Origin of the sequence: Grimontia kaedaensis (assembly GCF_023746615.1) — a bacterium.
Classification (GTDB): Bacteria; Pseudomonadota; Gammaproteobacteria; order Enterobacterales; family Vibrionaceae; genus Enterovibrio; species Enterovibrio kaedaensis.
Window position 1 is genome coordinate 3,455,944 of sequence record NZ_CP082275.1, and the last position, 57,671, is coordinate 3,513,614.

Sequence of the window (57,671 nt, forward strand, 5' to 3'; positions counted from 1 at the left end):
GAAAGATGAAGTCGGCCACATGGCCAAAGCGCTTGAGATATTTAAAAGCAATGCCATTGAAAAAGATAAGCTACAAAAAGAGCTGACTTATATGGCACACCACGACATGTTAACAGGACTTCCAACAAGGCAGCTCATTACAGATCGCCTACAAGACATGACAAAAAATTACAGCAAAGAGCAATTCCCGTTTGCAGTTATGTTTGCTGATCTCGATAACTTTAAAACCGTAAATGATACGCTGGGTCACCATATTGGTGATGAGGTTCTCAAGGCAGCTGCCCGAATTTTTCAGGAAGCATTACGTGATGGTGACTTTGTTGCCCGAATTGGTGGTGATGAATTTGTGCTGTTGTTTACTAACCTTCGCGAAGCTGATGAAGCGATGGAGATCGCCGAAAAGCTGGTCGTATCTATTGAAACCGGCCTGAAATTAGTCAGTGCAACTATCCCCGTAACTCTGAGTCTTGGAATTGCGGTGTGCCCCGACGATGCCGAAGATACCACTTCATTGATCCGGCATGCTGATGAAGCCATGTATCGAGCCAAGCAAAAAAGTAAAAACTGCTGCAGCCGATAGACATATGCCGCCCGAGGGCTAAGGGTTCAGTCAGCTTTGACTAGGGCTGTATTCGCGACATTCCTTTGTAGGTGTAATCGCCGCGATGAATAAGTAACAACAAAGAGGGCGGCATCAGCCCATTAGCTCCCGAGGGTGAACTTCATGTTCACCCTTTCTGATTCGTGATTCCGAGAAAGAATCTCACCAATATTTAACCAACTAGTTTATTGAACAGCTATGATGACAAAAGTAGACATAAAATATCCTTTCAAGAAGATTTAATAATTAATCGATAATTCATACTTTTTTATTATTTTAATCATTTTTTATGAATTATTTTGCAGTCAATTCCTAATTAAATGCTTATGCCCCACACACTTATTTCCTAATAACTTCTTAAAAAAATACGCTTATCATCTTTCATCAACAATTCGTTGGGACATTTCAATACACTCCTCTTATCGCTACTGTTTCATAAGCGAGAACACAAAAATTAATCGACCATCCTGATATAGCTAATCAGGATGCATATATTTACAAACCACCCATGGATTATAAATATGACAAAAATAAAAAAATCACTTCTCGCTTCAGCAATCATTACTGGAACATTGACTTCCGCGCAGGCATTCGCCAACTGTGCCGGTAACGTTTATTCCATGAATGCAGGTCGCGGACATATCGGCATGCTGCTTGATGTAAAAGAAGCCAAGCAGATGTCCAGCCAATACTATGCCGATGCGGTTGATCGTTCGATTTTTCATTCGCGAACACGCTTTAGTGCTTCCGGCATGTCTTACGATCGCGTTACTGATCGTCTGTATTACGCCAGCGCACCTCAGCCAAAGTCTTACTATGTGGATCTTCCCGAAGGAACCTTCACCGATGAAGAGCTTAAAAGCTTAGATCTGCACGCTAACCGCATAGAAAGCTATCAATTGGCGTATATGGACCCGGCAACAGGCCAGCATGTCGCAGGTCCAACCGTCAATAAGCAGATCATGCGCATGGCATTTGATCCAGACTCTGGTGAGCTTTATGCGTCAGACGCCAGAACCATTTTCAAGGTCAACCCAACAACAGGTGAGACCACACACATCGCTGATTTTTCTGACGACTTAAAATTTGGCGGCTTTACCAGCTGGGGCGATTTTGTGTTTCAGGACGGTGAGCTGCTGTTTGTGACCAATAGCCGCACCTTTGTGATTAATATCACCACAGGTGCACAAACCCTGAAAGCATTCCACTTTATTGATTTTGTTGCGGCAGCAACGCTGGATCAAAACGGACAAATGCTGGTTGCCGCCAAGAACCAAAACGTTTCAGGTAACGTGAACAGTAATCACCTGTTCCGCGTCAAACCGTCTACCGGCGAGAAAAAAGCAGTTGGCCTGTTCCCATCTCGCATCAGTGGTATGGCAACCGTGACCTCAGAAGATCACACCTGTTACGAGAAAACCGAATTCGCCAGCGATTTGATCCCTCAGGTCACTGGTGTGTCGCTGACATCAAACAATGTTGCTGAAGGCGAGTCTGCGTTCTTCGTTATCAACCTGGATAAAGCCACGACGGATGCCAACACCAAACTGCGTGTGGCACTGAAAGACGGCAGCGCAGTGTTAACCAGTGATTACCTGAACACCGCTTCACTTCTGTTTTCTGACTTTACGACAGGTTCGGCAACCCTTTCTTCAACAGGTACTGACATTACGCTTCCACAAGGCGTGACTTCTGTGCGTATTGAAGTCCCGACAGTTGAAAATGCGGTGCATGAAGCTGATGAAACCTTCAGCCTGGATGCTTGGGTCAGCACAGATAAGAGCGATCTCACCTCCGCCACTGTGACCGTGACTGATGACGATCCCGCTGAAGTGGGCATCAAACTCTGTAGCAATGGCGGCTGGGTAACACCGACCAACTCGCTGACCTGGTGTTCGGAAACAGACACCCGTACCACGATTGGTGATTACCATAACTCGACGCACAGATCGGTTTACGAAGGGACTGTCGCGGGCTTGGCAACGGGCAAAGCCACAACGCTCAACTACGACATTCTTTCTACCCAATACATTGGTGGTCTGTCGAAGCTGAGAGTGGAAATTGACTATGGCAGTGGCTGGCAAGTGATTGGTAACTACCGTTCACAGGTTTACTCAAAACCAACGACAGTTTCCTACACCTATGACTTTACCCCGTCTGCTGCTACGGCGAAGTTCAGACTGACCTGGGATATTGTGTCTGACTACAATGGTGGCGGTGACGATATCTCCATCACGCTGCACAAGTTCAGCCAGTAAATAAAACTGAAGACAAAAGCCCCGAACTGAGTTTGGGGCTTTTTCTTTTATCAGAAGGGCTGGTTAATCATTACCCGGAAAATGCTTTCCTCTGAGCCCGCAGCCATCTCTGAGCGCACGACAATACCTTCCACCTGAAAACGCACTGCTGCGCCGGCGCTCCATTTCATATCACTGTGTAGCTCACTCAAATCGTACTCATCCGCTACCCGGCCAACATCAGTGAATAGCACCCACTGCCACCATGGCACGTCATACCAATTGAAAACGGGTAACTGGCTCAGAGACTACCATTCCGGCAGAAAAGCCCAAGGTTTCAGTGTAGGAGACAAACGGAACCACTTCAATATCCAACGATTCCGGCTCTGGGTGATTTGATGCCAGAACGCCATTTTGAAAAAGCAATAATGGCAAAGATAAGAAAGCCGTCACGCGGGTTACGGCTTTAGAAAAATTCAGATTCAAAACATTTTACAACTTACACGTTAGAGCCTATTGACCTTTGGTATAAATCAAGTCAACACGGGATGTGAGATTGGTGACAAGCTCATAGCCAATGGTGCCTACATGACGGGCGATTTCTTCTACAGGGAGGTCATCTCCCCACAGGAGCACTTCATCGCCCACGCGGTCGGTCGCTTCTGGACCCAAATCAATGGTGATCATGTCCATGGAGACACGTCCCGCAAGTGGCACACGCCGGCCATTGATTATTACAGGTGTGCCATCAGGCGCAACGCGGGGATAACCATCGCCGTAGCCAATGGCTACCACACCGATTTTGGTATCACGCTCTGTCATCCAGCGTCCGCCATAACCAACCGTTTCACCTTTCTTGGCTTCACGTACAGCGATAAGGCTAGAAGTCATGGTCATCGCAGGCTTAAGTCCGAAGTCCTTACCGCAGCGCTCTGCCATCGGCGAAATACCGTAAAGGCTGATACCAGGGCGAACATAGTCAAAGTGGCTGTTTGGCCAAATCAGACTACCGGAGGAGGCCGCCAGCGATTTAAAGCCAGACTGCCCGGAAGTCAGTTCTTCAAACAGTGTGATTTGCTGCTGAGTGACTGGCTTTTCTGGTTCATCCGCGCAGCCGAAATGGCTCATAAAGTTGAGTGGTTTCGCGACATTCGGGCAGGTATTCAGTCGCTCGATAAATTCGGCCACATACTCAGGACGCACACCCAAGCGATGCATACCGGTGTCGATTTTCAGCCAAACATGGAGCGGGTGCTCCAGGTTGGCCTTTTCCAGCGCTTCCAATTGCTCGATACAGTGAACCGCCGTTTGGAGGTTTTGCGCTTCCAGTGTCGGTAAGTCCGCAGACGAATAGAAACCTTCAAGCAGAAGGATGGGTTTCACAATCCCGCCCGCGCGAAGGCTCACGGCCTCATCAAGGCGCGCGACGCCAAAGCCATCTGCCTGTGAAGAAAGTGCTCTTGCTACAGGAAGAAGACCATGTCCGTAACCATTTGCCTTAATTGCCGCCCAGGTTCGACTGTTTGGTGCCAAAGCACGGATAACATCGATATTGTGGTTCAGGGCTGCCGTTTTAATGATTGCTGTCGCCGCTTTCATAACACCTCGCGGTTAATTCTTAACAAGCCGTTTTATTCTTCGTCAAACGCTGGGCCCGCATAGTTATCAAAGCGGGAGAACTGACCCTGGAAGGTCAGGCGCACGCTACCGATAGGACCGTTACGCTGTTTACCGAGGATGATTTCCGCAATACCTTTGAGCGGACTTTCCGGGTTATAAACCTCATCACGGTAAATAAACATGATAAGGTCCGCATCCTGCTCGATTGCGCCCGATTCACGCAAGTCGGAGTTGACAGGGCGTTTGTCTGCACGTTGTTCCAGCGAGCGGTTAAGCTGCGACAGGGCCACAACAGGCACGTTCAATTCTTTTGCCAGCGCTTTTAGCGAGCGGCTGATCTCGGCAATCTCAAGGGTACGGTTATCCTGAAGACCAGGAACACGCATCAGCTGAAGGTAGTCGACCATGATCATCGACAGACCACCGTGTTCACGCGCCACGCGGCGCGCACGTGAGCGCACTTCCGTCGGTGTCAGGCCTGAGCTGTCATCGATATACATGTTCTTCTTCTGCATCAGAATACCCATGGTCGATGAAATACGCGCCCAGTCTTCATCATCCAACTGACCGGTACGGATTTTAGTCTGATCAACACGGGAAAGTGACGCGAGCATACGCATCATTAGCTGTTCGGCTGGCATCTCGAGCGAGAAAATCAGTACCGGCTTTTCCTGATCCATCGCGGCGTTTTCACACAAGTTCATCGCAAAGGTGGTTTTACCCATGGATGGACGCGCGGCCACGATGATGAGGTCAGAGCCTTGCAGGCCTGCAGTTTTCTTGTTGAGGTCTGCGAAGCCGGTCGACACACCGGTCACACCGTCTTGCGGTGATTTGAACAGAATTTCGATACGCTCAAGAGTTTTCGACAGAACATTGTCGATGTTCTGTGGACCTTCGTTTTCAGTGGTACGTGATTCTGCAATGGCGAAAACCTTGCTTTCCGCCATGTCGAGTAAGTCTTCAGAAGTACGGCCTTCTGGGTCATAACCTGCATCAGCGATTTCGTTAGCGACGCTGATAAGGTTACGCACCATCGCACGTTCGCGGACAATATCTGCATAGGCAACGATGTTCGCCGCACTTGGGGTATTTTTCGCAAGCTCTGCAAGGTAAGCAAAGCCGCCTACATCTTCTAGTTGGCTGTGTTTTTCAAGGTTCTCAGAGAGAGTGATCAGGTCAAGGGGCAGACCAGCATCCAGCAGCTGTTTGGTGCTTTCAAAAATCAGCCGGTGAGGACGGCTGTAAAAGTCTGCAGCAACCACTTTTTCCGCCACGCTGTCCCAACGCTCGTTGTCCAGCATCAGACCGCCCAGCACTGACTGCTCGGCTTCCAAAGAGTGCGGTGGCACCTTCAGGGCATCAACCTGACGGTCTTTGGGTTTGTTGGAATTAAATTGCTTGCTGCGTTGCTCTGCCATATCACTTATTACCTTGTCGATTCGACCGACATTATACCCAGAACGTCTGGCGAATAACTATCGCTAGCCGCTTTGGAGCGACCACGACTTTTTTACCTGCCAATTTAACGTGTTGCTGACGAAATGCAGGAGGATTTATATAGAATGTGGCTCCTGATGTTGTAATGGTAACCTAAATGGCGTCGTCGCTACTGAAACCGTCTCTGTTTTGTCTGGTGGCACTCCCTCTTTGTGCAAGCGCCAGTGTACCTGAACCTTGGCAATCAGAAGTCGAGCTTGGGTTCCAAGCGCTATCCGGCAACTCAGACTCAATGACCATCAATAGCCGCCTCGGGGTTAACTACACCGAAGGTCCTTACCGACACACCTCAGAAGCAAAGTTCCTGCTGGTTGAAAAAGATGGTGAGGAAGACAAGCGCAAAAGCGAGTTCGAAAGTCAGGCTAACTACAAGTTTGACCCCAAGCGCTACGTGTGGGGAAACATCAGCTTTCTTGATGATAAATACGGCCCGTATTTTAAGGATCTGACCGTTGCAACTGGATTGGGTTATCAGGCGATTTGGCAGGAAGATTTATCACTCTTGTTGGAAATTGGCCCCGGTTACCGTTATCAATCCCCAAATCTGGATGAACTGGACGACGATGACCTTATCCTGCCTCATGACGTGGAAGAGGCGATTTTGCGTGGACAGGCTGAGCTGTCCTGGCAAATGGCTAAGACCGCCCTATTTGAAGGTCGAATTACGGCAATCAGTGGACCAAGCAACACCAGTTTTGAAGCGCGGGCATCGGTATCCACCAGCCTCATTGACGATCTGGCGATTAAGCTTTCCACAACCCAAAAATACATCAGTGAAGTCCCTCCGGGTCTTGAGAACTTGGATTCGATCTTCACCGTGAATATGCTTTACAAATTCTAACTTGTCGGCGCTGGGTAACGCGTTATTTGGGATGGTATCGGTATAGAAGCATGATCCTTGCTCTTTCCTAGCATCGCTTTCCCAAACTCCAGGCACAAAAAAACCGACCCTGAGGTCGGTTTTTTCAAAGCGACGATGCGTCTGAATTACTCAGCAACAACGTTCAGCTTAACAGTAGCGAATACTTCAGAGTGCAGTTGCACGCTGATTTCGTACTCACCAGTGTTACGCAGTGCACCTTCTGGCAGGCGAACTTCGCTCTTCGCTACAGCAACGCCAGCTGCAGTTACAGCGTCAGCGATGTCACGAGTACCGATAGAACCGAACAGTTTACCTTCGTCACCAGCTTTAGAAGCGATTTCTACCGCTTCCAGTGCTTCAACTTGCTCAGCGCGCGCTTGTGCAGCTGCCAGAGCTTCAGCAACTTTAGCTTCCAGATCTGCACGACGAGCTTCGAAGTGCTCAACGTTAGATTTAGTTGCCATTACTGCCTTACCTTGTGGGATAAGGAAGTTACGTGCGTAACCAGACTTAACAGTTACCTGATCACCCAGACCACCCAGGTTAGCGATTTTATCAAGCAGAATAACTTGCATTATCTATTCCTCTATTAACTTGGACAGTGCCGATTACTGATGCTTGTCAGTGTATGGCAGCAGAGCCAGGTAACGTGAACGCTTGATAGCGCGTGCCAGCTGACGCTGGTACTTAGCACGGGTACCAGTGATACGGCTAGGTACAATTTTACCAGCTTCGGTGATGTAGTTTTTCAGAGTCGCTACGTCTTTGTAATCGATCTCTTGTACGCCTTCTGCAGTGAAACGGCAGAATTTACGACGACGGAAGAAACGTGCCATGGGGCTATCTCCTGATCTAAATATCTATAATTTCATCGGCATGTAACACTAATCTACCTGCGCCGTTTCGGCTGGTCTGGTAAGCGAGAAACCCACTTACCTTAATGTTACTACCTAGAGCTAAATGCTGTGTTTTGTATTGAGAACCTTGCCCGCTCGCTACCACTTGTAATCGGCAGTAGGCTTGCCTTGGCAATCCAGCTTCCTGTTGTTCCGAACGATGCTCAAGCACAAAGTGACAATGAGGTATTCCGGCAGGACTCTGTTTTCGAATCGGCCCCTGGGTGATAACACCTGCAAGCTCAATTCGATTGGTCATCAAGTCAAATTACTCAGCTGCTGCTTCGCCTTCAGATTGTGCTTCTGCACGCTCTTCGCGACGTGGTGCGCGCTCTTCTTTAGCCTTCATCATGATAGATGGCTCAGTGATAGCGCCTTTGGTACGCATGACCATGTTACGGATCACAGCGTCGTTGAAGCGGAACGCAGTTTCCAGCTCATCAACAACTGATTGCTCAGCTTCAACGTTCATCAGAACGTAGTGTGCTTTGTGCAGTTTGTTGATTGGGTAAGCCAGTTGACGACGGCCCCAGTCTTCCAGACGGTGGATCTGACCACCTGACTCTTTGATAGAACCAGTGTAACGCTCGATCATGCCAGCAACTTGCTCGCTTTGATCAGGGTGCACCATGAATACGATTTCGTAATGACGCATTGGTTGCTCCTTACGGATTATTCAGCTTCCACGCTTGGCCCGGTCGTCCAGCGGAAGCAAGGAACGAAAGTAAAAGACCGGGAATTTGGAGGCAGGATAGTACAGAATTGCGCCGCTAATAGCAACAAAAAGCACAACGCCCGGAGAAATAAATTACCGGGCGTTGCTTTGTGTGAAAACGGTCTGTTTTCTTGGAGTTATCCGCGGCGCTGGCGCACAGCTTCAAACAGGCAGATACCAGTCGCGACCGACACGTTAAGGCTCGACACGCTGCCAGCCATCGGAATGCTGATGAGATCGTCACAAGTCTCGCGGGTCAATCGGCGCATACCATCACCTTCTGCGCCCATCACTATCGCCAGAGGTCCAGTCAGTTTCGCGTCATACACGTCATGAGTTGCTTCACCAGCAGTGCCGACAAACCACACGCCTTTTTCCTGCAACGCACGCATGGTACGGGCTAGGTTGGTCACACGAACCAAAGGCACCACTTCTGCAGCGCCAACAGCCACTTTGCGAGCTGTCGCGTTTAGTTGAGCAGATTTGTCTTTCGGCACAATCACCGCGCACACGCCAGCAGCATCGGCGTTACGCAGACACGCGCCCAGGTTATGTGGATCCGTCACCCCGTCCAACACCAATAGCAGAGGGCTCTCTTTGCCATCCAGGATGATGTCGAGGTCGTTTTCATTGTACTGGCGACCTGGCTTCACGCGGGCAATCAAGCCCTGATGAGAGGCACCTTTCGCTTTGTCATCCAGTGCTTTACGGCCCATTTCCTGCAGAGTGATACCTAGGCGGGTCAACTCATTCAATACAGGTAATACACGATCATCCTGACGGCCTTTCAGTACGAAGACTTCGATGAAGCGGGACGGATCAGATTCCAGTACGGCTTTAACGGCGTGGATGCCGTAAATCATTTCATTGCTCATGGATTACTTCTTATTCTTGCCTGCTCTGGCTGGTTTGCCTTTCTGCGCCTTTTTCTTGCGCACCTTCTCTGCCTTGGTTTTCTTCTTCGCCGGGTTTTCGCTTTTGCCGCCACGCTTTCCGGACGGGGCTTTATCACCCTCACCTTTTGGAATTGCGCCACGCTTCAACTGTTGGCGAACAGACATACGCTCTTGACGGGCTTCAGGATTTTTCCCTGACTCGGCGCGGCCTTTCTTGGCTTTATTGCGGGCAGTTTTACCTGCTCCACGCGCTTTACGGGTTGTTCCGTCCAGCTCGAAATCGATCATCCTTTCATCAAGGTTGACGGATAATACTTTGACCGTGACCTGATCGCCAAGTCGGAAAATACGACCAGAGCTCTCGCCCACCAGTTTTTGCCCCACCATGTCGTAGTTGTAATAGTCGTTGTCAAGGTTCGAGATATGCACCAAGCCATCAATGTGAAGCTCTTTCAGGCGTACAAAGAAACCGAAACCAGTAACATTGGCAATAGTGCCTTCCATGACTTCGCCAACATGATCCTGCATGTATTCACACTTAAGCCAGTCAGAGACATCACGGGTTGCGTCATCTGCACGGCGTTCTGTCATCGAGCACTGTTCGCCCATCACGTCCATATCATCAAAGGAGTAGTGATAGCCGCCGGTTGGAGTCCAACGGTCTTTGTTTCGACCTTCTTCTTTGGCAATCAGGTATTTGATCGCACGGTGCAGCAGCAAATCCGGATAACGACGGATTGGCGAGGTAAAGTGCGCGTACTGCTTGAGCGCCAGACCAAAGTGACCAGAGTTATCGGCCTGATATACCGCCTGCTTCATAGAGCGCAGCAGCATAGTTTGGATAAGTTCCTGATCTGGACGGCCAGCAATCAAATGCGCCAGTTTGGCGTAATCGGTTGGAGACGGCTCTAAGCCACCTTCAAGTGCCAGACCCATTTCGCTCAAGAAGTCTTTAAAACCAGTGAGACGCTCCTCGCCCGGCGCTTCGTGCACGCGGTATAGCGCAGGCTCTTTGGCTTTCTCAACAAAACGCGCAGATGCGATGTTCGCCAGAATCATACATTCTTCGATGATCTTGTGGGCGTCATTACGCTCAACTGGCACAATACGCTCAATCTTACGCATGGCATTGAAGATGAATTTGGTCTCAACGGTTTCAAACTCTATCGCACCGCGATGTTCGCGTGACGCCTTCAACGCTTTGTACATACGATTCAGTTCTTCCAGATGCGGAACCAACGGCGCATAGCGCTCGCGAAGTTCTTCATCACCGTCGAGCATCGCAGCGACTTTGGTGTAAGTCAGACGCGCGTGGGAGTTCATTACCGCTTCGTAGTGTTTGAAGCCGGAAAGCTTACCGGCTTCTGAAATAGTCATTTCACACACCATACACAAGCGGTCTACCTGTGGGTTCAGTGAACACAAGCCATTGGAAAGCACTTCCGGCAACATTGGTATGACCTGCGACGGGAAGTACACCGAGTTACCGCGATTCACTGCTTCTTTGTCCAACGCCGAGTCTGGACGTACGTAGTAGCTCACGTCTGCAATCGCGACCCAAAGGCGCCATCCGCCAGATTTTTTCTTCTCACAGAATACGGCGTCATCGAAGTCACGGGCATCTTCACCGTCAATGGTGACAAGCGGCAAGTCACGCAGATCAACACGACCTTTTTTCGCGTCTTCCGGTACTTGCTCGGTGAAGCTCTTGATTTGTTTTTCGACGTCTTGTGGCCACTCGTGCGGAATGTTGTGGGTACGCACGGCAATTTCGATTTCCATGCCTGGCGCCATGTTTTCGCCCAGCACTTCAACCACACGGCCCACCGGGTTGTGCTGACGGGTTGGACGCTGGAAAATTTCCACCACCACAACGTTACCCATACGTGCGCCTTTACGCTCTTCTTGCGGGATCACGATGTCTTGACTGAGACGCGAGTCATCCGGCACCACAAAGCCCATGCCGTTTTCGACAAAATAGCGGCCAACAATCTGGCCTTTTCGCTCTTCCAGCACACGAACCACGCGGGCTTCTTTGCGGCCGCGTTTATCCGTTCCTGCCGGCTGCGCAAGAATGAAATCACCGTGCATCACCTGCTTCATCTGGTGATGTGGCAGCAGCCAGTCTTCACGGTTGCCTTTGCCTTCCGGGCGCAGGAAACCGAAACCGTCGCGGTGACCAATCACGGTGCCTTTGACGAGGTCCAGGCGCTCAGGCAGTGCATAGCACTGACGGCGGGTAAAAATGAGCTGGCCGTCACGCTCCATTGCGCGGAGTCGGCGGCGCAAGCCCTCGTATTCTTCGTCGCTGCGCAAACCCAGCACTTCGAAAAGCTGGTCGCGGCTTACCGGAGTGGTAAAACCTTTAATCACCTCGAGGAGGTGCTCTCGGCTCGGCACAGGATTGTCGTATTTTTCTGCTTCACGACCCAAAAAAGGATCGTTGCTATGTAGGTGTTTGTCCTGAGACATATAAAATTCCCATTAGCGACATGTGCTACTCAGTATATCGCTTTGAATAAAAGAAATTGGGCACCCGCAAGAAATACCGACAAAAACTGGCAGTTCGTCTCAAACGATGAGAATCAGAGCGGGCGCGCTGGGATAAGAAGGTGCTTCAGGTCATCATTGCCTGACACCATGTCATGAAGTGTGTAATTGTCCATCTCGTTAAGAAAAGCATCCAAAGCTTTCGCAAAGGCACCTTTCAGACGACAAGCTGACGTAATGTGGCAATTTGGCTGCTCACAATTAACAAGTTGCAAAGGTTCGAGAGCACGGATCACTTCGCCGACAACAATGCTCTTTGCAGGTTTACCTAACCGGATCCCGCCGTTCTTTCCCCGAACAGCTTCCACAAGTCCTATCTGACTCATACGGTGAACAATTTTCACCATATGGTTACGGGACACCCCATATTTTTCGGTGACCACAGTAATGCTCGTCAACTCTCCTTCTGGGAGGGTAGCCAGATATATCAGTGCCCGCAGGCCATAGTCGGTAAAACTGGTTAATTGCACGTTATCAACTCTCCTTTCACACAGTGTACTTTGAAAGTAAAAAGCGCGCACTCTCTGATTTTTCTTTACGTCTCAGTAACCAAACTGCTCAGTTTTAAATCATCATACCTTTTAATCTTTTTGTTGATTTAAACATTCATTTTAGATACAACTTTTAACATGCATTTAAGATGAATCTTTAAAAACATAAGAAGGTAAACTTCATGCTCAACGAGAAAACCATTGAAATTGTAAAGTCCACAGCCCCTTTGCTTGCTGAAACCGGCCCTAAACTGACAGCGCATTTCTACGAGCGCATGTTCAGCCAACATCCTGAACTCATGAATATTTTCAACATGAGTAACCAGTTTACGGGAGATCAACGCGAAGCACTTTTCAATGCGGTGTATGGCTATGCAGCCAACATTGATAACTTGCCAGCCCTGCTGCCAGTCGTCGAAAAGATCGCGCAAAAGCATGCGAGTTTTAATATCACGCCCGAAATGTATGACATCGTCGGTGAAAACCTGTTGGCAACGATAGATGAGCTTTTCTCTCCAGGTCAGGAAGTGTTAGACGCATGGGCAGAAGCCTATGGTGTATTGGCACAGGTATTTATTAATCGCGAAGAGGAAATATACCAACAGAACGCCGACTCTAACGGCGGCTGGCGTGGCACACGCACTTTCAAGCTAGTCAGCAAAACGCCTGAAAGTGAAGTGATCACCAGTTTCATTTTTGCCCCTGTCGATGGTCAGTCAGTCGCGGACTATATGCCTGGGCAATACATCGGCATATACCTGTCTCCTGAGCAATTTGCTAATCAGGAAATCCGCCAGTACAGCCTGTCTGCCGCGCCAAATGGCGAGCTTTACCGTATCTCTGTGAAACGAGAAGCGCAGGGAACGGTTTCGAATTATCTGCATGACCACCTCAACGTGGGCGATACCGTTGAGCTCGCGCCACCAACCGGCGACTTTTTCTTCCATTCGGACAACGACACCCCAGTTGCTCTAATTTCAGGTGGCGTTGGGCTGACCCCTATGCTGTCGATGCTGGAATCTCTCAGCAGTAAACATGATGCCCAAATCCACTGGCTACATGCATCTGAAAATGGCGATCACTATGCTTTTGGTGCCCACATTGATACCTTGCTGAGCCAGCATCATAGTGCCAAGCGTGACGTGTGGTTCCGTGAACCATCAGACGCGGATTCACCGGGTGAACAATTTGACCATCAAGGCATGATAGACATCAGTAAAATTGAAGGGTTAGCAGAGGATGTAAGCCGCGATTTCTATCTCTGCGGCCCGGTTGGTTTTATGCAGTCCGTAGCCACACAGCTTGTCGATGCTGGCATCAACAAAGATCGTATTTTCTACGAATGCTTTGGCCCACACAAAGTAATTTAAGACTCATACAGAACGCAAAATGCCCGCTATATGCGGGCATTTTTAATTCGTTCTGAGCATTACCAATAGGTATCACGCCGTTTCGCACGGGCAATGACATTGCGTGGCATCTTGTCTTCTAAAGCGCGTCTAAGCATAGCGATGCGATTGTGCGTGGACGAGTCTGCTGTGATGGTGTGGTACAGCCAGCGATACGCATCTTCGTAATCCAGCGGACTGCCGTAATCAGCAACCAGAAGCTCGGCTAATTGAAGCCTCGCCCGCGTGTTCCCGAGAGATGCAGCTTCACGCAAATATGGAATCGCCCGTTCTTTGTCCTGCTGCACCAAGGTGCCTTTGGAGTAATAGCGACCAAGTTGCTCTAGCGCCGCTGGCAAACCCTGCTGTGCCGCAACCTGCATGTAATAAACGCCAGCTTCGACATCTCTATCAACACACACACCCCATGCCAACATATCACCATAAAGGAACTGGTAAGCTGGGGATTCAACGCGAATGGCACGGGCTTCGATATCTTGAAGGAGCTGACAGTCGTCTTCTTTCACTTTTTTAAGGTGAGTATTCGACTCAAACAGACGGATCAATTGCGACTCTTCATACACAGGAAGAGCCGGACCCACTTCCGCTTTGGCGAAAGGGCTGGCTAACATCATGGATATAAATAAGGTACGCAGTTTCATGCCTTCCCACTATACAGGTTCTGTTCTGCCAAACAGGCGAATCATCCATCTCTCTGGCATTGGATACGGTGTGTCTTGCCTAACCTATATCGGCAAGGATTTGCCGAACTTTACCCTTTTTCCGGCGAAAAATTTCCACCAACTAATATCAATAGTATAGGGTGGGTTGGGCAAAAAAAAACCAGCCCTAAAGGCTGGTTTTTCTCTCATCGGTAACCGATTAAGACGCGAAAGGATGAACCTTGATGATGGTCTCGTTGCGGTCTGGGCCAGTAGAGATGATGTCTACAGGTACACCGGTCAGCTCTTCGATGCGTTTGATGTAATCCAGTGCTGCTTGTGGCAGTTCTTCAATAGACTTGGCACCGAAAGTCTTCTCGCTCCAACCAGGAACGGTTTCGTATATTGGAGTGATGTTCTCGTACTCGTCAGCCGCCATAGGAGAAACATTCAGGATAGTGCCGTCTGCTTTCTGGTAACCCGTACAGATTTTGATCTCTTCCAGGCCGTCCAGCACGTCCATCTTAGTCAGACAGAAGCCAGAGATAGAGTTTATCTGAATTGCACGGCGCATTGCCGCTGCATCGAACCAACCAGTACGACGCAGACGACCGGTAGTCGCGCCAAACTCGTGTCCAATAGTACCCAAGTGCTTACCGATTGGATCTTGCTTCTCTTGACCGTCATAAAGTTCAGTCGGGAAAGGACCAGAACCTACGCGTGTGCAGTATGCTTTCGCGATACCCAGGATATAACCCAGGTGACGTGGACCAAAGCCAGAACCTGCAGCAACACCACCAGCAGTTGTGTTTGAAGAGGTAACGTAAGGGTAAGTGCCGTGGTCGATATCCAGCAGCGTACCTTGCGCGCCTTCGAACATGATCTTGTCACCACGCTGACGTGCGTCGTCCAGCTCTTGGGTGACGTCGATAACCATGCTGGTCAGGATGTCAGCTTGCTCCATCACTTTCGCTAAGGTTTCTTCATAGCTTACTGGTTCTGCTTTGTAGAAGTGCTCCAACTGGAAGTTGTGCAGTTCCATCACTTCCTTAAGCTTCTCGGCAAACGCTTCTTTATCGAACAGGTCACCAACGCGCAGACCGCGGCGGGCAACTTTGTCTTCGTAAGCAGGACCGATGCCGCGACCGGTCGTACCGATAGCTTTTGCACCACGTGCTTTCTCACGCGCCATATCAAGAGCAATGTGATAAGGAAGAATTAGCGGACAAGCTTCTGACAAGAAAAGACGCTCACGTACTGGAATGCCGCGCTCTTCCAGACCGCTCATCTCTTTCATCAGGGCGTCTGGAGACAGAACAACACCGTTACCGATGATGCATTTTACGTTGTTGCGAAGAATGCCAGAAGGAATCAAGTGTAGAACGGTTTTTTCACCGTCAATGACAAGAGTGTGACCTGCGTTGTGGCCGCCTTGGTAGCGAACAACGTACTGAGCGTCTTCAGTCAACAGATCAACGATTTTACCCTTACCTTCGTCACCCCATTGGGTGCCGAGAACGACTACGTTATTACTCATCTTTTCCAGTCAGTTGATGATTAAAACGGGATTCTAGCACCATCGTTTGAAGGATGCAGTCATTTTTTGAGCGCCGTCCTGCTTGTGGTCATCGGGCTGTCACAGTTTTTTGCTCTTTCGATTTACTTGGACGGCCACATCATATATGCGATTACCGCACCTGCGACGACTAAACATCCACCAATACGACGTAGGGTAGCATCAGGTAACAGGCTCATTTCGCTGACCATTTGTCGCCATTTTTTCGGTACCAACATCGGCCCCAGCCCTTCAACCACCAGCACTAAACCCATTGCAAGCCACAACTCATTGCCCATTTTTTACTCTCGTTTGTTCGGATAAAAAAAAGACAAGGCATGATGCCTTGTCTTTTCTGTTTTGCTGTCAGACAACGTGATTAGTTTGCCTTCAACGTCGGCTCTTTCATGTACTGGAAGAACTCGCTATTAGGGTCAACAACCATGATGTCGCCCTTGTTGTTGAAGCTCTTCTCGTAAGCTTGCAGAGAGCGCAGGAAGTTATAAAACTCTGGCTCTTTGTTGAAGGTGTTTGCATAGATCCTTGCAACTTCTGCATCCGCCTCACCACGTGTTACACGTGCAGTACGCTCTGCTTCTGCCAAAACGGTAGCCACTTCCAGTTCAGCTTGAGCGCGGATAACTTCCGCCTTCTCACGGCCTTGTGAACGGTGACGACGAGCAACAGTTTCACGTTCAGCACGCATACGTGCGTAGATTGACTCACTGATTTCATCAGGCAGGTTGATCTTCTTGATACGAAGGTCAATCACTTCAATGCCGATGTCGTTAGCACTTTCCTGAAGTTCACTCAGTACGTCTGCCATCACCTGCTCACGCTTCTCGGACACGATTTCCTTAATGGTTTTCGAACCGATTTCTGCACGCAAACCATCTGCCACTTTACGTTGCAAAAGGGCTTCAGCAGTCAGACGGTTACCACCACCTGTTGAAAGGTAGTACTGACCGAAATCTTTGATTTTCCACTTCACGTAGGAGTCGATGATCACGTCTTTTTTCTCAGACGTTACAAAACGGTCTGATTGGTCATCCATGGTCTGGATACGTGCATCTAACACTTTAACGCTATCGAAAACAGGAACTTTAAAATGAAGCCCCGGCGGGTAAATTTTCGCCATGTCATCGTCAGCTTTCAGTACACGACCGAAACGAATCACAATACCGCGGTCTCCTTCGTCGACGACGAATACTGACATCAAGCCCAAAACGAGCGATATGATGATTAGAGGAATTAACAACTTACGCATAATTAATATCTCCCCTGGCGCGAAGTCGACGAACGGCTGTTGCTTGGCGCTGCAGACTGCGTCGAGCTTTCCAGCTCAATGCCGTAATCTGATGCATTGCTGTTAACCGTGGTCGAACGTTGCTGAGGAGTTTGGTTCATCAGCTTATCCAATGGCAGGTAAAGCAGGTTGTTACCGCCTTCCTGAGAGTCAATCAACACTTTACTGGTGTTACCGAAGACGTTCTCCATGGTCTGGAGGTACAGACGGCTACGCGTGACTTCAGGTGCAGCCTGATATTCAGGCAGCAGCTTCTCGAACTGCGCTACGTCACCCTCTGCTTCATTAACGGTTTTCTCTTTGTAACCCAGTGCTTCTTTCTTCAGACGCTCTGCACGACCCGTTGCTTTAGGCAGAATATCGTTGCGATAAGCTTCTGCTTCACGGATGAAACGCTCTTCATCCTCACGTGCTGCAATCGCGTCATCAAATGCGTCTTTTACCTGCTCCGGTGGACGTGCTGTGTCAAAGTTCACATCAACCACCAGAAGACCCATGTCGTAACGGTCCACGATACGGTTGATTTCGACTTCAGTGCGTTCACGGATTTCCTGACGACCAGAGGTCAGGATTTGGTCCATCACAGCATCACCAATCACTGCACGCAGCGCAGAGTCAGTTGCCTGACGCAGGCTGTCATCTGCATTGGTAACTGCAAACAGATATTTCTTCGGATCAGCAACTCGGTATTGCACGTCCATTTCAACACGCACAACGTTTTCGTCTTTGGTCAACATGTCGCCTGAGCCGCGCAATGAACGAATCGCCTGAACGTTTACCGGCGTTACTTCATCGATAAACGTTGGCTTCCAGTTCAGACCTGGCTGCACAATGCGATTATATTCGCCAAAACGTAGTACAACACCACGCTCCGCTTCACCGATAGTGTAAAACCCTGAGACACCCCAGATCACTGCACCCACAACGGCAATAACGCCCAAACCAGCAGCACCGCTGCCACCTAAAGACGGCCCCTTGCCGCCAAACAAGCCACTCAGTTTGCGGCTTAATTTGCCAAACACCTCATCGAGGTCAGGCGGCCCTTGGTCACGACCACCGCGGTTACCCCACGGATCTTTGTCCTGACCGCCATTATTTCCTGGCTCATTCCACGCCATTAGAGCACTCCATCAGTATGATATGACGATAGTTTTTATACTGTAACAGGCTGTCAGTGGACGATAAAGTCGCCTAACTCACTGCCTTCCCTTTTTTTCAACCTCAACCAGTCTGTTTGAGGTAACCGCACGTCGACTAGCAAATGTCCGTCCTGCTCGTATTCTTCATGCGTAATACAGCGCAACTGACAGAATTTACTGTGCATTCTGCCGATTGCCGCAGGTGGAATACGTAAGCGATAGCTTACCATAGTCCCAGCCAGCCTCTCGGTCAGTGCCTCAAAAAGAAGATCTATGCCCTGATCTGCCAGTGCAGATACATAGACAACACGGGGTAAACCTTCTTCATCACGCTCAATTCGTGGCGAGGCCTCTTCCATGTTGTCGATTTTGTTCATCACCAACAATGTTGGGATCTCATGTGCATCGATTTCTTCAAGTACCACATCAACCGCTTCGATGTTCTCGCGGAAGCGATCATCACTGGCGTCGATAACATGCAGCAGCAGAGCTGCTTCCTGCGTTTCCTGCAAAGTGGCTTTAAACGCAGCTACCAGATCATGGGGTAGATGACGGATAAACCCAACAGTATCGGCAAGAATCACATCACCAACATCTTCCACCTCGATTTTGCGCAATGTCGGATCCAGCGTTGCAAAAAGCTGATCCGCCGCGTAAACCCCCGCTTCAGTGATGCGGTTAAAGAGAGTGGATTTGCCGGCGTTGGTGTATCCGACCAGCGAAACGGTTGGTACTTCAGCACGGCTCCGGGCACGTCGTCCCTGTTCGCGCTGCTTAGACACTTTCTCAAGTCTACGCAGAATCGCCTTAACACGATCACGCAGCAATCGGCGGTCCGTCTCAAGCTGGGTTTCACCCGGGCCACGCAGACCAATCCCCCCTTTCTGACGCTCCAAGTGCGTCCAACCTCTTACGAGACGGGTAGAAAGATGGCGAAGCTGCGCCAGCTCTACCTGCAACTTACCTTCGTGAGTGCGGGCTCGCTGTGCAAAGATGTCCAAGATCAAACCGGTGCGATCAAGCACACGACATTTGACCAGACGCTCGAGGTTTCGCTCCTGCGCTGGAGAGAGCGCATGGTTGAAGATAACAATGTCAGCCCCAGTCATCCGGACAGCGTCTGCAATCTCTAGGGCTTTACCTTCACCTACGAAGTATTTGGAATGCGGGGACTGGCGACTACCCGTAATGGTTTGTAGCCTGCTAACCCCCGCTGACGATACCAGCATTTCAAATTCGCTGAGATCTTCCCATTCGCCTTCCTGGGTGAAGTTGATATGAACTAAAACAGCCTGTTCACCGGCTTCATAACGGTCAAACAAGCGATCAACTCCTTACCAAAGGATTATTACTCCTCAGTCTTCTCTTGCGGACGTTCGTTTGGTGAACGCTCAGAGTTGTTGTGATGGTGGTTCACTGGGCGAGCTGGGACCACGGTAGAAATCGCGTGCTTGTAAACCATTTGGTTTACAGTGTTTTTCAGCAGGATCACGAACTGGTCAAAAGATTCGATCTGGCCCTGAAGCTTGATACCGTTTACCAAGTAGATAGAAACAGGTACACGTTCACGACGCAGTGCGTTCAGAAATGGGTCTTGTAGAGATTGCCCCTTAGCCATTTTTAATTTTCCTTATTGGTTTGTAGTTGTATTAGCAACAATAAAATCAACAACGCCGCTTACAACAACCCAAAGTATACCTGTCTCTTCCCGGATCAGGTCAGACACTTTGTGACTGTTTGTAACGATAGCCCGGCATCGTCGCTATCAAGCCATGTCAAATCATCCCAGCTACGAAGCCAAGTGATCTGACGTTTGGCTAACTGACGGGTTGCGCACACACCGCGATAAACTGCATCGTCAAGCGAACAGCTACCCGCCAAATAATCCCACATCTGTCGGTACCCAACACAACGGATCGAAGGCATATCAGGATTCAGATCGCCACGATCATAAAGTTTGCGTACTTCCGCTTCGAAACCAGCTTCCATCATTTTCTGGAAACGCAGTTCGATACGTCGATGCAGTTCTCCCCTTTCCTTAGGGGCTATAGCAAATTGATGAACCTCATATGGCAATGGTTCACCTTTGGTTTCGGTCAACTCAGTGAGAGTTTTACCCGAAATACGAAAAACTTCCAGCGCTCTAGACAATCGTTGAGGATCATTCGGGTGGATCCTCGCACCTGCGACAGGGTCTACTTTGCACAACTCGTCATGCACTGCCTGCCAGCCGCGCTCCTTCGCTTCCTGTTCAATTTTAGCGCGGATCGTTGGATCCGCCGATGGCAAAGGAGACAAACCTTCCAATAATGCTTTGAAATAAAGCATGGTACCACCAACCAAAAGGGGAATTCTCCCTTTTGCGACAATATCTTCCATTTCGCGCAAGGCGTCTGCACGGAAGTCCGCAGCCGAATAGGCTTTTGATGGATCGAGGATGTCGATCAATCGATGCGGAGCCAATGCCAACTCTTCTGCAGTTGGCTTGGCCGTGCCAATATCCATTTCCTTGTAGATCAGAGCGCTATCAACACTAATGATTTCAACAGGAAACTGTTTTCTTAGGCCAATTGCCAGATCAGTTTTACCTGATGCAGTCGGCCCCATTAAAAAAATTGCCTTCGGCAATGGCTTAGTCATGTTTAAAAGCTTCTATTGCCGTTGTCACGTCAACCGGACGCAACAACGTTGAATAATGCACTACCAGCCTGTCCTGCCAGCAGTTTTCTAAATCAGAGATCAGTGTAACGGCTTGCGACAAACCGTATACGTCTGTTTTTTGCGTCGCCTGACCTGCGAGCCACTTTGCCAGTGATTCAGCAGTCACTGTATCGGATTCACTGGCAATAAATGCCATTAACGCGGGAACGAACTGCTGCAAATTATGATTACGCATCGGCTGGCAAACGGCCATCACCATCAACTGGGTTGACGACTTTTGGCGAAGAAGCATACCAAATTGCTGAAGCAGACTTTCATGTTTCGCAAGTAATGCCAACTCTTCACCCGATGCAGGTAGCGCCTGAGGAATCAAAAGCGGTTGCGCTTTCATGCCTTCGCCCTCTGCCGCAGCCTGGAATTGTCCGAGCATGGCGAGGTAAGAAGCGGCATCCAAATCCAGCAGGGCAATACCTTCGGCGCGTTGAAGCAATAAGTACTTGGACGACACCACGGCCAACGCCTTACCCAAGCCACTTCCTGCATGCCCAACGGAAACCGGTGTTTGTGTCATCGTTTGTGGGGTAAACACCGGAGCGGCCTCGGCCACTTGCGAATCCGCCGCAGGTACCACAGGGGTTGTCATAAGCGCTTGATACACTTCTTGCTCACGCTTCGACGGCGCAGTTTCTCCATATTGCTCACGGCGCGAACCACGGCCAGAAGAAGCTCCCGAAGACGACTGACTAAAACCTGAAGCACGTTGACTCTGCCCTGAAGACTGAGGCCGCCACTCTGCATATTCTGCCTGACCAGGGTAGTTGGAATAAGCAGAGCCCGAGCTTTGGCTTTCCACTGATTTGCCTGTTTCACCTACTGGGATATCAGGCATAGCTTCAGGCTGGGTAGCACTTTGCCCACTGCTGAGATCACTCACTGGCGACTGTTCAAACTCAAGCGCGGGAGCTTGCTCTGCCGCAACTTGAATTAAAGCATCTGCTACGGCCTGATAGATAAAGTCATGTACCAGACGGGCCTGATGGAAACGCACTTCATGCTTGGCAGGGTGAACATTCACATCCACTTGATGCGGATCGATATCGATATATAGAACGTATGCGGCGAATTGTTCGGGACGCAATGATGCTTCATAGCCCTGTCGAATCGCATGATTGATGAGTTTGTCTTTCATCATCCGCTGGTTCACAAAACAGTGTTGAATATCGTTCTGCGCCCGTGCACCTTCCGGCGTACAAATCCAGCCCTGAAGGGTTAAACCTTGATGTTCCAAGCTCACTTCCACGGCGCTTTTTACAAACTGAGAACCGCAAATAGCTGCCAGTCGTTTTTCACGCTGGGCGTCATTCGATGCCGCTCGATACTGGCGTACGATAGTGCCGTTGTGACGAAGCGTGATAGCCACATCAAAACGGCTCAGCGCAATGCGTTTCAGCAGCTCATCAATATGGCCGAATTCGGTTTTGTCAGTACGGAGAAACTTGCGACGGGCTGGTGTATTGAAGAATAAATCCACCACTTCAACCGTTGTCCCTACGGGATGAGCAGCAGGTTTAACCTGCACTGCCATATCCCGCCCTTCTGCATAGGCAGACCAAGCTTCCGATTGGGTAATGGTTCTCGACGTCAGCGTGAGGCGGGATACCGAGCTGATACTCGCAAGCGCCTCGCCACGAAACCCAAGACTGATGATAGCTTCAAGGTCATCAAGGCAGGAAATTTTGGAGGTGGCGTGACGGCTGAGTGCCAATTCGAGTTCTTCTTTGGCAATGCCTGACCCATTATCACGAATACGGATAAGCTTGCTGCCGCCTTTTTCGATATCGACATCAATGCGGGTCGCCCCCGAGTCAATGCTATTTTCGACAAGCTCTTTAACGACAGAAGCAGGCCTTTCAACCACTTCGCCTGCTGCAATCTGGTTCGCCAGACGCGCAGGTAAGATTTGAATTGCCATGCTTAGCTCCCGGGGATAATCAAGGTCTGGCCAACAGCCAACTCGTCAGAACGCAATTTGTTGGCGCGACGGATACTGTCTACCGTCACCCCATAATTGCTGGCAATTTTACCCAGATACTCTCCACGTTTCACTTTGTGCTGCTTATCCTTGGGCTTTACGCCCACAATTTTCAATTTCTGCCCGATAGCCAATTCATCAGACCGAAGCTTGTTGGCACTGCGAATGCTGGCAACACTCACATCATATTCCTGCGCGATTTTACCGAGAAACTCACCACGCTTAACGGTGTGAGTCATGGTTTTACCTGATGAGGTCACAGGCTTAGAGCTGCTTCCAGAGGGCTTGGTCGCTGATGCGAGCGCACCAACATTAACATCAGGAACAGTCAATACCTGACCTACTCTCAGAGTGTTGGACTTCAGGCCATTTGCCGCTTTTATCGCGGACACCGAGCTGCCGTATTTACTCGCAATCACTGACAAAGACTGGCCAGACGTCACTTTGTGTTTGACGCCATTCTTACGCGCAGCCATCAAGGTGCCATCTGGTGGGAATTCCTCGAAATAGGTCAGCACCCCCTTATAAACGGCATTGGCAATTTTCTTTTGGTGGCTGGCGGTATGCAGTAGTTTTTCTTCCTGCGGATTGGTGATAAAGCCTGCTTCAACCAAAAGTGATGGGATATCAGGTGATTTCAGTACTGCAAGACTCGCATGCTCAGGGCTGGATTTGTGAAGCTTAGTCACCTTACCCATTTCCTTCAGTACGCGAGTCGCAACGTCATAACCTTCTTTTTGTGAGTTACTGAACTGCAAATCCAAAACCGCACGGCTCAGGTACTCGTCTTCATTGTCGTTCAGTAGTGCGCCACCACCCAATAAATTGGACTGCTCTTCGTGTTTTTCTATCCAACGACCGATTTCACTGTTAGCACGGCGGCGGGATAACACCCAGACAGACGCACCGCGAGGCTGCGGTTTGTGGAATCCATCAGCGTGAATTGAAACTAACAGATGCGCCCCTTTACGGCGGGCGATATCCGAGCGCTTGTTGAGATCAACGAAATAGTCACCATTACGTGTCAGTACCGCCTTCATGCCAGGTACAGCGTTGATCTTGGCAGCAACCTGTCGGGAAATGGCCAGAGTCACATGCTTTTCATATTTACGCCGTGGCCCCACCGCACCCGGATCGTTGCCGCCATGACCTGGGTCGATAGCGATAATAATGTCGTCGGTACCAAATGGCAGTGCGGTCTGAGTTTCTGTCGCAGTAGCAGGCTTGGTTGGTTTACTCGGCTTAGCGGCAACTTTTTTATTGCCATGAGGAATATCAATGACCAGTCGGTGACCATATTCGCCACCCGGTGCCAGCGGAAACAGGCGCGGCACGCTTTTGTCTTTGAGTTCAAAAACCAGACGGTAGGTACCCTTGCTTGGCGGGTTACTCTTACGGATTTTGGAGAGAATCTTACTGTCACTGACGTTTTTCGGCAGCGTCATTCCCAAAGTGGTGTCTTTTAGATCCACGACCAGACGATCTGGCTTGGTTAGGGTGAAATAACTATATGAAGGCTCACCCGCCAAATCCATCACTACGCGCGTTTCATCCGGTGCAGGCCAGACCCGCACATTTTCCAGTGAATTTGCCAGTGCAGAAGAAAACGCTCCCAGCCAACAGATCAAACCCAGTAACACGCCCCGCCAAAGCATATCGTTATTTCCACTCCAGTTTTGCCAGCAGCGCTTCACCAACGGGCGTGTTGGCTGTTACCTGCACTGAACGTTGTTCGTCTTTGTATTTCAGTGTGATATCAAGATCCGGTTGCGGCAACAAACCCTCACCTTTTTCTGGCCATTCCACCAAGCAAAGTGCATCAGGTGTGAAGTAATCCCTGATCCCCATAAATTCCAGTTCTTCCGGATCAGCGAGTCGATAAAGATCGAAATGATAAACTTGCCAGCTATGCAGTTGGTAAGGTTCAACCAAGGTATAAGTCGGGCTTTTCACATTGCCAGAATGGCCTAAAGACTGGATAAAACCGCGGGAAAAAGTGGTTTTCCCCGCACCCAGATCACCGTGAAGATAAATTGTTGTTTGCTGCGCACACGATGCTGCCACAGCCGCACCAAAGGCAACTGTTGCCTGCTCATCGGCAAGCTCAGTCATAAAAGTCTGTGTCATGTTTCTCACTGCTTTTTCAACGGTAATGGCTCTGTCTACCGTTGCATTTGTTTTATGTTTTTTCCAAGAAAAGGAAGCAAATCACTGGCCACCAGCCCTCGCTCCCCTTCTCGCACAGCAGTATCTGCCGCGTAGCTATGTAAATAGGTTCCAAAGTGGGCTGATGCTGAAAGCGAGAGCTTTTGCGCCATACATCCAGCAATCACGCCTGTCAGGACATCTCCCATGCCGCCACTGGCCATTCCGGGGTTTCCTGCATCAATGATGCTTAAAGTGCAGCCATCATAAACGATTGTGCCTGCGCCTTTAAGCACCACTACACCGCCATAGCGTTTATGTAGTTCTTTGACGGCAGAAAAACGATCCCGTTCAATTTCTATTACGCTGGATCTCAATAAATTTGCGGCTTCTCCGGGATGCGGCGTCAAAACCCAGTGATCATTGTGTTTGGGAGCGTCCGCCAGCAGGTTAAGTGCATCAGCATCAACGACCATTGGTCGTCCGCTTGCAATAGCGGTATCAAATAGCTTTTCGGCCCAAGCACTTTTCCCAAGACCAGGACCTATGGCAATAACATCAGCCCAAGCCAGAATCCCGCGAAGCGTTTCAATGGTTTCGCTTTCGTGCCACCAGCGCGTCATCAGTTCTGGTTGGCGTGCCAACAAAGCAGGAACATGACTCTCATCAGTCACTACTGCAACTAATCCCGCTCCGCTTCGCAATGTCGCCTGACCACTCAGGATAATGGCACCGCCCATTCCTTTTTGACCACCCACACAAATCACACGCCCGGCATGGCCTTTATACGCGCTGTCCTTACGCTTAGGTTCCAGTTCAACAGCTTGAGAAAGCGTCAGCAGTGTAGACGAAGCAGGGATATGCGCAGCAAACTCCTCTCCAATACCCAAACCGTCATAGAGAATGTCACCACAATGATCGCGCGCCTTGCCGGTAAAGAGGCCTTGCTTCAACCCTACAAAGCTAACCGTACAATCTGCAATGACGGCCTCACCCCAGACGTGTCCGGTATCCGCATCCAAGCCACTGGGAAGATCCACCGCGATCTTGGGGCAGTTAATCGCATTGATAGCACTAACTGCTAACAGGTATGCGCTGGATAAATCGCGGCTGAGCCCGGTACCAAAGAGCGCATCAACAACCACGTCATAATTGTCGCTTGGCAAAGTGCCTTGCAAAATCAAACCACCAGCAGCCACAAACTTCTGCTGCGCTTTTAACGCATCACCAACGACAGTAGAAGGGTCTGCCACCGATAACAGTGTCACTGACATCCTGGCTTCCAGAGCGAGCCTGGCGATCACATAACCATCACCGCCATTATTGCCGCTGCCACAACACACAAGGATCGATTCTGCATCAGGCCAACGCTCTTTCATCGTGTCAAAAACAGAAAAACCCGCAAGTTCCATCAGGTTGTACATTTCCACACCAAGATCCGCTGCGATCTTGCGCTCTCCGTCTCTGACCTGATCCGATCGGTAAAGTGAGTGTGGTAGACTTGCGCTCATCTTTGTTTTTCCTTGCTGATCTTATGCCTGAGTCCCGATCTTTATCGTCGATCAATTTTACCCAACTTGCTGAAAATATCAGGCAATGGGGACATGAACTAGGATTTCAGCATATTGGGATCACCGATGTTGATCTCAGTCAGCATGAAGCACAGTTGCAACGCTGGCTCGATAACGGCTATCACGGGGAAATGGACTGGATGGCACGCCATGGCATGATGCGTGCCCGTCCTCAGGAACTGGTTGAAGGCACAGTCCGCGTGATCAGTGCCAGAATGAATTACCTTCCGCCAGATGCCGGGTTCGCCAAAACATTGGAAACTCCCTCTCTCGCCTATATCAGTCGTTATGCGCTTGGCCGTGACTACCACAAACTCATCCGCAACCGCCTGAAAAAATTAGGACAGCGAATCGAGGAAGAAGTAGGGAAATTCGGCTATCGACCGTTTGTCGATTCCGCCCCGGTTCTGGAACGTCCACTGGCAGAGAAGGCCGGTCTTGGCTGGACAGGCAAGCATTCGCTGCTGCTCAGTGAAGACGTCGGTTCCTGGTTTTTTCTGGGCGAACTGCTGATTGATCTGCCCTTACCAGTGGATGAGCCGATAGAAAGCCAGTGTGGCAAGTGCGTAGCATGTATCACCTCTTGCCCCACAGATGCCATTGTTGGAGACACCATTGTCGATGCCAGACGTTGTATTTCTTACCTCACGATTGAGCTTGATGGTGAAATCCCAGAAGAGTTTCGCGAGGCGATGGGGAACCGAATCTATGGCTGTGATGACTGCCAGTTGGTTTGTCCATACAACCGCGAAGCTGAGTTAACCAACGAGTCTGATTTTTATGGGCGAGAGAGCTTGGTCCAGCAACCTCTGAAAACGTTGTTCAGCTGGGATGAATCCACATTTTTGAAAGAAACTGAGGGTTCGGCCATTCGCCGTATAGGCCACGAAAAATGGCGCCGTAACCTCTCTGTGGCCATGGGAAATGCCCCTTATGATCCAGAGATTATTGAACTTTTGGAATCGGCCAAAGGATTCTCTGCTATGCTTGATCAGCACCTTGATTGGGCGCTTGAACAACAGATTAAACGCCGAAATGAACATGCTGTTGATGTTCTGCCTTCCTCAACCAAGAGGTTGGTCAGAATCGTTCAGAAAGGTCTACCAAGGGATGCCTAAGCGCAATCGTGCGGTAGTGGAAAGTCACCTATCTGCTCAAAATTAATGCAAAAACAAGACATAGATTCACTTCTTCTGCGAAATGTGGAAAACCTTTTCAGTACGCTATAAAACAGTGCATGCTGATAAAGTTAAACACACTCTGTGAATAATCTCAGATGAAAGTCACGAAAGGTGATGAAACTGGGGATAATCTTTTGAAAATATTGAAACTCAAAACTTTAAAACCATTAAAAACATAGAGTTACAATGAAAACAATTCACAGGGATCAGTTTTCCACCGATCAACAACCGCACAAATAACTCTGAGTAACGTCACATCTTCTGATATTCATCAACGGCTTTACCCACAAGCTAGGCTTTGTGGATAACTCTGTTAAGAAACACGATAAAAAGGTGCTCAAAGTGCGATGCAGACACATTCGCTGCAAAAACTCATTCAGATTGTATTTGGGCTAGACCTTGCCCGGAGATAATGCTTCACAGCATTAAAGACAACGACCCGCTACACCCTAAAAATAACTGGTGCATTCAATGCGGAGTGTTGGTGCTTACAGATGATGTTCTGTAAGAAATTTGGAGCGACACATGAGGTTCCTACTCTCAAGGCAAAAGACGTGATCTCAACCTTGGCTTGATACCTGCTGTAGCGCACTTCCAAATGGAAGTTTGGAGCGACACACGAGGTTCGAACTCGTGACCTCAACCTTGGCAAGGTTGCGCTCTACCAGCTGAGCTAGTGTCGCATTCAAAGAGCGTCCGAAATGCTTCGGTAAATTTGAATCAAACGGCTAAATTTGCCATTCGAGCTTTCTTATCGAAAGAAAATTTGGAGCGACACACGAGGTTCGAACTCGTGACCTCAACCTTGGCAAGGTTGCGCTCTACCAGCTGAGCTAGTGTCGCTTTTTGTTCCAACAGTGTTGGATTATTTTTTGTTTTTAGCAGGTTAGGCTTAGCCTGTTCTGCGCTTCCCGAAGGAAATCAAAATTTGGAGCGACACACGAGGTTCGAACTCGTGACCTCAACCTTGGCAAGGTTGCGCTCTACCAGCTGAGCTAGTGTCGCATTGTTCATCCGACAATCAATCGGAATCATTTCAAATTTTGGAGCGACACACGAGGTTCGAACTCGTGACCTCAACCTTGGCAAGGTTGCGCTCTACCAGCTGAGCTAGTGTCGCATAGATCATCCGACGATCAATCGGATCATTCAAATTTTTGGAGCGACACACGAGGTTCGAACTCGTGACCTCAACCTTGGCAAGGTTGCGCTCTACCAGCTGAGCTAGTGTCGCTTTATCAAAGACATTTGTCTCTGTCAGGGCTGCGAATTATACGAAGAAAAATCGCGGATGCAATACTCTGAATCCAGAATTTTTGATTTTTCTTCGCATTGGTTATTTTGCCGTCAGATCGTAAAGATCTTGCTCCGGTAGTAACGAAGTTCCTCAATTGACTCCCGAATATCATCCAGTGCCAAATGAGTCCCTTGTTTTTTGATTCCTGACAGAACTTCAGGTTCCCAGCGACGAACCAACTCTTTGATCGTGCTGACGTCGACAGTACGATAATGGAAAAAGCGTTCCAGTTCAGGCATATGTTTATAGAGGAAACGGCGATCCTGACCAACACTGTTGCCACAAATCGGCGACACACCAGCAGGCACCCAGTCTTGCAGGAAAGCGATCGTTTGTTTGATCGCATCAGTTTCGCTTACTGTGCTTGCTTTTACACGATCCACCAGCCCGCTGCCGGTGTGAGTATTGGTGCACCAGTCGTCCATTTTCTCCAGTTCTTCATCAGACTGGTGAATGGCGAGCACAGGCCCTTCAGCTAACACATTAAGTTCAGCATCTGTTACAACGGTAGCGATCTCAATGACTTTATGTACTTCTGGGTCGAGCCCTGTCATTTCGAGATCAATCCAGATTAAATTCTTATCGCTGAAAGACATCCAAATTGCCTATTTTCCAAGTAAACCATGTATCATACTTAGCCTGACATGAAAGCCAACTAAACTAGCGACATTCTCGTGGCAAAAAAGAAAAAGCTCACAAAAGGCCAGTTACGCCGAGTACGGACAAATCAAAAAAAACGCATCGACCGCCAGCATGAAGAGGTCCAATGGGACGAATCTCTGCTTGAGTCTGCCCGTGAAGGGGTGGTGATCACCCGTTTCGGTCAGCACGCTGACATCGAAGATACTCAAACTGGCATCATCCACCGTTGCAACCTTCGCCGCTCTATCGAAAGCTTGGTGACCGGCGACAAAGTTGTCTGGCGTCCAGGCGTGGAAACACTGCAAGGCATTGCCGGCGTTGTGGAAGCTGCTCATGAACGCCACTCAGTGCTTACCCGTCCTGATTACTATGACGGCGTCAAACCGGTCGCGGCCAATATTGATCAGGTGGTGATCGTTTCCGCGATATTACCCGAATTGTCTACGAACATTATAGACCGTTACCTGATCGCTACCGAACAGGTTGGCTTCAAGCCCCTTATCGTAATCAACAAGATTGATTTGTTGGACGCTGAAGGCCTTGAAATGGTTAAGAATATCCTCGCTTTGTATGCCGAAATTGGCTACGAAGTATTGATGGTTAGCCAGAAAAGCGGTGAAGGCGTCGACGAGCTGAAAGCGCGTTTGGCTGATGGCACCAGCATTTTCGTGGGCCAATCCGGCGTAGGTAAATCCAGCCTGGTGAATGCCCTGCTTCCTGAAGTGAATGCCGATATCGGTGAAGTTTCTGAAAACTCAGGGCTTGGCCAACACACCACCACGACAGCGCGTTTGTATCACTTCCCTGATGGTGGCGATCTGATTGATAGTCCTGGGGTACGTGAATTCGGTCTTTGGCATTTAGAGCCTGAGCAGGTAACTCAAGGCTTCAAAGAATTCCGCGAATTTCTCGGAGGCTGTAAGTTCCGCGACTGCAAACACAAAGACGATCCAGGTTGTCTGCTGCGAGAAGCAGTAGAAGACGGCAAGATCAGTGTTGAACGTTTCGAGAGCTACCACAAAATCATCGACAGCATGTCTGAGATGAAGGCAAATCGTCAGTTTTCACGCAATAAAGAAAACTGATCCATTTAGCTCAACTACACATCAACTGGTTAGCGGCCTGTTAATTTTGTAAACTAGGCCGCTTTTTAAATTCCAGGCCCGTTCTCGGGCGCATACGAGTTAGGAAAATAACCGTGTCTAACGATTTAAAAATTGGCCTGCAGTACTGCATGCCAAAACACCTGCTGACCCGACTTGTTGGCAAACTGGCAGCAGCTAAAGCCGGCTTTCTGACAACGGCTGTGATCAAGTGGTTTATCCGCCAGTACAAGGTGGAAATGAACGAAGCTAAGAACCCCGATCCAAAAAGCTATCCAACCTTTAATGACTTCTTCGTCCGCGAATTAAAAGACGGCGCACGCCCTCTGAATGACGAAGCAAGCGTGATTGCCCACCCTGCCGATGCATGTGTGAGCCAAGCTGGCCCAATTGAAAAAGGCCGTCTGATTCAAGCGAAAGGCCACACCTTTGACGCCTGCGAACTGCTTGGCGGCGACGCCAAGCTGGCGGAAGAGTTTACTGATGGCGACTTCGCCACGCTGTACCTGTCACCACGTGATTACCACCGTGTTCACATGCCATGTGACGGCACGCTGCGCCAGATGATTTACGTACCGGGCGACCTGTTCTCCGTCAACCCGCTGACCGCAGAAAACGTGCCTAACCTGTTCGCACGTAACGAGCGCGTGGTATGTATTTTCGATACTGCTTTCGGTCCAATGGCGCACATTCTGGTTGGCGCGACCATTGTCGGCAGCATTGAAACGGTTTGGTCAGGCACGGTGACACCACCTACTGGCCAGAGCATCCGCCGCTGGGATTACCCAGCAGAAGGCGAGCAAGCTATCACGCTGAAAAAAGGCGAAGAGATGGGTCGCTTCAAGCTGGGTTCAACCGTGATCAACCTGTTCCCGAAAGGCGCGATCACCTTTGATGACGCTATCATTCCTGGCAAACCAACCCGCATGGGTGAGGTTTACGCTCGCCAAAACGGTGTTGAAGCATCAGCTGAGACAGAAAGCGACGAAGCGCAAATCGCCGAATAAGCAAACTGGTCACACAAACTGTGATCTGTAACGAAAAGGGCAGCGATGCCCTTTTTTTGTGCCCAAAGTTTATCCAAACACAGAGTATTTTCTCTGCCACTCCGTATCCTGTAGCTCGTACTGAGCGGCATCATGGGCATGGAAGAGTTGAAACTCATTAACTGGGATGAGCTTTGGCTGGTTGCCGGTGGTATCGCGATTGGTCTGGCGCTCGACAAAACCGGGCTGGCCGCTGCGCTGGCTCATGCCGTGGATTACGATGCCTTATCGCCACTCGCCGTGGTACTGACGCTCTCTATGATTTGCTGGCTGATGGCGAATTTCATGTCCAACACGGCCACAGCCAACCTCCTGATGCCGATTGCCGCAGCGGTTGCGATGTCGATGGACAGCCTTGTTTCTGTCGGCGGCATTCAGGGACTTCTTGTCATCGTTGCCTTCTCAGCATCTCTTGGCATGATCCTTCCTGTATCAACCCCACCAAACAGTCTGGCTTACTCCACAGGTCTGATTGAGAGCAAAGATATGGCGAAAGTCGGTCTAATTGTGGGCCTGGTTGGCCTTGCGATTGTCTTCGCCGCGCTGCTCGTCCTAAACTGATCCCATCTATTTGCGGGGAAAGTGCACTGAGCACTTTTCCCGCCTGGCTTCAGCGGATAAACTCGCGCTCCTTTCCGGTTCTTTAAGTTAAAGGTGTCATCTTGGGTTACGAATGGCTCGCGCTCGGCGCTGCCTTCCTGTGGGGTATTTCCAGCCTGATTTCGGTCACGCCTGCGCGTCACTTGGGCAGCTTTGCTTATAGTCGCTGGCGGATGGCATGTGTGTCAGTGATGCTGACAACACTGGCCTTGTTTACAGGTGGCTGGGCAACCGTCTCATCCGATATTCTCTGGCCGATGGCACTGTCTGGCCTTATAGGGATCTTTATTGGCGATACCGCCCTGTTTGGCTGTATGAACCGAATAGGACCCCGACGCTCTGGCCTCTTGTATTCCTGTCATGCAGTTTTTTCTGCTCTGCTTGGCATCTGGCTGTTTGGTGAAACGCTAGAAGGGATCCGCCTGCTCGGTGCCATTCTGGTGTTCTCTGGAGTGATGATTGCGGTCTTTTTCCGCCAAAGTGGTAATGCCCATCAATGGGAAGAAACCAAAGGCAACACCTGGGTGGCTGTCGGTCTGGGTTTAACCGCAGCGCTTTGTCAGTCGCTGGGTGGGGTCATTGCCAAGCCTGTTTTAACCCAAGGTGTCGATCCCATTGCCGCTTCCGCTATCCGGATGATCGCGGCTTTCCTTGCCCACGGCACACTGATTTTCCTCCAGATACGTGTCGCACAACCCGTTAACCCGATCAACTGGCGTATCTTCGGTATGGTTGTCGTGAATGGCTTTCTGGCGATGTCGGTCGGTATGACCCTGATTATGTATGCGCTGAAATGGGGAGAAGTCGGCATGGTCGCGCTACTGTCTTCCACGACACCGGTAATGATTCTGCCGTTGATTTGGCTATTTACCCGCGTGCGCCCAGCACCAAGCGCTTGGTTAGGTGCGGCGCTCGCCGTTATTGGCGCTGGTCTTATCGTTACCACTAGCTGATGGTTTCCCAATAAAAAACGCCGCATGATGCGGCGTTTTTTATTGGCTTGGGATTAGGCTCGCCCGACCGGAAAAGCAATCACCTCATCGATGTGGGTTTTGCCTAAAGCCAGCATGATCAGACGATCGATACCCAACGCAACACCTGCGCAATCCGGCAAGCCATGACGAATCGCTCCAATCAGATGATGATCGATAGGTTGGGCTTGCAGCCCCATCTTTTCGCGCTTGCGGTTATCTTCTTCAAAACGGGCCAATTGCTCGTCGGCGTTGTCCAGTTCATAGAAACCGTTCGCGAGCTCAATACCTTTAAAGTAGACCTCGAAGCGCGCCGCCACGCGATTATCGTCTTCACACACTCGCGCCAGTGCCGCCTGTGATGCCGGGAAGTTGTAAACGAAAGCCGGAACAGTATGGCCAATTTTCTCTTCAACACCAACGCTGAATAAAAGTTGCAGCAAGGTGTCGCGGTCTTCTTCCGGATCGGCGATATCAGACAATCCCAGTGGTGCAGCCGCTGCCTTCAACTCGTCCATCGAGCCTTCTAGCGGGCAGACACCGAGCACCTTGATGAACGCTTCCTGATATGTCATTCGCTCTGCATCGCCAACGCCCAGAATCAGTTGGAGCAAGGCATCCATTTCATCCATCAATGCATGATGGTCAAAGCCTGGACGGTACCATTCCAGCATGGTGAACTCAGGGTTGTGGTTTCGCCCCGTTTCTTCGTTACGAAACGCTTTATTGATTTGGTAGATAGCCCCACTCCCCGCCGCCAGCAGGCGTTTCATGTGGAACTCAGGGCTGGTCATCATGTAAAGCGGGATACCCTTGGCAAAGCCCGGACCGACAAATTCCGTCTTGAAGGTGTGCAGATGAAAATCCGTCACCGTCGCCTGACTCATGGCTGGCGTGTCCACTTCCAGCACATCACGATCGGCAAAAAAGCCGCGAATATTGCTCACCAGTTTGGCTCTGGCTTTCAGGGTTTCAATTTCTGCGGTGGGACGCCATTCAAGGGTCATTGCTATCACTCAATCTCATTATGACTGGCGGCATTTTAGCTTTCGCGAAGCGTGATAGAAACCCGTGCTTTTATCAGCCTAAGAAATGCCTTTTCTGTCCTTTCATTCAAGCGACTGAACTAGCGCAATAAAAGCGCAAAACCTCTTTCGATAACCATTCTCATTTTCACCATTTTTCCTTTTTAAAAGAGAGAGTTAAATTGCATGCAGCGATCACAGATTTTACGTGTCAGAAACAAGAGAAAACGACGCGCAACCTCTGTTTAACAAGGTGATTTCTTCCTGTCTAACAACCTGGATCACAAATCTACTGCTCTGGCTTTTTAGAAGGCAGAAACTCGGAACAAATACCCTTTCAGGTCAAAATTTACGGGATTTAACTTTAATAAGATGGGGAAAGTTTTTGAGTTAGATGCACGGTTAGCATCTTTACATTTTTAACAACCCTCCGGAGGATAGCTGTGAAAACCATTACCACAGATATCGCTGTTATTGGCGCGGGCGGTGCAGGTCTTCGTACTGCAATTGCTGCTGCAGAAGCAAACCCAGAGCTGGAAATCGCTTTGGTTTCCAAAGTTTACCCAATGCGTTCCCACACGGTGGCCGCAGAAGGTGGCTCCGCCGCTGTCATCAAGGATGAGGATAGTCTCGACAACCACTTCAACGATACCGTTGGCGGTGGTGACTGGCTATGTGAACAGGACGTTGTTGAATATTTCGTAGAAAACGCGACTCGCGAAATGGTTCAGTTGGAGCAATGGGGTTGCCCATGGAGCCGCAAGGAAAACGGTGACGTAAACGTACGTCGCTTCGGCGGTATGAAGGTTGAGCGCACCTGGTTTGCCGCAGATAAAACCGGCTTCCACATGCTGCACACCCTGTTCCAGACATCGATCAAATACCCACAAATCAAGCGTCTCGACGAGTATTTCGTCGTTGACCTGCTGGTTGTCGACAATGAAGTACAAGGCCTTATCGCCATTCACATGGCGGAAGGCGAACTGGTCTGCATTAAAGCGAAATCTGTCGTACTGGCAACTGGTGGTGCGGGTCGTGTTTACAACTGCAACACCAACGGCGGTATCGTGACTGGCGACGGCATGGCGATGGCTTTCCGTCACGGTGTGGCACTGCGCGACATGGAGTTCGTTCAATATCACCCAACGGGCCTACCAGGCACCGGTATTCTGATGACAGAAGGCTGCCGTGGTGAAGGCGGTATCATCGTCAACAAGAACGGCTACCGTTACCTGCAAGATTATGGCATGGGCCCGGAAACTCCGGTTGGTCAGCCAAAGAACAAATACATGGAACTGGGCCCGCGTGACAAAGTGTCGCAAGCGTTCTGGCACGAGCAACAAAAAGGCAACACCATCAAGCACCCACTGGGTGACATGGTTCACCTTGACCTTCGCCACCTGGGTGAAGAGTACCTCAAGGAACGTCTGCCGTTTATCTGTGAGCTGGCAAAAGCATACGTGAATGTCGACCCAGCCAAAGAGCCAATCCCAATTCGTCCTACCGTACATTACACCATGGGTGGTATCGAAACCGATTCCCGTACTGAAACCAGCATTAAGGGTCTGTTTGCGGTGGGTGAATGTTCTTCTGTCGGCCTGCACGGCGCGAACCGTCTGGGCTCAAACTCACTGGCAGAACTGGTGGTCTTTGGCCGCGTAGCCGGTGAAGGTGCCGCTGACCGTGCTGCTGAATTCAAAGGCTGGGACGAAGCTGAAATCGCAAATCAGATGGAAGCAGTGAAAGCTCGCATCGATGTGCTGATGTCTCAAGAAGGCGATGAGAACTGGGCGGAAATCCGCACTGAAATGGGTCATACCATGGAAGCGGGTTGTGGTATCTACCGCCGCGAAGATCTGATGCAAGAGACCATCAACAAGCTGGCTGAGCTGAAAGAACGCTACAAGCGCATCAGCATCAAAGACAAGGGCAAGGTGTTCAACACTGACCTGCTGTATGCGATTGAAGTGGGCTACGGTCTGGAAGTTGCTGAAGCCATGGCGCACTCCGCCGTGCTTCGCCGTGAATCCCGCGGTGCACACCAGCGTTTAGATGACGGCTGCACCGAGCGTGATGACCAGAACTTCCTGAAGCACTCACTGGCGTTCTATAACCCAGAAGGTGCACCAACCATTAAATACAGTGACGTAAAAATCACCAAGTCTCAGCCAAAAGCACGTCTTTACGGCGCCGCTGCAGAAGAAGCTGAAGCAGCAGCGAAGAAGGCTGAAAAAGCAGAGAAGGAGCAGGCATAATGTCAGCAAACCGCATTCAGAAAGTCAGCATTCTTCGCTACGACCCATCAAAAGATGACGAACCTCGTCTGCAAACGTTCGACGTGCCATTTGATGAAACCATGTCTGTACTGGACGCGTTGGGTTACATCAAAGATCACCTGGACAAAGATCTGTCTTACCGCTGGTCTTGCCGCATGGCGATCTGTGGTTCGTGCGGCATCATGGTCAACAAAGTGCCAAAGCTGGCATGTAAAGCCTTCCTGCGTGATTACCCAGACGGTGTAACCATCGAGCCACTGGCGAACTTCCCTATCGAGAAAGATTTGATTGTCGACATGACGCCGTTCATCGAGCGTCTTGAAGCCATCAAGCCTTACATCATTGGTAATGACCGTACACCGGAAGATGGTCCGAACAACCAGACGCCTGAGCAAATGGCGCGCTACAAACAGTTCGCTGGCTGCATCAACTGTGGTCTGTGTTATGCGGCATGTCCGCAGTTTGGTCTGAACCCTGAGTTCATTGGCCCTGCCGCGCTGACACTGGCCCACCGCTACAACCTCGACAGCCGTGATAATGGCGCTGCTGAGCGTATGAAGCTGATTAACGGCGAAAACGGCGCTTGGGGTTGTACCTTCGTGGGTTACTGCTCTGAAGTGTGTCCGAAGAACGTTGACCCGGCAGGCGCGGTAAACCAAGGCAAGATCGCATCGTCACAAGACTTCGTGATCGCAATGCTCAAGCCAGATGGCTCCATGAAAGTGGAGGCTTAAGGATGTCTAACCGTAAACCTTACGTTCGTGAAATGAAGCGTACCTGGTGGAAAGACCATCCTTTCTACCGCATGTACATGGTGCGTGAAGCCACTGTGCTTCCGCTGATTTTCTTCACCCTGTGCCTGACTTTCGGTTTAGGCAGTCTGGTCGTTGGCGAAGCGGCATGGAATGGTTGGTTGTCATTCATGGCAAACCCTGTGGTTATCGCGATCAACATCGTGGCACTCGCGGGTAGCCTGTTCCACGCACAGACTTTCTTCAGCATGATGCCGCAAGTGATGCCTATCCGCATCGGTGGAAAGTTGCTGGATAAGAAAGTGATCGTTCTGACGCAGTGGGCTGCTGTTGCAGTGATTTCTGCTGTCATTCTGTTTCTGGTTTAACCCCGACATCTGAGGAGATTTAACGTGGTAGATTTGAATCCAAAACGTTCTGACGAACCGGTATGGTGGGGTCTGTTTGGTGCAGGCGGCTCATGGTTTGCAATGATCACCCCTGTGACCATTCTGGTTCTAGGCATCATGGCACCAATGGGCATGCTGGATGCAGAAGCATTGAGCTATGAGCGCGTGACAGGTTTTGTCACCAGCTTCATCGGCGCACTGTTCACCATCGGTACTCTTTCTCTGCCAATGTGGCATGCAATGCACCGCCTACACCATGGTATGCACGATCTGAAATTCCACACTGGTACCGCAGGCAAAGTCGCCTGTTACGCCACGGCATTTTTGATCAGCGCCCTGTCTGTTATCTTCATTTTCATGATTTAACAGCCAGTAAAACGAGAAAAAGGGAGCATTTGCTCCCTTTTTGTTTACCTAGGCTCTATTGAAATAGACCTTTATTGCTGAACTTTCTGCATGGCTTCGGTTTTTTCCATCATTCCCAGTGCCCCAAGACCAGTGATCACATCAAGGTTGGTCGTCATCTTTCCGCCATCACCGCCACCAAAGTAATGCTTTGGCACTTCCACTTTGAAGTCTTTCAGGTTGTGATAAAGCGACGTAGAAATATCACGGTTAAGCTCTGCCAGATACACATCGCGGTTTGCACCATAGGCATCATACTTGGCTTTCAATATGGCCGCCTCCGCTTCACCTTTAGCCAGAATCGCTAGAGCTTCGAATTCCGCAGCCTTCGCGTTAGCTTGTTGAATCGCAAGGTTGGCTTCGGCAATCGCCAACTCTTTGGATTTCTCCACTTCCGCCAATTGCTTGGTTTTCTCTACCTCAACAATCTCACGCTTGGCAATTTGCTGCGCAACCGCTACCTCTTTTTGTTGGGCGATCACCGCCAGCTCTTTAGTACGCTGTGCATCCTGTACTTCACGGGTACGTTGGATTTCTTTACGAAGCTGCTCAGTTTCTGCTTGCGCCTTCGAGGTTTCCTGCTCCTGAATCGCGCGGATACGATCCGCGACCAGTCGTTTCTTATCAGCTAACAATTGGTCTAACTGCTTTTCCGGCTGCGGGTCGCCGATGGTGACCTGAGTGACATGAATACCATATTGCTGCAACGGGTTATCCTGTCGGATTGGCTGACCACTCGCATCACGTACAGGTACGGTTTTCCAGACCAATTGTTGGGTGCGTTGCAGCTTGTTGGCATCAGATTGATCCAAACCAACAGGTGCCAAATCCAACTCTTCTACTTCAACCTGACGACGCTCGGTCAAATAGATACCCTCACGAAGCTGATCGCCAAGCTTGGATTTGAATTGGTTCAGTCCGCCCTGGAAGAATTCCTCTCCCGTGTACTGGGTTGCCGTGATCACCGTGACGTTCCGTGCGTTTTTGACTAACAAAGCATCAATCAGGTTGCTGTTGTTACGAAACTCTCGGTGCATTTTCTTCACGGCTTCCGGATCATTGCTCAGCTTGAAGCGGTAAGTCACCGGGATTTGGCCGATGTAAGTATCCGCAAAGCGCACCTGCACTGGATCAAGACGCTGGTAGAAATCTTCACCTGCATTGTTACCGAATGACACAGTGATCACTTGATCGTATTGTGTAATCTTCGAAAGAAACGGCATCCGAAAGTGAATACCCGGCTCGGTAAATACATCCAGCTCACCTGTCATATTGTTCTGGTGAACATAGGTGTAGCCTGCATCTGTCATCAATACTGAGCTATTAATTGTCAGTCCCAACCCGAGCAGCGGTATACCAATAATCGCTGCTTTGAGACCTGTTCTAGCCAACTGACGTCTTTCTTCCATTTTTAAACCCTGTCCTAGATTCTTAGTGTCCATATTCTTTTCCTTCTTATTTGCTGATTGATGAATAAAGCGGTATGGCTTTTGGGCCAAAGTGAATAACTACTCATCACTAGCGGGAATAAATGTAACAAAAAACTTAAAACAGGAATATTCGAAACATTAACCTTATTTATTCGGTTTTAACGAAATATAACGATGAGGAATGATAGAAGGGTGTTTGCGAAGATAAATTGGAATTTACAGGGCTCTGATACGCAAAAAGCGCCCCGAAGGACGCTTTTCAGCATAGAAGTAATAAATTACTTCACGCGGCTGACGTATTCACCTGAGCGAGTGTCAACTTTGATCACTTCGCCGATTTGGATGAACAGAGGTACACGCACAACTGCGCCAGTGATCAGAGTTGCTGGCTTACCACCGGTACCCTGAGTATCGCCTTTCAGACCTGGGTCAGTTTCAGTCACTTCCAACTCAACAAAGTTTGGTGGAGTCACTGCGATTGGGTTGCCGTTCCACAGAGTCAGGGTACAACGATCGTTCTCTTTCAACCATTTGATATTTTCGCTTACTGCTTTCTCGTCAGCCGCGATTTGCTCAAATGATTCTGAGTTCATGAAATGCCAGAACTCACCGTCGGTGTACAGGTAGTCCAGTTCCATATCGATAACGTCAGCAGCTTCAACAGAGTCGCCAGACTTGAAAGTCTTCTCCAGCACTTTGCCAGAAAGCAATTTGCGGATTTTCACGCGGTTGAACGCTTGGCCTTTACCTGGCTTAACGAACTCGTTTTCGATAATGACACAAGGCTCGTTATCGAGCATAATTTTCATTCCGCCGCGGAATTCATTGGTGCTAAAAGACGCCATGTCTATCCTCTTAACATCTTCGAAGTTGTCATAAATGCCGGACATAATAACCCGAAATGCGCCTTCTGTTGAGCAAAACTGGCTCAAAGAAATGGCAAATGCTGTCTCAGATCCTCAAAAGCTTCTGCAACAGCTTGATATAGAGCCTTCCGCATGGACGCCTGGCTTCAGCGCGCGTGAACTATTTTCCCAGCGCGTGCCACAAAGCTTCATCAATCGCATGGAAAAAGGTAACCCACATGACCCTCTGCTGCGTCAAGTGTTGCCAGTGATTGAAGAGTTCGAAGAAGTCAGTGGTTTCACCACAGATCCACTTGAAGAGCAGGACAATACAGTTCCAGGTCTGCTGCACAAATACAAAAACCGCGTGCTGATGATTGTTAAGGGTGGTTGCGCGATTAATTGCCGCTATTGTTTCCGTCGTCATTTCCCGTATGAAGACAATAAAGGCGGGAAAGACGTCTGGCGCGAAGCGATCACTTACTTACAGCAGCATCCGGAAGTGGATGAAGTCATCCTTTCAGGTGGCGACCCACTAATGGCAAAAGATCACGAACTGCAATGGCTGATTGAAGCCATAGAGTCTGTACCGCATATCAAACGTCTTCGTATCCACACACGTTTACCTGTCGTTATTCCATCGCGAGTGACGTTAGCACTTACTCACATGCTTGAGTCATCAAGGCTTGGTGTGGTGCTGGTTACCCATATCAACCATGCTAACGAGATTGACGACGAGCTCCGTGCATCGATGGAGAAGCTGAAGCAAGCAGGCGTTACTCTCTTAAACCAAGGTGTGTTGCTCCGTGGCGTGAATGATTCTGTAGAAGCATTGAAAAACCTGAGCAACAGCTTGTTTGATACAGGTATCTTGCCTTATTACCTGCATGTACTGGATAAGGTAAAAGGGGCTGCGCATTTTCTGGTTGACGACGACGAAGCCAAAAAGCTGATGTCTGGCCTTATCAAAGAGGTCTCTGGCTACATGGTGCCACGCCTGACCCGTGAGATCGGCGGACGCGATAGTAAAACACCACTAGACCTTCACCTTGAGTGATAAAAGTAAGCAATCACCAACTAAAAAACTGCTTGCTTAGCAGTCAGTTGCAAGCAATGATGAAAAGTCCCTCTGGCATTACCTAAGGAGTGACTATGCCTGTAAGTGTTCGTCCTGTAGAACCTCGCGATATTCCTGCTATTCAGCAACTTTATACCTGCCCGAAAGCACAAGCTGGCACACTGCAAATGCCACTACCATCGCTCGCGATGTGGGAAAAGCGACTCAATAATATACCGGATGACATTTACTGCCTGGTCGCAGAAGAGGATGGGGGGATAGTTGGTCAATTAGGCTTTGAAGCCAACCGTAAAGGACGAAGACGCCATGTCGGACAATTTGGCATGGCCGTGCATGACGAGCACACCGGAAAAGGCGTCGCCAGCGCATTGCTTACTGCAATGATAGACTTGGCGGACAACTGGCTGAACCTGCGCCGAATCGAGTTAACCGTTTATAGTGACAATGAAGCTGCCATTGCCTTGTATCAAAAATTTGGTTTTAGGCAGGAAGGTGTCGCGGTTGATTACGCGTTCCGAAATGGAAAATACGTCGATGCGCTTTTTATGGCACGCCTGAACACCCAATAATCCAAGAAGACATAGAGATCCGGTCATCCGGATCCTTTTGTTTTAATTAATCAACAAACTCCAGTTGATGGAGATCGACAAGCGGCCCCAACTCCAACAACTCCACTTCATTTCGCTCTTCAATCCATGTTTTGACGGATTCTCTATCCTGCTCAGTCGCAGAACCATATCTGAGAGCGGAACCTATAACCAGCTCGATATCACTCATACCCCCACCGCCAACAAGCAGATGCCTGGATTCAGCAAAGTCGGCCAGAGACTCTATAAAAGCATCTAACTCTTCATCACTTTCTGTATTTAGCTTCAGACCGACCACAAAGCCAAAAACTGCAAATTCATCCAGATACAATTTCTTTCTCAATCGCTTAGAACGTTGTGATGGCATGGCTTAGATCCCTGTCAGATAACAAGTGCTGACAGTGTAGAAGTAAGTCGAGAGATTGTCGGTAATAGAGGTGAAAAACGGGAGAAAAAACGCTTTTCCTGTAGATAGGCGGCAAGAGATGTCTTGCCGCAGGGTATAGGCTAATTTTTCGCTGCATCTTCGAAAGTTTTAAGCCATAACAATCCCACTGGGTACAGTTCGTATTTCGCGATACCTTTTTTCACAAAGGTAAATTCATTCAAAATTTTCTCTGCTCCAGCCTTAGAGTTTGCTTTGATGAAAAACACGATATTAAGAATGTCGGTACCATTCTCAAAGTCTTGCTCTTCAGCCAAATACGCATTCTCTACGGTGCCTTGCTCCCAGAGCTTTAGTAACTCTCCAGATTGAGTAGAAAGACTCTTACGAATCAGGTCAACATCATCCGTTGTGTATTCCCAAACAACAGCAAATGTGTCTCCGATTTTGTTCTCCTCAGCCTGAGCTGGTAACACAGCAGCTAGAAGGATAAACGCGAGAGATTTGATAGTTTTCAACATAGCAAGTATTCCTTTTTGCTTATGCTCCCTTGAGAGCTAGATCGATCATTCTCTTTGGATCTTGGCTACGTTATCTCCAATTCCTCAGCCAAAGTGTCCTTTTATCGAGAACCTAAATTAGGAAAAGAAATGCTAACAATCACAATAAAACCATAGTGTTAACAAATATGTTGATAATGTGATCTGATATGGAAAGAACATGCGAGTTATTAGGAACAATATCGTGGGCGATATCTGGAATACTGATGGCATTAAAGTAAAAAAGTGTCGAATATAGAAAGATGCAGATGCAAAAAAGCCCTGACCGTCAGGTCAGGGCTTTTTTAAATTGGAAGCCTGGCGATGTCCTACTCTCACATGGGGAGACCCCACACTACCATCGGCGCTGTTACGTTTCACTACTGAGTTCGGCATGGAGTCAGGTGGGTCCATAACGCTATGGTCGCCAAGCAAATTCTGCTAAGTCTTCACCTTTTTAAAAAAGGTAAAAACCAAAATCTTGGAAAGTGACTTGTTTGTTCTCGTTCTTACACATTCAACGTTCTTATTCGAGTCCGTCAAAACCCCTTGGGTGTTGTATGGTTAAGCCTCACGGGCAATTAGTATCAGTTAGCTCAACGCCTCGCAGCGCTTACACACCTGACCTATCTACGTCGTCGTCTCCAACAACCCTTTAGAGGGCTTAAAGCCCTAGGGATGACTCATCTTGAGGCTCGCTTCCCGCTTAGATGCTTTCAGCGGTTATCGATTCCGAACTTAGCTACCGGGCAATGCCACTGGCGTGACAACCCGAACACCAGAGGTTCGTCCACTCCGGTCCTCTCGTACTAGGAGCAGCCCCTCTCAATCATCCAACGCCCACGGCAGATAGGGACCGAACTGTCTCACGACGTTCTAAACCCAGCTCGCGTACCACTTTAAATGGCGAACAGCCATACCCTTGGGACCGACTTCAGCCCCAGGATGTGATGAGCCGACATCGAGGTGCCAAACACCGCCGTCGATATGAACTCTTGGGCGGTATCAGCCTGTTATCCCCGGAGTACCTTTTATCCGTTGAGCGATGGCCCTTCCATTCAGAACCACCGGATCACTATGACCTGCTTTCGCACCTGCTCGAACCGTCATTCTCGCAGTCAAGCGGGCTTATGCCATTGCACTAACCTCACGATGTCCGACCGTGATTAGCCCACCTTCGTGCTCCTCCGTTACGCTTTGGGAGGAGACCGCCCCAGTCAAACTACCCACCAGGCACTGTCCTCAACCCCGATAAGGGGCCTAAGTTAGAACATCAAACATACAAGGGTGGTATTTCAAGGTCGGCTCCACACAAACTGGCGTCTGTGTTTCAAAGCCTCCCACCTATCCTACACATGTAGGCTCAATGTTCAGTGCCAAGCTGTAGTAAAGGTTCACGGGGTCTTTCCGTCTAGCCGCGGGTACACAGCATCTTCACTGCGATTTCAATTTCACTGAGTCTCGGGTGGAGACAGCGTGGCCATCATTACGCCATTCGTGCAGGTCGGAACTTACCCGACAAGGAATTTCGCTACCTTAGGACCGTTATAGTTACGGCCGCCGTTTACCGGGGCTTCGATCAAGAGCTTCGACCGAAGTCTAACCCCATCAATTAACCTTCCGGCACCGGGCAGGCGTCACACCGTATACGTCATCTTTCGATTTTGCACAGTGCTATGTTTTTAATAAACAGTTGCAGCCACCTGGTATCTGCGACTCTCAATAGCTCCATCCGCAAGGGACTTCACCGTCGAGAGCGTACCTTCTCCCGAAGTTACGGTACCATTTTGCCTAGTTCCTTCACCCGAGTTCTCTCAAGCGCCTTGGTATTCTCTACCCGACCACCTGTGTCGGTTTGGGGTACGGTTCCTGATAACCTGAAGCTTAGAGGCTTTTCCCGGAAGCATGGCATCAATGACTTCATCACCGTAGTGACTCGACATCGTGTCTCAGTGTATAGCGTCCCGGATTTACCTAAGACACCCACCTACGCACTTGAACCTCGACAACCGTCGCGAGGCCCACCTAGCCTTCTCCGTCCCCCCATCGCAGTTATCAGCAGTACGGGAATATTAACCCGTTTCCCATCGACTACGCCTTTCGGCCTCGCCTTAGGGGCCGACTTACCCTGCCCCGATTAACGTTGGACAGGAACCCTTGGTCTTCCGGCGAGGAGGTTTTTCACCCCCTTTGTCGTTACTCATGTCAGCATTCGCACTTCTGATACCTCCAGCAGCCCTTACAGACCACCTTCAACGGCTTACAGAACGCTCCCCTACCCAGATATAAATATCTGCCGCAGCTTCGGTGTATCGCTTAGCCCCGTTACATCTTCCGCGCAGGCCGACTCGACCAGTGAGCTATTACGCTTTCTTTAAATGATGGCTGCTTCTAAGCCAACATCCTGGCTGTCTGAGCCTTCCCACATCGTTTCCCACTTAGCGATAACTTTGGGACCTTAGCTGGCGGTCTGGGTTGTTTCCCTCTCCACGACGGACGTTAGCACCCGCCGTGTGTCTCCCGGATAGTACTTACTGGTATTCGGAGTTTGCAAAGGGTTGGTAAGTCGGGATGACCCCCTAGCCTTAACAGTGCTCTACCCCCAGTAGTATTCGTCCGAGGCGCTACCTAAATAGCTTTCGGGGAGAACCAGCTATCTCCGAGTTTGATTGGCCTTTCACCCCTAGCCACAAGTCATCCGCTAATTTTTCAACATTAGTCGGTTCGGTCCTCCAATTGATGTTACTCAATCTTCAACCTGCCCATGGCTAGATCACTCGGTTTCGGGTCTACGTCATGCAACTCATTCGCCCAGTTAAGACTCGGTTTCCCTACGGCTCCCCTATACGGTTAACCTTGCTACATAACGTAAGTCGCTGACCCATTATACAAAAGGTACGCAGTCACCCAACAAGTGGGCTCCCACTGCTTGTACGTACACGGTTTCAGGTTCTATTTCACTCCCCTCACAGGGGTTCTTTTCGCCTTTCCCTCACGGTACTGGTTCACTATCGGTCAGTCAGGAGTATTTAGCCTTGGAGGATGGTCCCCCCATCTTCAGACAAGATAACACGTGTCCCGTCCTACTCGTTTTCACGTTAAATAAGCCGTCGTGTACGGGGCTATCACCCTGTATCGCGCCACTTTCCAGAGGCTTCCACTAACTCATAAAACGCTTAAGGGCTAATCCGGGGTCGCTCGCCGCTACTGCCGGAATCTCAATTGATTTCTTTTCCTTCGGGTACTTAGATGTTTCAGTTCCCCGAGTTCGCCTCCACACACCTATGTATTCAGTGTGGGATACTGGCTGATGCCAGTGGGTTTCCCCATTCGGACATCCCAGACTCAAGCGGTTGTTACTACCTAATCTGGGCTTATCGCAAGTTACTACGTCCTTCATCGCCTCTGACTGCCAAGGCATCCACCGTGTACGCTTAGTCACTTAACCATACAACCCCAAGAGGTTTCGTAGGTTCAAACAACCAAGGTGTTCTAATAAGAACATGTTCACCCTTTTTGCCTCTGCTTTTTCTTAAAAAGCGGAAACATAAAGCGATGAACGATTTCGCCGGACTCAAATATTGTTCATCACTTCCTAAGAAGGATGAAACCAAGAACACTTGAATGTGTTTGGTGTTAACTCCGTAGAGTCAACATTTGAGAACTTTTACAAACAAACTCATTGAGTTTGTTTAGTCAGCTTTCCAGATTTTTAAAGAGCAATGCGATGTTCTTTCGAAGCACCACTTTCTAATCACACTCAATGAATGCGTTTAATAAGTGGCGTCCCATAGGGGAGTCGAACCCCTGTTACCGCCGTGAAAGGGCGGTGTCCTAGGCCTCTAGACGAATGGGACACATCGTTTCTTTACATTTCGACCGTAGCAATCTGTGTGGACACTAGCATCAATAGTATCGTTAAGGAGGTGATCCAGCCCCAGGTTCCCCTAGGGCTACCTTGTTACGACTTCACCCCAGTCATGAACCACACCGTGGTAAACGCCCTCCCGAAGGTTAAGCTATCTACTTCTGGTGCAGCCCACTCCCATGGTGTGACGGGCGGTGTGTACAAGGCCCGGGAACGTATTCACCGTGGCATTCTGATCCACGATTACTAGCGATTCCGACTTCATGGAGTCGAGTTGCAGACTCCAATCCGGACTACGACATACTTTCTGGGATTCGCTTCACATCGCTGTCTCGCTGCCCTCTGTATATGCCATTGTAGCACGTGTGTAGCCCTACTCGTAAGGGCCATGATGACTTGACGTCGTCCCCACCTTCCTCCGGTTTATCACCGGCAGTCTCCCTGGAGTTCCCGACATTACTCGCTGGCAAACAAGGATAAGGGTTGCGCTCGTTGCGGGACTTAACCCAACATTTCACAACACGAGCTGACGACAGCCATGCAGCACCTGTCTCAGAGCTCCCGAAGGCACCAATCCATCTCTGGAAAGTTCTCTGGATGTCAAGAGTAGGTAAGGTTCTTCGCGTTGCATCGAATTAAACCACATGCTCCACCGCTTGTGCGGGCCCCCGTCAATTCATTTGAGTTTTAATCTTGCGACCGTACTCCCCAGGCGGTCTACTTAACGCGTTAGCTCCGAAAGCCACAGTTCTAGACTACAGCCTCCAAGTAGACATCGTTTACGGCGTGGACTACCAGGGTATCTAATCCTGTTTGCTCCCCACGCTTTCGCATCTGAGCGTCAGTCTTTGTCCAGGGGGCCGCCTTCGCCACCGGTATTCCTTCAGATCTCTACGCATTTCACCGCTACACCTGAAATTCTACCCCCCTCTACAAGACTCTAGCCTGCCAGTTCAAAATGCGGTTCCCAGGTTAAGCCCGGGGCTTTCACATCTTGCTTAACAGACCGCCTGCATGCGCTTTACGCCCAGTAATTCCGATTAACGCTCGCACCCTCCGTATTACCGCGGCTGCTGGCACGGAGTTAGCCGGTGCTTCTTCTGCCGCTAACGTCAAACACTGCACGTATTAAGTACAATGCCTTCCTCACGGCTGAAAGTGCTTTACAACCCGAAGGCCTTCTTCACACACGCGGCATGGCTGCATCAGGCTTGCGCCCATTGTGCAATATTCCCCACTGCTGCCTCCCGTAGGAGTCTGGACCGTGTCTCAGTTCCAGTGTGGCTGATCATCCTCTCAAACCAGCTAGGGATCGTCGCCTTGGTGAGCCTTTACCCCACCAACTAGCTAATCCCAACTGGGCCCATCCGGTAGCGAGAGGCCCGAAGGTCCCCCTCTTTGGTCCGTAGACGTCATGCGGTATTAGCCACCGTTTCCAGTGGTTATCCCCCTCTACCAGGCAGGTTCCCAGCCATTACTCACCCGTCCGCCGCTCGCCGCCCAACAAATCACCCGAAGGGTCAATGTTGTCGCTGCCGCTCGACTTGCATGTGTTAGGCCTGCCGCCAGCGTTCAATCTGAGCCATGATCAAACTCTTCAATTAAAGTTTTTGGCTCGATGAAATACTGTTGTTGTTCTGTCTCCGCTTTTTAAAAAAGCAGAAGCAAAACGAATTGACTGTGCCGATATAACCGAAGTTATGTCGTTTGGTCACTCAGTAAACATCGATAAATTTTCATCTATCAATGACGAGTGCCCACACAGATTGCATTGGTCAAATTGTTAAAGAACGTTGACTTGGTAGCTTGCTCTGCGAGCCGCTTGCCGTGTCGATGTGGCGCAGTATAGGGACTTCGAAATTTGGCGCAAGTGGTTTTTTGAAAAAAATCACACTTTCGCGTTCAAGTGTTCAAATAACGCCCAAAAACAGCATTTTTGTATAAAAGATGAACAGATTTCTGCAGATCTTTGATGATCAGGATCAGAGGCCACGATCCAGATTTCGACAATATGTCGTTTCAATGACTGTTTTGTTTACCGCAAGACTATTCAGTAAAGCACATGCTGAAGAATCCGCACGGTTATTTTTGACTCATTTGTGTAAGTCGCTAGCCTAGTAAATACGTGGGGTGCGTTAAGACACTCTTTAAAAACAAAAAAGCCCGCTTGCGCGGGCTTTTTCAGTTTCGGCTGGAAACGGGATGATTACATCATGCCGCCCATGCCACCCATGCCGCCCATGTCAGGCATTGCAGGGGCATCTTGTTTTGGCAGTTCAGTTACCATTGCTTCGGTGGTGATCATCAGACCTGCTACAGAAGCTGCGAACTGAAGTGCTGAACGGGTCACTTTGGTTGGATCCAAGATACCCATGTCAATCATATCGCCGTATTCGCCAGTCGCTGCGTTGTAGCCGTAGTTGCCTTCACCACCTTTAACTTGGTTAGCTACTACTGAATCTTCGTCGCCTGCGTTCAGCGCGATTTGACGGATAGGTGCTTCCATCGCACGCAGTGCAACGCGAATACCTACGTTTTGTTCTTCGTTGTCACCTTGCAGGTCAACAACTTTGCTTGCTGCGCGGATAAGTGCAACACCACCACCAGCAACCACGCCTTCTTCAACGGCTGCGCGAGTTGCGTGCAGTGCGTCTTCTACGCGGTCTTTCTTCTCTTTCATCTCAACTTCAGTTGCTGCGCCAACTTTGATTACCGCAACACCGCCTGCCAGTTTCGCAACGCGCTCTTGCAGTTTCTCTTTGTCGTAGTCTGAAGTTGCATCTTCGATTTGCTGACGGATTTGAGCAACACGGCCTTGGATAGAAGCTTCGTCACCTGCGCCATCGATGATAGTAGTGTTTTCTTTAGTGATAGAAATACGCTTCGCCTGACCCAGATCTTCCAGCGTCACTTTTTCCAGCTCCATACCGATCTCTTCAGAGATAACGGTACCCGCAGTCAGTGTTGCGATGTCTTGCAGCATTGCTTTACGGCGATCGCCGAAGCCAGGTGCTTTAACCGCAGCAACTTTCACGATGCCACGCATGTTGTTCACAACCAGTGTTGCCAGCGCTTCACCTTCTACGTCTTCTGCAATGATCAGCAGTGGACGTGAAGATTTCGCCACAGCTTCCAGCGTAGGCAGCAGTTCACGGATGTTTGATACTTTCTTATCAACCAGCAGGATGAATGGGCTTTCCAGATCAACAGAACCAGACTCTTGGTTGTTGATGAAGTATGGAGACAGGTAGCCACGGTCGAATTGCATACCTTCAACCACATCCAGCTCATCTTGCAGAGACTGACCTTCTTCAACAGTGATAACACCGTCGCGGCCCACTTTTTCCATCGCTTCTGCAATGATGTTACCTACGGTTTCATCAGAGTTTGCAGAGATAGTACCTACCTGTGCGATAGCTTTAGTGTCGTTACACTCAACAGACAGCTCTTTCAGTTGCTCAACGGCAGCGGCTACTGCTTTGTCGATACCACGCTTCAGGTCCATTGGGTTCATGCCTGCCGCAACAGCTTTCAGGCCTTCAGCTACGATTGCTTGAGCTAGTACAGTTGCAGTAGTCGTACCGTCACCCGCTGCGTCATTTGCTTTAGACGCAACTTCTTTAACCATTTGAGCGCCCATGTTCTGGAATTTGTCTTCCAGTTCGATTTCGCGCGCGACAGACACACCATCTTTAGTGATGGTTGGTGCGCCGAAAGACTTGTCCAGAACAACGTTACGGCCTTTAGGACCAAGGGTCACTTTTACAGCGTTTGCCAGAACGTTTACACCTTCCAGCATTTTAGTGCGTGCATCATTGCCAAATTTAACGTCTTTAGCTGCCATTTCTCTCTTCCTTTTTAAATCTGTTCTTCAGTGATGAAATAGAAATTACTCAACGATAGCCATGATGTCGTTTTCTGACAGGATCAGGACTTCTTTACCGTCGATTTTCTCAGTCTTAGTGCCGTAGCCTTCTGAGAAGATCACAGTGTCGCCAACTTTAACGTCCAGTGGCTGCACATTGCCGTTTTCAAGAATACGGCCCTTACCTACCGCCAGCACAACGCCACGCGTAGATTTTTCTGCAGCAGAACCAGTCAAAACGATGCCACCAGCAGATTTTGATTCAACTTCCTGGCGTTCAACGATTACTCGATCGTGTAGTGGACGAATGTTCATTGGTCGTCTCCTGAATAAATGTAGTGATCCATGTGATAAATGAAGTGGAAACTGCCACACAATGCAGGTTCCGAATTTCTGAATCCCTGACAGACAGCGTCTCATCAAGGATTAAGTCGATTTGCGTATAACGTGGGGGTGGGTTATCTCAATCCCAAGGGGCTAAGTGCAAATTTTTTCCATTTTTTTACCCAATACCTTTTGCTCCATCACATTCTATGAATTAGGGTAGCCGTGCCTTAGCAAACATAACGATATGCAACCTTGGCGTATTGTTGACTTCCCAGCGCTACCTCTTATCGAGATTGGAATGAAGGACAAACACGGCCTGCTTTCTGGCCCCATTGACCAAACGCTTAAAAATATGACCATCCCTATGGTGTTTGGTCTTGTAGCGATCCTCGCGTTTAATCTGGTCGATACCTTCTTTATTTCCTTGCTGGGCACGGAAGCATTGGCTGCGGTGAGTTTCACTTTTCCGATCACCTTTGCGGTGAACTGCATCACCATGGGCATTGGTGTGGGTATCTCTACTGGCGTTGCCCGATTACTGGGTCGAAGCGCCCAAATCGATGCTGCCCGCCTATCAGGGCATGGTTTGATGCTCGCGGTCATTTTGGTGATTGCAGCAAGCGCATTAGGTCTGACGACGATCAATCCCTTATTCCGGATGCTTGGTGCACACGAAAACCTGTTGCCATTGATCCATGACTATATGTCGGTGTGGTATCTCACTATCCCTCTATTAGTTATCCCGATGGCAGGCAACTCCGCCATCCGTGCCACGGGTGACACCAAAACCCCTGCCAAGATCATGATAGTGGCTGGCTTTATTAATGGTCTTCTCGACCCGCTATTGATTTTCGGGCTTGGCCCAATTCCCGCGCTGGGTGTAAAAGGCGCGGCAATTGCCAGTGCGATCAGTTGGGCTGGGGCATTGGTTTGTTCGCTGTATGTGCTGATAAAGAGGGAAAAGCTACTGGCTTGGCCGTCACCAACGAAAATTGTGCAGGATTGGAAAGATATCCTCGCCATTGGCACTCCGGCTGCGCTGTCCAATGCGCTAAACCCAATTTCCGGTGCGATTTTGATGGCCATGCTCGCGGCACAAGGTACTGCGGCTGTTGCTGCTTATGGTGCAGCGCAACGGGTGGAGTCTTTGCTGTTAATTGTGATGATGGCACTGACCTCAGCCCTAACGCCTTTGATGGCGCAGAATTTCGGCGCCAATAACCCAACACGCTCATTCGAAGCGCTATTTCGGGCCATACGTTTTTCTGTCATGTTCCAGTTCATCGTGTTTCTGGCCATGGTGCCACTTAGCGTGCCGATTTCCGCTATTTTCAGTCAGGAACCTGCCGTACAAAACAAGTTGTGGCATTACCTGATTGTGGTTCCCATCAGCTATGGTATGCAAGGTGTGATGATGATGTTGGTCAGCGCATTAAACGCAATGAAGAAACCAGTTCATGCCTTCATCATGAACCTGATTCGATTGTTTGTATTGCTACTCCCTATGGCTTGGTTTGGAAGCTTGGTTGACGGTACAGAGGGTATGTTTATCGGCATAGCTGTCGCCAATGGGATTACAGGGGTGCTGGCATACCTGTACGCTCTGACATTGCGACGCGGCATTCCAGCCCCTACTCAGTAGTCCAGCCCAGAATCTTCCAGTTGTCGGGTACGAAGCTGCAATGCATCAAGCGCCTGATATAAATCCCGATATTGAGAACCTGTCAGCCCATCAAGCATGCCGCGCTCCCATTCCAATACCCGTGGAACAATACGGTCATACAATGCCTTGCCTTCATGGGTTAACCGTACCAATGCTGCACGCTGATCGGTCGCATGAGCTTCACGAACCACCCAGCCACGGCCTTCTAGCTTGGTTAGGATGCGAGACACTTTCACCTTGTCCAGACTGGTTTCACGTGATAAATCCCTCGACATCAAGCCATCACGAGCCCCCAACGAAGCGAGTATCCGCCACTCCGGTCGCGAGATGCCGAATTCGTTTTCATAGATAGCTGCCATACTGTCAGCCACCTTTTCAGCGGTTTGTACCAGCTTATAAGGAAGGAAATTGTCGAGGGAAAGATCAGGCTTAACCATGTGAATCCTTTTACTGCAAATGTGCTCAATCAGGCATAGAGCCAATGGGGAAGCGCCAGAGAAATAGCCGGTATGAAGGCGATCAATGCCAATCGCACCATGTCAGCCACCCAGAACGGGACGATACCACGAAAGATAGTTTTAGTGCTGATATCCTTCACTACCCCCGAGAGCACAAACACATTCATGCCTACAGGTGGCGTAATAAGGCTGATTTCTGTCACTACAACCACCAGAATACCAAACCAAATCAGGTCAAACCCAAGGCTTTGCACCAGCGGAAAGAAAATCGGTACCGTGAGCAGCAGCATCGACATACTTTCAAACACGCAACCTAGCAGCAAGTAGACCAGAATGATGATCCCCAGTACTGCAAAAGGTGATAGATCCATACTGGTTACCCACATCAAAAGTTCATCAGTGAATCCGGCACGATTGATAAAATTGGAAAAAATCAGCGCCGAAATCACCACACTGAACAACACAGAAGAAGTCATCGCCGTCTCAACCAGTACTTCTTTTAGTACCGGTAAGCTAAGTTGGCGTTTCAGCAATGCAATGATAAACGCACCTGCCGCGCCAATCCCCGCCGCCTCAGTCGGCGTAAACACACCCGCATAAATGCCTCCCATCACCAGCACAAAGAGAGCCAACGTTGATAGAACACCTTTCAATGCTGCGAAACGTTCCGGCCAACTTAACGCTTTCAGTGGTGGCGCACTTTCAGGGTCGCGGGATACCACCCATTGTACCGCCAGCAAATACAGCACTACGCCAAGTAATCCGGGAACTAATCCTGCGGCGAATAATTCCCGAATACTGCTCTCGGTTAGAAGGCCATAGACCACCAGCATTACGCTGGGCGGAATCAAAATGCCTAACGTACCGCCCGCCGCAATAGAGGCCGAAGCCAGTGAGTCGCGATAACCGTATTTTCGCATTGGAGGCATGGCCACTTTCGACATCGTAGCTGCTGTCGCTAAGCTGGAACCGCATATCGCAGAGAAACCGCCACATGCCAGAATAGTCGCCATCGAAAGCCCCCCTTTGCGATGACCCACAAAGGCATTTGAGGCGCGGTAAAGTTCACTGGAAATTCCCGCCTTGTTGACCAAATTACCCATTAGGATGAACAGTGGGATAACCGACAGACTATAATCTTGCCCGGTATCCACAATACGACGCGCAGCCATAGACAGGGTGGCATTCCAGTTAAAATCAATGAGCCAGGCAAAGCCGACAAAACCCACGATCCCCATACTGTAAGCTAATGGGAAGCGGGCGAGCACCAAAAGAAGAAGGACTACAAATCCAATTAGGGTTTCCGTCATCAGTTATGCTCCGAAGGTGAAGGGAGAACAGCGGGGTGACGAAGCAGCAAAGCGGCAACCAGCCCAATGGCAGCCATCATCGAAAGCCAACTCATCGCTGAAATAAAGTAGATAAGATACGCAGTTGGGATGGCCAACACATCGGTTTCATCGCCATAGATCAGGGCACGTGTGGCCAGTTGCCACACCTTATTGGCTACCAGCCCAAGCGCTGCTGCACTGACAAGATTGATGACCACTTCCCGCCATCTGACCCAACGGTAAGGCACATGGTCATCCAACAAATCCACGCAGATGTGCGACCGCCGCCAGGTCACCATAGGGTAGGCACCGAAAACCACCACAGCTAAAGTCAGTTCGATGATCTCTACCCCGCCATTTAGCGGGGTATTGAAAAAGTAGCGACCAAAAACATCGACCGTGGTGGCGACCATCATCAGCATCAATGACAGGGCAACAACACCTTCCAACAGCAGGCCGCAAACTCGCAACATAGCTGCCATGATGATCACTGCCCACTAAACACAGAGACTTGTTCGCGGTAATAGTCTAGAGCAGTCTGGGGATCCTTAATGCGCACATCGGCCTGTTTCAGCCACTGCGCTTCAATGCCCTCTGCCATGGCTTGGGCTGAGGCCACCATTTGCGGATCTGCTTCAACGACAGGCGTACCTTTAGCCAAACTATCTGCAACGCCGGCAGCGTCAGCTTTATCCATCATCTGACCAAAAAGTTGTGAGAGTTTTTCGCCGGATACACTCAGCACTGCTTCTCTGTCTTGATCAGACAAGCTATCCAGTGTGTCGCGGTTCATCAGTATACTGAAGCTGCCTCGGTACAAGCCCCCCGGAAAAACCACCGTATGAGGTGCCACTTCGTTCAGACGAAAGCTTTTCAGAGTCTCCAGCGTAAAGAAAGCGCCATCGACCACACCTTGCGATAACGCTTCATAAACTTTGTTTGGCGGCAATGCGACCGGTACAACGCCCATACGCTCTGCCAGTGTGGTCATCACATCCCCAGCAACGCGCATCTTTTTACCTTTGAGGTCGGCAAAGCTATTCACTGGCTCTCGTGTGATGATGGCACCCGGACCATGAACACCGACTGCCAATACCTCCAATCCTCTGTGTTCCTTACCTTTTTTCAGATATTTATCGAATGTACGCCAGTAAGCGACCGAAGCCTCTTCGGAAGAAAGGGTGTTATCAAAAGTCGGGATTTCAGGAAGTTTAGTCAGTTCAAAACGGCCGGGTTTAAAGCCATGAAAGAACCAAGTGACATCTGCCACACCATCCAGCACCAAATCGGCTTGAGCTGGCGGTGGCCCCATGTTGTATTCCACTTTTACGTCAACCCGACCATCGGTTGCCTCTTCCACCCATTTACCCCATGTCGGCCATACCATGGCGTTAATACCGTGATTAGGTGATGCCCATGAGCTAATGCGAAGAGTTGTCTCGGCAGCCTGAACGGTGAAGGAAAAACTGAGAACGGCAGCGGCCAAAGACCAGGAAATTGCTTCACGTTTCCACATGTTTACGACTCCATATTCGTTTCAAATGCAACAATAATGACTGCATCGAAGTATCCCGTATCTAATACGCACAAAAACTGTACGATTTTGAAATAGAAGCATGACGACAGATTTATCGCAACAACTTTTTAACATAAGGGTAAATTTTTTGTTGCATTACCACAGATTCTGGCGATACTAAAAAGCACCATATAGTTTCATTTGAAACCATTATTCGGTTTCAATTGATACCATTTTCATACTCAGGAGTGAGCTATGCGGAAGTGGTTTTCGTTTCCCATCACCGAAGGGAAAGCGTCAAGACAGGCGCATTGTGATTTACCCGAAGGCACGTTTGAGCGCGAATGCGGCAAAGAGGGGTTCTTTGGCCCGGCCACCCACATGTATCATCAACATGCCCCGACAGGCTGGTCAGAATGGGAAGGCGATCTTCGTCCTCATGCGTTTGATACCAATAAGGTCGAAGATATTGGTGATAACCCACTGACTGCACCACTTTTGCTCTCCAATGCCAATGTGAAAGTCAGGATCTGGCGCTGCGAAACAGCGATGGAGTATCTGGTACGAAATGGTGACGGTGACGAGTGCCTGTTTATCCACGAAGGTTCCGGCTCACTTTTCTGTGATTACGGCCACCTGCGCTTTCGCGATGGTGATTACCTTATCTTGCCGCGCTCCACCAATTGGCGTATTGAGCCTGACTCTGCCGTTACTGTGCTAATGATCGAAGCCACTCATGGATCTTATATGACAGCAGAGCGTGGGATCGTTGGCGATCATGCTGTGTTTGATCCGGCAGTGCTGGAATATGCCAAGATCGATGATGCTTTTATTGCTCAGCAACAAGACGAAAAATCATGGCAGGTGTACCTGAAATCCCGTAATGCGATGAACCGCATTACCTACCCATTTAACCCACTTGATGCAGTTGGCTGGAAAGGAAACCTCACCGTATTCCGGCTCAACTGGCGTGACATACGACCGCTGATGAGTCACCGCTATCATCTTCCGCCTTCAGCGCACACCACCTTTGTCGCCAATGGCTTTGTGATTTGTACTTTTGTGCCGCGCCCAATTGAGTCCGATCCCGGCGCGCTCAAGGTGCCCTTCTATCACAACAATGATGACTATGATGAAGTCATCTTCTATCACAAAGGCGAGTTCTTCAGCCGAGACAACATTCACCCCGGCATGATGACTGTGCATCCTTGTGGCTTCCCGCACGGCCCGCACCCCAAAGCTTTTGCAGCTGGCGCTAAAGCCAC

50 protein-coding genes, 6 tRNA genes, 3 rRNA genes and 2 pseudogenes (2 of these 61 only partly in view) are annotated in these 57,671 nt (G+C 49.6%); 17 read left to right on the top strand and 44 right to left on the bottom strand.

Going from position 1 to position 57,671, the window contains the following annotated elements:
- Both K6Q96_RS15435 and K6Q96_RS15440 read left to right on the top strand, forming a co-directional pair.
- Positions 1-580: the 3' end of a GGDEF domain-containing protein gene (locus K6Q96_RS15435; RefSeq protein WP_251876743.1), read on the top strand. 1,184 nt of this gene lie to the left of the window's left edge; only the last 580 of its 1,764 coding nucleotides appear in the window; the start codon falls outside the window, past its left edge; its stop codon occupies positions 578-580.
- Between the two features lie 542 nt (positions 581-1,122).
- Positions 1,123-2,859, top strand: a complete 1,737-nt coding sequence (locus tag K6Q96_RS15440; RefSeq protein WP_251876744.1) for a YncE family protein — start codon at positions 1,123-1,125, stop codon at positions 2,857-2,859.
- 50 nt (positions 2,860-2,909) lie between these two features.
- On the opposite strand, the pseudogene K6Q96_RS15445 reads toward K6Q96_RS15440, so the two are convergent.
- The 4 genes and pseudogenes from K6Q96_RS15445 to K6Q96_RS15460 form a co-directional block, all read right to left on the bottom strand.
- A pseudogene (locus K6Q96_RS15445) lies at positions 2,910-3,143 on the bottom strand (BamA/TamA family outer membrane protein); the annotation flags it as partial.
- Positions 3,112-3,324, bottom strand: coding sequence for a hypothetical protein (locus K6Q96_RS15450; RefSeq protein ID WP_251879675.1), 213 nt, complete (start codon positions 3,322-3,324; stop codon positions 3,112-3,114). The pseudogene K6Q96_RS15445 and the gene K6Q96_RS15450, both read right to left, overlap by 32 nt.
- A gap of 27 nt (positions 3,325-3,351) precedes the next feature.
- A complete protein-coding gene (gene alr / locus K6Q96_RS15455) occupies positions 3,352-4,437 on the bottom strand; it encodes an alanine racemase (protein ID WP_251876745.1) in 1,086 nt (361 codons plus the stop codon).
- A 32-nt stretch (positions 4,438-4,469) separates the two neighbouring features.
- Positions 4,470-5,879 (bottom strand): replicative DNA helicase, encoded by a 1,410-nt coding sequence (locus tag K6Q96_RS15460; RefSeq protein ID WP_062666651.1) that lies wholly within the window; start codon positions 5,877-5,879, stop codon positions 4,470-4,472.
- A 176-nt stretch (positions 5,880-6,055) separates the two neighbouring features.
- Between K6Q96_RS15460 and K6Q96_RS15465 the strand changes: the two genes are divergently transcribed.
- The gene (locus tag K6Q96_RS15465) at positions 6,056-6,799 is read left to right on the top strand and encodes a DUF481 domain-containing protein (RefSeq protein ID WP_251876746.1); all 744 of its coding nucleotides are present in this window, start codon (positions 6,056-6,058) and stop codon (positions 6,797-6,799) included.
- Between the two features lie 146 nt (positions 6,800-6,945).
- On the opposite strand, the gene rplI is transcribed toward K6Q96_RS15465, so the two are convergent.
- The 7 genes from rplI to nsrR all read right to left on the bottom strand — a co-directional run bounded on the left by rplI (position 6,946) and on the right by nsrR (position 12,347).
- Positions 6,946-7,395: a 50S ribosomal protein L9 gene (rplI, locus tag K6Q96_RS15470; RefSeq protein ID WP_251876747.1), complete on the bottom strand. Its 450-nt coding sequence runs from the start codon at positions 7,393-7,395 to the stop codon at positions 6,946-6,948.
- 33 nt (positions 7,396-7,428) lie between these two features.
- A complete protein-coding gene (gene rpsR, locus K6Q96_RS15475; protein ID WP_002539422.1) occupies positions 7,429-7,656 on the bottom strand; it encodes a 30S ribosomal protein S18 in 228 nt (75 codons plus the stop codon).
- A gap of 16 nt (positions 7,657-7,672) precedes the next feature.
- A complete protein-coding gene (gene priB / locus K6Q96_RS15480; protein WP_251876748.1) occupies positions 7,673-7,975 on the bottom strand; it encodes a primosomal replication protein N in 303 nt (100 codons plus the stop codon).
- 9 nt (positions 7,976-7,984) lie between these two features.
- Positions 7,985-8,371 carry a 30S ribosomal protein S6 gene (gene rpsF, locus K6Q96_RS15485; RefSeq protein ID WP_062666658.1) on the bottom strand — a complete coding sequence of 129 codons (387 nt, stop codon included), beginning with the start codon at positions 8,369-8,371 and terminating at the stop codon, positions 7,985-7,987.
- Positions 8,372-8,568: 197 nt separating this feature from the next.
- Positions 8,569-9,306 carry a 23S rRNA (guanosine(2251)-2'-O)-methyltransferase RlmB gene (gene rlmB / locus K6Q96_RS15490; protein ID WP_062666659.1) on the bottom strand — a complete coding sequence of 246 codons (738 nt, stop codon included), beginning with the start codon at positions 9,304-9,306 and terminating at the stop codon, positions 8,569-8,571.
- 3 nt (positions 9,307-9,309) lie between these two features.
- Positions 9,310-11,799, bottom strand: a complete 2,490-nt coding sequence (gene rnr / locus K6Q96_RS15495; protein ID WP_251876749.1) for a ribonuclease R — start codon at positions 11,797-11,799, stop codon at positions 9,310-9,312.
- 113 nt (positions 11,800-11,912) lie between these two features.
- Positions 11,913-12,347 carry a nitric oxide-sensing transcriptional repressor NsrR gene (nsrR, locus tag K6Q96_RS15500; RefSeq protein WP_251876750.1) on the bottom strand — a complete coding sequence of 145 codons (435 nt, stop codon included), beginning with the start codon at positions 12,345-12,347 and terminating at the stop codon, positions 11,913-11,915.
- Between the two features lie 203 nt (positions 12,348-12,550).
- On the opposite strand from nsrR, the gene hmpA reads away from it, so the two are divergent.
- A complete protein-coding gene (gene hmpA / locus K6Q96_RS15505) occupies positions 12,551-13,738 on the top strand; it encodes an NO-inducible flavohemoprotein (protein WP_251876751.1) in 1,188 nt (395 codons plus the stop codon).
- 59 nt (positions 13,739-13,797) lie between these two features.
- Here hmpA and motX read toward each other — a convergent pair whose 3' ends face one another.
- From motX to K6Q96_RS15565, 12 genes are all read right to left on the bottom strand, one after another.
- Positions 13,798-14,418 (bottom strand): flagellar protein MotX, encoded by a 621-nt coding sequence (gene motX / locus K6Q96_RS15510; protein ID WP_251876752.1) that lies wholly within the window; start codon positions 14,416-14,418, stop codon positions 13,798-13,800.
- Between the two features lie 220 nt (positions 14,419-14,638).
- Entirely contained in the window at positions 14,639-15,955 is a 1,317-nt protein-coding gene (locus tag K6Q96_RS15515; RefSeq protein WP_251876753.1) for an adenylosuccinate synthase, read from the bottom strand.
- Positions 15,956-16,077: 122 nt separating this feature from the next.
- A complete protein-coding gene (locus tag K6Q96_RS15520) occupies positions 16,078-16,272 on the bottom strand; it encodes a DUF2065 domain-containing protein (protein WP_002539404.1) in 195 nt (64 codons plus the stop codon).
- An 80-nt stretch (positions 16,273-16,352) separates the two neighbouring features.
- Positions 16,353-17,240 (bottom strand): protease modulator HflC, encoded by an 888-nt coding sequence (gene hflC, locus K6Q96_RS15525; protein WP_002539403.1) that lies wholly within the window; start codon positions 17,238-17,240, stop codon positions 16,353-16,355.
- Positions 17,241-17,242: 2 nt separating this feature from the next.
- Positions 17,243-18,397 carry an FtsH protease activity modulator HflK gene (gene hflK / locus K6Q96_RS15530; RefSeq protein ID WP_251876754.1) on the bottom strand — a complete coding sequence of 385 codons (1,155 nt, stop codon included), beginning with the start codon at positions 18,395-18,397 and terminating at the stop codon, positions 17,243-17,245.
- Positions 18,398-18,450: 53 nt separating this feature from the next.
- Positions 18,451-19,740: a ribosome rescue GTPase HflX gene (hflX, locus tag K6Q96_RS15535; RefSeq protein ID WP_251876755.1), complete on the bottom strand. Its 1,290-nt coding sequence runs from the start codon at positions 19,738-19,740 to the stop codon at positions 18,451-18,453.
- A gap of 26 nt (positions 19,741-19,766) precedes the next feature.
- Positions 19,767-20,036 carry an RNA chaperone Hfq gene (hfq, locus tag K6Q96_RS15540; RefSeq protein ID WP_062666682.1) on the bottom strand — a complete coding sequence of 90 codons (270 nt, stop codon included), beginning with the start codon at positions 20,034-20,036 and terminating at the stop codon, positions 19,767-19,769.
- A gap of 95 nt (positions 20,037-20,131) precedes the next feature.
- Entirely contained in the window at positions 20,132-21,058 is a 927-nt protein-coding gene (gene miaA, locus K6Q96_RS15545) for a tRNA (adenosine(37)-N6)-dimethylallyltransferase MiaA (RefSeq protein WP_251876756.1), read from the bottom strand.
- Complete coding sequence (gene mutL, locus K6Q96_RS15550) at positions 21,051-23,051, bottom strand: DNA mismatch repair endonuclease MutL (RefSeq protein ID WP_251876757.1); 2,001 nt, start codon at positions 23,049-23,051, stop codon at positions 21,051-21,053. Before mutL ends, miaA begins: the two co-directional genes overlap by 8 nt.
- A 2-nt stretch (positions 23,052-23,053) precedes the next feature.
- Complete coding sequence (locus tag K6Q96_RS15555) at positions 23,054-24,766, bottom strand: N-acetylmuramoyl-L-alanine amidase (RefSeq protein WP_251876758.1); 1,713 nt, start codon at positions 24,764-24,766, stop codon at positions 23,054-23,056.
- A gap of 4 nt (positions 24,767-24,770) precedes the next feature.
- Entirely contained in the window at positions 24,771-25,238 is a 468-nt protein-coding gene (gene tsaE / locus K6Q96_RS15560; protein ID WP_062666691.1) for a tRNA (adenosine(37)-N6)-threonylcarbamoyltransferase complex ATPase subunit type 1 TsaE, read from the bottom strand.
- Positions 25,239-25,273: 35 nt separating this feature from the next.
- Positions 25,274-26,767, bottom strand: a complete 1,494-nt coding sequence (locus K6Q96_RS15565; RefSeq protein WP_251876759.1) for an NAD(P)H-hydrate dehydratase — start codon at positions 26,765-26,767, stop codon at positions 25,274-25,276.
- Between the two features lie 50 nt (positions 26,768-26,817).
- On the opposite strand from K6Q96_RS15565, the gene queG reads away from it, so the two are divergent.
- Positions 26,818-27,945 carry a tRNA epoxyqueuosine(34) reductase QueG gene (gene queG / locus K6Q96_RS15570; RefSeq protein WP_251879659.1) on the top strand — a complete coding sequence of 376 codons (1,128 nt, stop codon included), beginning with the start codon at positions 26,818-26,820 and terminating at the stop codon, positions 27,943-27,945.
- A gap of 670 nt (positions 27,946-28,615) precedes the next feature.
- Here the strand turns inward: queG and K6Q96_RS15575 are convergent.
- From K6Q96_RS15575 to orn, 6 genes are all read right to left on the bottom strand, one after another.
- Positions 28,616-28,691 (bottom strand) — tRNA-Gly (locus K6Q96_RS15575).
- 84 nt (positions 28,692-28,775) lie between these two features.
- Positions 28,776-28,851 (bottom strand) — tRNA-Gly (locus K6Q96_RS15580).
- A gap of 86 nt (positions 28,852-28,937) precedes the next feature.
- A tRNA-Gly gene (locus K6Q96_RS15585) sits at positions 28,938-29,013 on the bottom strand.
- Between the two features lie 39 nt (positions 29,014-29,052).
- Positions 29,053-29,128 (bottom strand) — tRNA-Gly (locus K6Q96_RS15590).
- Positions 29,129-29,166: 38 nt separating this feature from the next.
- Positions 29,167-29,242, bottom strand: a tRNA-Gly gene (locus tag K6Q96_RS15595).
- A 113-nt stretch (positions 29,243-29,355) separates the two neighbouring features.
- Positions 29,356-29,901, bottom strand: a complete 546-nt coding sequence (gene orn / locus K6Q96_RS15600) for an oligoribonuclease (RefSeq protein ID WP_251876760.1) — start codon at positions 29,899-29,901, stop codon at positions 29,356-29,358.
- A 78-nt stretch (positions 29,902-29,979) separates the two neighbouring features.
- Between orn and rsgA the strand changes: the two genes are divergently transcribed.
- The 4 genes and pseudogenes from rsgA to K6Q96_RS15620 all read left to right on the top strand — a co-directional run bounded on the left by rsgA (position 29,980) and on the right by K6Q96_RS15620 (position 33,649).
- A complete protein-coding gene (gene rsgA, locus K6Q96_RS15605; RefSeq protein WP_251876761.1) occupies positions 29,980-31,032 on the top strand; it encodes a small ribosomal subunit biogenesis GTPase RsgA in 1,053 nt (350 codons plus the stop codon).
- Positions 31,033-31,145: 113 nt separating this feature from the next.
- Positions 31,146-32,057 carry an archaetidylserine decarboxylase gene (gene asd, locus K6Q96_RS15610; protein WP_251876762.1) on the top strand — a complete coding sequence of 304 codons (912 nt, stop codon included), beginning with the start codon at positions 31,146-31,148 and terminating at the stop codon, positions 32,055-32,057.
- A 120-nt stretch (positions 32,058-32,177) separates the two neighbouring features.
- A pseudogene (locus K6Q96_RS15615) lies at positions 32,178-32,657 on the top strand (SLC13 family permease); the annotation flags it as partial.
- A 101-nt stretch (positions 32,658-32,758) separates the two neighbouring features.
- Complete coding sequence (locus tag K6Q96_RS15620; RefSeq protein WP_251876763.1) at positions 32,759-33,649, top strand: DMT family transporter; 891 nt, start codon at positions 32,759-32,761, stop codon at positions 33,647-33,649.
- Positions 33,650-33,702: 53 nt separating this feature from the next.
- Here K6Q96_RS15620 and epmA read toward each other — a convergent pair whose 3' ends face one another.
- Positions 33,703-34,674, bottom strand: coding sequence for an elongation factor P--(R)-beta-lysine ligase (gene epmA, locus K6Q96_RS15625; protein ID WP_251879660.1), 972 nt, complete (start codon positions 34,672-34,674; stop codon positions 33,703-33,705).
- Between the two features lie 461 nt (positions 34,675-35,135).
- On the opposite strand from epmA, the gene frdA reads away from it, so the two are divergent.
- Genes frdA through frdD form a run of 4 tightly spaced genes read left to right on the top strand, consistent with a single transcriptional unit; the run spans position 35,136 to position 38,475 of the window.
- Entirely contained in the window at positions 35,136-36,947 is a 1,812-nt protein-coding gene (gene frdA / locus K6Q96_RS15630) for a fumarate reductase (quinol) flavoprotein subunit (protein WP_251876764.1), read from the top strand.
- Positions 36,947-37,702: a succinate dehydrogenase/fumarate reductase iron-sulfur subunit gene (locus K6Q96_RS15635; protein WP_251876765.1), complete on the top strand. Its 756-nt coding sequence runs from the start codon at positions 36,947-36,949 to the stop codon at positions 37,700-37,702. Before frdA ends, K6Q96_RS15635 begins: the two co-directional genes overlap by 1 nt.
- 2 nt (positions 37,703-37,704) lie before the next feature.
- Positions 37,705-38,088 (top strand): fumarate reductase subunit FrdC, encoded by a 384-nt coding sequence (frdC, locus tag K6Q96_RS15640; protein WP_046303027.1) that lies wholly within the window; start codon positions 37,705-37,707, stop codon positions 38,086-38,088.
- A 24-nt stretch (positions 38,089-38,112) separates the two neighbouring features.
- Positions 38,113-38,475 carry a fumarate reductase subunit FrdD gene (frdD, locus tag K6Q96_RS15645; RefSeq protein WP_251876766.1) on the top strand — a complete coding sequence of 121 codons (363 nt, stop codon included), beginning with the start codon at positions 38,113-38,115 and terminating at the stop codon, positions 38,473-38,475.
- Between the two features lie 71 nt (positions 38,476-38,546).
- Here the strand turns inward: frdD and K6Q96_RS15650 are convergent, their stop codons facing one another.
- Both K6Q96_RS15650 and efp read right to left on the bottom strand, forming a co-directional pair.
- The gene (locus tag K6Q96_RS15650; protein ID WP_002535615.1) at positions 38,547-39,956 is read right to left on the bottom strand and encodes an SPFH domain-containing protein; all 1,410 of its coding nucleotides are present in this window, start codon (positions 39,954-39,956) and stop codon (positions 38,547-38,549) included.
- A gap of 266 nt (positions 39,957-40,222) precedes the next feature.
- Positions 40,223-40,789, bottom strand: coding sequence for an elongation factor P (gene efp, locus K6Q96_RS15655; protein ID WP_251876767.1), 567 nt, complete (start codon positions 40,787-40,789; stop codon positions 40,223-40,225).
- A 34-nt stretch (positions 40,790-40,823) separates the two neighbouring features.
- On the opposite strand from efp, the gene epmB reads away from it, so the two are divergent.
- Positions 40,824-41,846, top strand: coding sequence for an EF-P beta-lysylation protein EpmB (gene epmB, locus K6Q96_RS15660; RefSeq protein ID WP_251876768.1), 1,023 nt, complete (start codon positions 40,824-40,826; stop codon positions 41,844-41,846).
- Positions 41,847-41,941: 95 nt separating this feature from the next.
- Positions 41,942-42,436 (top strand): GNAT family N-acetyltransferase, encoded by a 495-nt coding sequence (locus K6Q96_RS15665; RefSeq protein WP_251876769.1) that lies wholly within the window; start codon positions 41,942-41,944, stop codon positions 42,434-42,436.
- Between the two features lie 46 nt (positions 42,437-42,482).
- Here the strand turns inward: K6Q96_RS15665 and K6Q96_RS15670 are convergent, their stop codons facing one another.
- The 8 genes from K6Q96_RS15670 to K6Q96_RS15705 all read right to left on the bottom strand — a co-directional run bounded on the left by K6Q96_RS15670 (position 42,483) and on the right by K6Q96_RS15705 (position 51,426).
- Complete coding sequence (locus K6Q96_RS15670; RefSeq protein ID WP_251876770.1) at positions 42,483-42,821, bottom strand: 50S ribosome-binding protein YggL; 339 nt, start codon at positions 42,819-42,821, stop codon at positions 42,483-42,485.
- Positions 42,822-42,961: 140 nt separating this feature from the next.
- Positions 42,962-43,360 carry a hypothetical protein gene (locus tag K6Q96_RS15675; protein ID WP_251876771.1) on the bottom strand — a complete coding sequence of 133 codons (399 nt, stop codon included), beginning with the start codon at positions 43,358-43,360 and terminating at the stop codon, positions 42,962-42,964.
- Positions 43,361-43,694: 334 nt separating this feature from the next.
- Positions 43,695-43,810, bottom strand: a 5S ribosomal RNA gene (gene rrf / locus K6Q96_RS15680).
- A gap of 128 nt (positions 43,811-43,938) precedes the next feature.
- Positions 43,939-46,826 (bottom strand): 23S ribosomal RNA (locus K6Q96_RS15685).
- Positions 46,827-47,159: 333 nt separating this feature from the next.
- Positions 47,160-47,235: transfer RNA gene (locus tag K6Q96_RS15690), tRNA-Glu, on the bottom strand.
- Positions 47,236-47,297: 62 nt separating this feature from the next.
- Positions 47,298-48,850 (bottom strand): 16S ribosomal RNA (locus K6Q96_RS15695).
- Together the 16S, 23S and 5S rRNA genes with 1 tRNA gene alongside form the textbook arrangement of a ribosomal RNA operon.
- A gap of 602 nt (positions 48,851-49,452) precedes the next feature.
- Entirely contained in the window at positions 49,453-51,090 is a 1,638-nt protein-coding gene (gene groL / locus K6Q96_RS15700) for a chaperonin GroEL (protein ID WP_165018311.1), read from the bottom strand.
- A gap of 45 nt (positions 51,091-51,135) precedes the next feature.
- Complete coding sequence (locus K6Q96_RS15705; RefSeq protein WP_002541974.1) at positions 51,136-51,426, bottom strand: co-chaperone GroES; 291 nt, start codon at positions 51,424-51,426, stop codon at positions 51,136-51,138.
- Positions 51,427-51,736: 310 nt separating this feature from the next.
- On the opposite strand from K6Q96_RS15705, the gene K6Q96_RS15710 reads away from it, so the two are divergent.
- The gene (locus K6Q96_RS15710; protein ID WP_251879661.1) at positions 51,737-53,080 is read left to right on the top strand and encodes an MATE family efflux transporter; all 1,344 of its coding nucleotides are present in this window, start codon (positions 51,737-51,739) and stop codon (positions 53,078-53,080) included.
- Here the strand turns inward: K6Q96_RS15710 and K6Q96_RS15715 are convergent.
- The 4 genes from K6Q96_RS15715 to K6Q96_RS15730 are packed head-to-tail and all read right to left on the bottom strand — an operon-like array spanning position 53,074 to position 56,406.
- On the bottom strand, positions 53,074-53,538 hold the full coding sequence (locus tag K6Q96_RS15715; RefSeq protein WP_251876772.1) for a MarR family winged helix-turn-helix transcriptional regulator: 465 nt from the start codon (positions 53,536-53,538) through the stop codon (positions 53,074-53,076). The genes K6Q96_RS15710 and K6Q96_RS15715 overlap by 7 nt on opposite strands.
- Before the next feature lie 29 nt (positions 53,539-53,567).
- Positions 53,568-54,869 (bottom strand): TRAP transporter large permease, encoded by a 1,302-nt coding sequence (locus K6Q96_RS15720; RefSeq protein ID WP_251876773.1) that lies wholly within the window; start codon positions 54,867-54,869, stop codon positions 53,568-53,570.
- Positions 54,869-55,372 (bottom strand): TRAP transporter small permease, encoded by a 504-nt coding sequence (locus tag K6Q96_RS15725; protein ID WP_251876774.1) that lies wholly within the window; start codon positions 55,370-55,372, stop codon positions 54,869-54,871. Before K6Q96_RS15725 ends, K6Q96_RS15720 begins: the two co-directional genes overlap by 1 nt.
- A 5-nt stretch (positions 55,373-55,377) precedes the next feature.
- Positions 55,378-56,406, bottom strand: a complete 1,029-nt coding sequence (locus K6Q96_RS15730; protein ID WP_251876775.1) for a TRAP transporter substrate-binding protein — start codon at positions 56,404-56,406, stop codon at positions 55,378-55,380.
- Between the two features lie 255 nt (positions 56,407-56,661).
- Between K6Q96_RS15730 and K6Q96_RS15735 the strand changes: the two genes are divergently transcribed.
- Positions 56,662-57,671: the 5' portion of a homogentisate 1,2-dioxygenase gene (locus tag K6Q96_RS15735; RefSeq protein ID WP_251876776.1), read on the top strand. Its footprint extends 130 nt past the window's final position; 1,010 of the gene's 1,140 nt are visible here — the first part of the coding sequence; its start codon is at positions 56,662-56,664; its stop codon lies off the right edge, out of view.

Coding starts and splice junctions, on each gene's coding strand:
- K6Q96_RS15440 (WP_251876744.1), top strand. CDS start 1,123: ATGACAAAAATAAAAAAATCACTTCTCGCTTCAGCAATCATTACTGGA.
- alr (WP_251876745.1), bottom strand. CDS start 4,437: ATGAAAGCGGCGACAGCAATCATTAAAACGGCAGCCCTGAACCACAAT.
- K6Q96_RS15460 (WP_062666651.1), bottom strand. CDS start 5,879: ATGGCAGAGCAACGCAGCAAGCAATTTAATTCCAACAAACCCAAAGAC.
- K6Q96_RS15465 (WP_251876746.1), top strand. CDS start 6,056: ATGGCGTCGTCGCTACTGAAACCGTCTCTGTTTTGTCTGGTGGCACTC.
- rplI (WP_251876747.1), bottom strand. CDS start 7,395: ATGCAAGTTATTCTGCTTGATAAAATCGCTAACCTGGGTGGTCTGGGT.
- rpsR (WP_002539422.1), bottom strand. CDS start 7,656: ATGGCACGTTTCTTCCGTCGTCGTAAATTCTGCCGTTTCACTGCAGAA.
- priB (WP_251876748.1), bottom strand. CDS start 7,975: ATGACCAATCGAATTGAGCTTGCAGGTGTTATCACCCAGGGGCCGATT.
- rpsF (WP_062666658.1), bottom strand. CDS start 8,371: ATGCGTCATTACGAAATCGTATTCATGGTGCACCCTGATCAAAGCGAG.
- rlmB (WP_062666659.1), bottom strand. CDS start 9,306: ATGAGCAATGAAATGATTTACGGCATCCACGCCGTTAAAGCCGTACTG.
- rnr (WP_251876749.1), bottom strand. CDS start 11,799: ATGTCTCAGGACAAACACCTACATAGCAACGATCCTTTTTTGGGTCGT.
- hmpA (WP_251876751.1), top strand. CDS start 12,551: ATGCTCAACGAGAAAACCATTGAAATTGTAAAGTCCACAGCCCCTTTG.
- motX (WP_251876752.1), bottom strand. CDS start 14,418: ATGAAACTGCGTACCTTATTTATATCCATGATGTTAGCCAGCCCTTTC.
- K6Q96_RS15515 (WP_251876753.1), bottom strand. CDS start 15,955: ATGAGTAATAACGTAGTCGTTCTCGGCACCCAATGGGGTGACGAAGGT.
- K6Q96_RS15520 (WP_002539404.1), bottom strand. CDS start 16,272: ATGGGCAATGAGTTGTGGCTTGCAATGGGTTTAGTGCTGGTGGTTGAA.
- hflC (WP_002539403.1), bottom strand. CDS start 17,240: ATGCGTAAGTTGTTAATTCCTCTAATCATCATATCGCTCGTTTTGGGC.
- hflK (WP_251876754.1), bottom strand. CDS start 18,397: ATGGCGTGGAATGAGCCAGGAAATAATGGCGGTCAGGACAAAGATCCG.
- hfq (WP_062666682.1), bottom strand. CDS start 20,036: ATGGCTAAGGGGCAATCTCTACAAGACCCATTTCTGAACGCACTGCGT.
- miaA (WP_251876756.1), bottom strand. CDS start 21,058: ATGACTAAGCCATTGCCGAAGGCAATTTTTTTAATGGGGCCGACTGCA.
- mutL (WP_251876757.1), bottom strand. CDS start 23,051: ATGGCAATTCAAATCTTACCTGCGCGTCTGGCGAACCAGATTGCAGCA.
- K6Q96_RS15555 (WP_251876758.1), bottom strand. CDS start 24,766: ATGCTTTGGCGGGGCGTGTTACTGGGTTTGATCTGTTGGCTGGGAGCG.
- tsaE (WP_062666691.1), bottom strand. CDS start 25,238: ATGACACAGACTTTTATGACTGAGCTTGCCGATGAGCAGGCAACAGTT.
- K6Q96_RS15565 (WP_251876759.1), bottom strand. CDS start 26,767: ATGAGCGCAAGTCTACCACACTCACTTTACCGATCGGATCAGGTCAGA.
- orn (WP_251876760.1), bottom strand. CDS start 29,901: ATGTCTTTCAGCGATAAGAATTTAATCTGGATTGATCTCGAAATGACA.
- epmA (WP_251879660.1), bottom strand. CDS start 34,674: ATGACCCTTGAATGGCGTCCCACCGCAGAAATTGAAACCCTGAAAGCC.
- K6Q96_RS15635 (WP_251876765.1), top strand. CDS start 36,947: ATGTCAGCAAACCGCATTCAGAAAGTCAGCATTCTTCGCTACGACCCA.
- frdC (WP_046303027.1), top strand. CDS start 37,705: ATGTCTAACCGTAAACCTTACGTTCGTGAAATGAAGCGTACCTGGTGG.
- K6Q96_RS15650 (WP_002535615.1), bottom strand. CDS start 39,956: ATGGACACTAAGAATCTAGGACAGGGTTTAAAAATGGAAGAAAGACGT.
- efp (WP_251876767.1), bottom strand. CDS start 40,789: ATGGCGTCTTTTAGCACCAATGAATTCCGCGGCGGAATGAAAATTATG.
- epmB (WP_251876768.1), top strand. CDS start 40,824: ATGCCGGACATAATAACCCGAAATGCGCCTTCTGTTGAGCAAAACTGG.
- K6Q96_RS15665 (WP_251876769.1), top strand. CDS start 41,942: ATGCCTGTAAGTGTTCGTCCTGTAGAACCTCGCGATATTCCTGCTATT.
- K6Q96_RS15670 (WP_251876770.1), bottom strand. CDS start 42,821: ATGCCATCACAACGTTCTAAGCGATTGAGAAAGAAATTGTATCTGGAT.
- K6Q96_RS15675 (WP_251876771.1), bottom strand. CDS start 43,360: ATGTTGAAAACTATCAAATCTCTCGCGTTTATCCTTCTAGCTGCTGTG.
- groL (WP_165018311.1), bottom strand. CDS start 51,090: ATGGCAGCTAAAGACGTTAAATTTGGCAATGATGCACGCACTAAAATG.
- K6Q96_RS15705 (WP_002541974.1), bottom strand. CDS start 51,426: ATGAACATTCGTCCACTACACGATCGAGTAATCGTTGAACGCCAGGAA.
- K6Q96_RS15710 (WP_251879661.1), top strand. CDS start 51,737: ATGAAGGACAAACACGGCCTGCTTTCTGGCCCCATTGACCAAACGCTT.
- K6Q96_RS15715 (WP_251876772.1), bottom strand. CDS start 53,538: ATGGTTAAGCCTGATCTTTCCCTCGACAATTTCCTTCCTTATAAGCTG.
- K6Q96_RS15720 (WP_251876773.1), bottom strand. CDS start 54,869: ATGACGGAAACCCTAATTGGATTTGTAGTCCTTCTTCTTTTGGTGCTC.
- K6Q96_RS15725 (WP_251876774.1), bottom strand. CDS start 55,372: ATGGCAGCTATGTTGCGAGTTTGCGGCCTGCTGTTGGAAGGTGTTGTT.
- K6Q96_RS15730 (WP_251876775.1), bottom strand. CDS start 56,406: ATGTGGAAACGTGAAGCAATTTCCTGGTCTTTGGCCGCTGCCGTTCTC.